Genomic DNA, 57,671 nt, shown 5'->3' on the forward strand with positions numbered 1-57,671 from the left:
GCCATCGGCCACGACACGGTCGAGAAGCCGCCCTTCCTGATGAAAAGCGCCGGCGGGCCGCGGGTCATCCATGTCGGCTACCAGTCCGCCACGGTCGAGCAGGTCTACCACCCGGACATCGAGGTGATCGGCGACATCGGCGCTGCCGTCGCGGGGCTTGCCGGGCGGCTCGAAGGAAAGCTGACGCCCGACGAGGGACTGCTCGACCTGCGCCAGCGTATCCTCGCCCGCCTCAATGACCGCGCCGAGGAAGACCGGTTCCCCGTCATACCCCAGCGCATCGTTCACGACGTTCGCAAGGTGATGCCGGAGGACGGCATCGTCTGCCTCGACAACGGCATGTACAAGATCTGGTTCGCACGCAACTACCGCACCCATGTCGCCAACACGCTGTTGCTCGACAATGCGCTCGCCACGATGGGCGCCGGCCTGCCCTCGGCGATGATGGCGGCCATGCTTCATCCGGGCCGCCGCGTCATGGCGGTCTGCGGCGACGGCGGCTTCATGATGAACTCGCAGGAAATGGAAACGGCGGTCCGCCTCGGCCTGAACCTCGTCCTCGTCATTCTCAACGACAGCGCCTACGGCATGATCCGCTGGAAGCAGGCGGTCGACGGGTTCCCGGATTTCGGCATGAGCTTCGGCAATCCCGACTTCGTGCGCTATGCCGAGGCCTATGGCGCGAAGGGATCGCGGGTTACGGCCGCCGCCGATCTGGTGCCGACGCTCGAGGCCGCGTTCGCCGGCGGCGGGGTCCATCTGGTCGATGTGCCGATCGACTATTCCGAAAACACGCGCGTGCTGGTCGACGAGTTGCGCAACCGCACGCCCGACGTGGAATGCGCCTGACTGCAGGCCGAGGAGCACCGTCCATGCTGACTGTCGTGCAAGCCTTCGATCGCACGCCGATCGCGGAGATCGAGACCGACGATGCCGCCGCGCTGGAGCGCAAGCTGCAGGCGGCCGATCGCGTCTTCAGGGATCGCGAGGGCTGGCTGAAGCCGCACCGGCGCATTGCCATCCTGCGCAAGCTGGCCGCCCTGATGGAGGGCAGGCGCGATCATCTGGCCATGCAGATCGCCCGCGAGGGCGGCAAGCCGCTGCCCGACGCCATCGTTGAGACCAGCCGCGCCATCGACGGGGTTCACAACGCCGCCGACGAGCTACGCAATTTCGCCGGCCGCGAAATCCCGATGGGCCTTTCTGCGGCCGCCGAAAACCGCTGGGCCTTCACCACCAAGGAGCCTATTGGTGTCGTCGCGGCGATTTCCGCCTTCAACCATCCGCTGAACCTGATCGTTCACCAGGTCGCGCCGGCCATCGCGGTCGGGTGTCCGGTCATCGTCAAGCCGGCGTCCACGACGCCGCTGTCCTGCCTCGAGTTGGTGGCGCTGGTTCGCGAGGCGGGCCTTCCCGAGCCGTGGTGCCAGACCTTCGTCACGGAAGACACCGCACTGGCCGAAAGGCTGGCGACCGACAGCCGTGTCGCCTTCTTCAGCTTCATCGGCTCTGCCCGGGTCGGCTGGTCCCTGCATTCCAAGCTCGCCCCCGGCACGCGCTCGGCGCTGGAGCATGGCGGCGCCGCGCCGGCCATCATCGACCGCAGCGCGGATCTCGACAGGGTCGTCGAGCCGATCGTCAAGGGCGGCTACTACCATGCCGGGCAGGTCTGCGTGTCGACGCAGCGCATCTTCGTCCATAGCGACATCGCCGACGCGTTCACGCAGCAGCTCGTCGCCCGCGTCGAGACATTGCGCTGCGCCGACCCCGCCCTCAAGGACACCGACGTCGGCCCGCTGATCCTGCCGCGCGAGGCCGACAGGGTCGGACAATGGATCGAGGACGCGGTCGAGGGCGGGGCCGTGCTTGCGACCGGCGGCAAGCGCCTGTCCGAGACGACCCTGCAGCCGGCGGTTCTGCTCGACCCCGCCGCCGATGCGAAGATGTCGACGCTGGAGGTTTTCGGTCCTGTCGTCGCCGTCTATCGCTACCGCGATCTCGACGAGGCGATCCGTCGGGCCAATGCGCTGCCGACCGCCTTCCAGGCGAGTATCTTCGCGCAGGACATCGATGTCGCGCTGCGCGCCGCCGACCGGCTCGATGCCTCGGCCGTGATGATCAACGATCCCACGGCGTTCCGCACCGACTGGATGCCCTTTGCCGGCCGCAGGGAATCTGGATACGGAACCGGTGGCATTCCCTACACGATGCGCGACATGACGCAGGAGAAGATGATCCTGATGCGCAGGAGCTGATCCCGTAGCGATGGACGTCCGCAGGGGCGAAGGCCCTGATTCAACAGGTCCTTAACGCGGCATGCAGGGCGTTGCCCAGCCTGTCGAGTTCAGCCCTTGAGAAGCTCTTCCCCCGGACGATCATGCGGGAGTAGAGGGGGGCAAAGAGAAGATCGAGCGCCAGCTCCCTGTCCATGTCCGCCCGCAGTTCGTTGCGGGCAATGGCACGGTCCAGCAGCCGATGTCCGAACTGTCGCCGCGCCTCGGCGATGCCGTGCAGCATCGCTGCCAATTCGTTCGATCGCAGACGTTCGGCAACCAGGTCGGGGATTATGCGGCGGACCAGAGGATGGCGCAGGACCGCGCGCGTCGCTCGAAGGTATTCTCTGATGTCCGCCTGCAGCGACCCCTGGTCGGTGGACCCCAACCGCATGACCTCGACACTTCGTATCGCCTCGCAGGCGAACTCCAGCTTCGATGGCCAGCGCCGGTATATCGCCGCCTTGCCTGCGCCCGCCCGTGCCGCCACCCGCTCCAGGCTTACCGCCGCAAAGCCGGTTTCTGCCCACTCCTCGAACAAGGCCCTGAACAGCGCCGTGGTCAGTTCGGGCCGGATGACCGCCGCCCCGGTCGGTTTCCGTCTTCTTGTTAGGTCGATACTCTTGCGTTCCATCCAGAAGTCCTCCACTGTGGATGGAACGGTAGCGTCTCAACCTGCGACTGAGAAGGGATTGAGACGAGCTTCGCCGGGGTGTTTCTAACTGATTTCGGGGGCGGGAGACAAAGAGCGCGGCGCTGCCTTTTGCACGCCGCCGAAACGAAGGTATTCGCTCTGACCCAATGCGTCTACCGGCCGGTCTGCACGGCGCGAAACCGGCCGCCGGCTCGACCTGGGAGGGCTGCGAGAGCATAGGAGACACAACGTGATCGCCCCTGCCTACTCGTCATTCGCCCAGTGGCACAGCAAGGGGCGACATGCGTCCTACTTGCGCACGATGAAATCTCCGGGCGCAATTCTCGACCTTCTTGAGGTCCAGCGCCCAGCCGGGGACATGTCCCGCCCGGCCCTGCCGGACATCGTCCTGATGGAGGACCTGCTTGGCTGCAGCCGTGTCCAGGGGGACCTCGGAGGAGGCCGCTTCGATATGACGACCGCGAAAGGCACGCTCGCCGTCGCCGCGCCGAACTTCGCGACCACGGTGATCAACGACGGCAGCCATCGGCTCCGCAGCCTGGCTTTCCCGGTGGCGCAATGGCAGTCCGTTCTGGAAGAAGCCGGCGACGGCCGCTGCTCGGTCGACACTACCCGCATGTACGGCCGCGTGTTCGAGTCTCCGACCATTCGGTCGGCGCTGCGGAACCTGTGGGCTCTGTGCCACGACGAGGGGGCACCGTCGCGGCTGCTGGCGCGGGCCGCAGGTTTGGAGATTCTGGCCGAGTTGTGCCGGTTGGGCGGAGCCCCGTTGACGACTGCAAAGGGCGGTCTTGCTCCGTGGGCGGAGCGGCGGTGCCTGGAGTTCATGCGGGCGCGGCTTTCGAAAGACATCAGCCTCGACGAACTGGCGGCCGAGGCGCGGCTCTCGCCGTTTCATTTCGCGCGTATGTTCAAGCAGAGCGTCGGCGTGCCACCACGGGTGTACCTGACCCGGCTGCGGATGGAGAAAGCCTGCGAACTCCTCGAGACGACGGACCTTCCGGTCACCGAGATCGCGCAGGAAGTGGGATATTCCTCGAACCAGGTGCTGGCCCGGGTGTTCATCAAGCATCGGCACATGAGCCCGTCCGACTATCGCCGGGCCGTTCGCGATCCGAGGGGGTCTGTCGCGCCACAGTGACTTCGAGGACGGCGGGAGCCTGCGCGGTCCTTCCCGTCATCGCTCTTCTCCCGAACCATGCGTGGCCCGCGCCGCTCTTGCCGTCAGGATGTATTCGAGATCCTTCAGCGCGGCGGCCGCGGTGGCGAGGGGCTCCGTGCCGGATCCGATCGCGATCGTCTCGCCCATCGCATCCGTGGTGATGCGGATCGCCTTGTTCTTTCCCGACACATGCGCGAGCGGATCGGTCATCGGGTAGGTCCGCACGCCGACGGCCGCCCGCGTCGCCCCGTCGCTCCGCACGAGGCTCCCGACGAGCTTTGGAACGAGACGCTGCGTTCGCCATGTCTCGATATCGCGCGCCGCGACCGACCCAATGCCCTCGACGGCCAGATCGTCCATCGTCAGGCCGGCATCGAGGCCGAAATTGGCGATGAGGACGAGCTTGCCGGCGGTGTCCCAACCCTCGGTGTCGTTGCGCGGGTCGGCTTCCGCGAAGCCGCCTGCCTGGGCGCGCGCCAGCGCCTCGTCGAAGCCGAGGGCCTCCGTCATCATCGCATCGAGCAGGTAGTTGGTGGTGGCGTTCAGGATGCCCTCGATTTCGAGCACCTCGCAGCCCTTCAGGCTGTGCTCTATGAGGTCGATCGTCGGCAGCGCGGCGGCAGCGGCGCCGCTGAGTTTCAGCATCGCTCCCGAGGAGCGCGCCAGGGCGCGCAGATCGGGTCCGCTGTGGACCAGCGCGCCCTTCGATATGACGATCGCGTCGCGTCCCGCCGAGAGAGCGGATCGGAGATAGGCAAGGCCCGGCCCTCCGGTTCGAAAATCGCTGGGACCGGCCTCGATCAGAATGTCGGCGCCGCTCGCCTCGATGAAGGCCGGGCCCGACAGGCCGGGCTCGAGCGCCTCAAGGCGCCCGGCTTCCAGTCCCTCCGGGTCGGCCAGACCGGCGCGCGACCCGCAGACGGCGACGAGGCGGATGTCGGCGTCATGAACCTGCCGGTAGCGCTCACGCCGGGCCAGGAGAAGAGTGGCCGTGGCGCGGCCCACGCCCCCGAAACCGGCAATCGCAACTCTGACGATCTTCATGATTTCAATGCCTTGTCTTCGAGGCTCAAGCCCGGGACCCTAACGTTTCGAACAGCGCCGGCCACTTTCCCGTTGCAGCCCGGCTCCATCCTCACGCCCGCGACGGCGAGCACGCGCCCGAGGCGTGCTTGCGGCGGCCGCGCAATCCGCGACTGCCGATCCCCTTGGCGAGCCGTCTCAGGCGCGGATGAAGGCCAGCATATCCGAGTTCACCACCTCCGGATGGGTGGCGAACAGGCCGTGAGACAGGCCGGGATAGGTCTTCAGCGTGCCGTCCCTGACGAGCCTGATCGCCTTGTGGGCCGAGTTCTCGATCGGCACGATCTGATCGTCCTCGCCGTGAATGATCATCACAGGAACGGTGATCGCCTTCAGGTCCTCGGTGAAGTCGGTTTCCGAAAACACTTCGATGCAGTCGTGATGCGCCTTGGCGCCGCCGCTCATGCCCTGGCGCCACCAATTGTCGATCAGGCCCTGGCTGACCTTCGCGCCCATCCGGTTGAAGCCATAGAACGGCCCGCTCGGCAGATCGCGATAGAACTGCGCCCGGTTTGCCTCCAGGGCGGAGCGCAGGCCGTCGAAGATCTCCATCGGAACGCCGTCCGGGTTGGCATCGGACCGGGCCATCACCGGCGGGATCGCCGCGATCAGAATGGCCTTGGCCACCCGGCCGCGCTCGGCCCGCGCCGCATAGCGCGTGACCTCGCCGCCGCCGGTCGAATGGCCGATATGGACCGCGTCGCGCAGATCGAGCGCCTTGGCGATCTCAGCCACGTCCGCGGCATATGTGTCCATGTCGTTGCCGGTGTCGGTCTGGTCGGACCGGCCATGGCCGCGCCGGTCATGCGCGATCACCCGATAGCCTTCGGACAGGAAGAACAGCATCTGGGCGTCCCAGTCGTCGGCGCTGAGCGGCCAGCCATGGTGAAACATGAGGGGCTGCGCGTCTTTCGGTCCCCAGTCCTTGTAGAACAGCGTCGTGCCGTCGGTCAGGGTGATGGTGGTCATGGCATGTCTTCCTTTCGTGGGTTTCGAGGAAACTGCCGGGCGGCGGGACGAGCGGTTCCGCCTGCGCCCGGTCGGTCATAGCGGCCTCAACAGATGCCGCACGACGGGCGGCCGGTCGCCGACATGGAAGGCCTGGAGCAGTTGCTGATCGAGTTGGTCGGCATGGGTCACGCGGGCATGCTGGCGCTGGTGCTCGACCCAGCTCTCGACGACGAAGCTCTCGATGACGCGCCCCGGCTCGGCGACGTCCTCCCAGACATCCCAGCGGATGGCGCCGTCACGCTGCCGCGACGACCGGAAATCGCGCAGGGCGGCGACGAAGTCGGCAAGGCGCGCGGGCTCGATCCGATATTCGATCTCGATGAGAACCGGCCCGCGGTCGTCCGCCGGCTGCACGAAGACCACCGGTTCCGCCCAATGGTTCGAGGGCGCCAGGTCGTTGGCCTGCTCCTGCGGCAGGCGCCAGCGGAAGGCCAGGACCAGCGCCGCCGCCTGCCCGGCGGCCGCCAGCAGCAGAGCGGTGGGGACACTGGTAGAGGCAGCGACCGAGCCCCACAGGATGCTGCCACCCGCCATGGCGCCCTGGAACACCAGGATATAGACGGCGAGCGAGCGCGCCTTCACCCATCCGGGCGAGGCCATCTGCGCCGCGACATTGAGCGAGGTCAGCATTCCGATCCAGGCAAGGCCGGCGGAAAACATCACCGCCCCGGCGATCCAGGCATTGGCGGCAAGCGCCAGCGCCAGGGTCGACAGGGCAAAGAACAGCGTCGCCCCGACGGAGATGGTGTTGGCGGGAACCCTTTTGCGCAGCCGCTTCAGCAGGATCGCGCCGACAGCGGCGCCGGCCCCCATGCAGCCGAGCAGGGCACCGTAGCCGGCCGCATCGAGCCCCAGTCCGCGCCGCGCGATCAGCGGCAGCATCGCCCAGAGCGCGCTTGCGAACAGGAAGAAGCCCACCGCCCGCACCAGCACGAGACGCATCGCCGGCGAATGGCGCGTGTAGCGGTATCCCGCCTTCAGCGCGCCGAAAAAGTGCTCGGGCGGCAGGGCGTGAACGGTTCGCGGGCGCTGCCAGGTGTAGAGGACGGCCAGCACGGCCACGATCGAAACCGCGTTCAACGCGAAGACGGCCGGTGTTCCGGCAAGAGCGACGATGACCCCGCCGAGCGCCGGCCCGATCGCGCGCGAGATGTTGACGCCAAGACTGTTCAGCGCGATGGCGTCCGGCAAGGCCTGCTTGTCCACCAGCTCGGGCACGATCGCCTGGAACACCGGCGCACTCAGCGCGGCCGCAATGCCCAGCATGAAGGTGCCCGCCAGCAGCACTTCGGGAGTGACGAGGTCGAGCAGGGTCAGGACCGCCAGCAGCGCGGCCGCGAGAAGGCCGAGCAATTGCGCCGCCATCAGCATCCTGCGGCGGTCGACGATGTCGGCGAGGGCGCCGGCGGGAAGCGCCAGCAGGAACATCGGCAGCGTCGTCGCCGCCTGCACCAGCGCGACGAGCAGCGGGCTCGGCGACAGCGAGGTCATCAGCCAGCCGGCGCCGACATCGTGCATCCAGGTGCCGACATTGGAGACGACCGTGGCGATCCACAGCGCCCGGAAGACGGGGAAGCCAAGCGGCCCGACTGTCGTTTCCTGCCGTGTCTCGCTCATGGCGGGCTCCTCGTTTGTCCTGAGGGTAAGGTTCGGTGCGGCCGGGGTCAGACCGCCCAGCAGCCGCATCCGAGAGCGCCCCAGAAGGTGCGGGCGTCCGACGCCGGCACGCTTGCGCCAAGCGCCGCGGCGTGGTCGTGCCCGTGCACCGCGCAACCACTCGCGCAGCCGCAGTTCATCATCATCCGGGCGCGGGTTTGCGTTGTCCGGTGGTAGCCACCGAAGGTCGCGACCGGCGACCAGTTCGGCATCGGCGCGGGAAGATCCGGCGCGAGGCGCCCGTAATCGCCGTCTCCATGCACGACCTTGCCGCCGAGAAGGGTCAGGACCGACCGCAGGTGGACGATGTCGCTTTCCGGGACGGAGAAGTAATCCTCGGACAGCAGGGCAAGGTCGGCGAGCTGCCCCGCCCTGATCTGACCTTTCCTGCCTTGCTCGTTGGAAAACCAGGCGTTCGCTTCAGTCCACAGCCGCAATGCGGTCTCGCGGTCGAGACGATTGTGCTGCGGGTAGAGGGCGAGTCCACCAACGGTCCTCGAGGTCACCAGCCAGGAGAGCGACACCCATGGATTGTAGCTGGCGACGCGGGTCGCGTCGGTGCCGGCGCCCAGCGCCACGCCCGCTTCCATGATCCGGCGGATCGGCGGCGTGCGCTCGGCGGCCTTTGCCCCGTAGCGTTCGACGAAGTATTCGCCCTGGAACGCCATGCGGTGCTGTACGGCAATGCCGCCGCCGAGCGCGGCGATCCGGTCGATGTTGCGGTCGGTGATCGTTTCGGCGTGGTCGAAGAACCAGTTGATGCCGGAGAGCGGAATGTCGCGGTTGACCTTCTCGAACACGTCGAGCGCGCGGTCGATGGTTTCATCGTAAGTGGCATGCAGCCGCCAGGGCCAGCGGTTTTCCGCAAGCAGACGAATGACGGGCTCCAGATCGGCTTCCATATCCGGCGGCATATCCGGACGCTCGGCGCGGAAATCCTCGAAATCGGCGGCGGAATAGACGAGCATCTCGCCGGCGCCGTTGTGGCGGTAGACATCGTCGCCCTGTCCGGGCGAGACCTGGCTGACCCAGGAGGAGAAATCCGCCAGTTCCTCCTTGGGCTTCTGGGTGAAGAGGTTGTAGCTGACGCGGACCGTCATCTGGCCGTCGGCGTGAAGCCTCTCGATGATCTCGTAGTCGTCGGGATAGTTCTGGAAACCGCCGCCGGCGTCGATCACGCTGGTCACCCCGAGACTGTTCAGCTCGCGCATGAAATGGCGGGACGAATTGATCTGGTAGTCGGAGTCCAGTTTCGGCCCCTTGGCCAGCGTCGAATAGAGGATCGTTGCATTGGGCTGCGCCAGCAGCAGGCCGGTGGGATTGCCGGCGCCATCCCTGACGATCTCGCCGCCGGGAGGATTGGGCGTGTCCCTGGTGTAGCCGACGACACGCAGGGCGGCCGCGTTGAGCAGCGCGCGATCGTAGAGATGCAGAATGAAGACGGGCGTATCGGGCGCGACGGCGTTGATTTCCTCAAGCGTCGGGAGGCGTTTTTCCGCGAACTGGTGCTCGGTGAAGCCGCCGACGACGCGCACCCATTGCGGCGCCGGCGTCCGGTCGACCTGCCGCTTCAGCATCGCCATCGCATCGGAAAGCGACGGGACCCCGTCCCAGCGAAGCTCCATATTGTAGTTCAGCCCGCCGCGGATCACATGGGTGTGGCTGTCGATCAGCCCCGGGATCAGCCGCCGCCCTTTCGCGTCGATGATCGCGGCGTCCGGCGCGGCGGCCCGCACCTCCGCTTCCGTGCCCACGGCGAGGAACCTGCCGTCCCGGATGGCCACGGCATCCGCCGAGGGGTTCTGCCGATCGAGGGTCGTCACCCTGGCGTTGACGATGATCAGGTCGCTGGCGGTCATGGCTTTCTCCTTGGCGGCGCGTCCCGTCCGCGAGCAACCGGCCGCAGCCGCATCGCCCAAAAACGTCGCGGCGATGCAGCGGATGGCGTGTGAACGGGGCCGCGATCCTGCCCACAGGCACGGTGGCTGGTTCCGGCGGCTGATCCGGGGGGCGGCCGGTCCAGCCGGCTCGCATCCGTCAGACGGCGGGCTTGGGAGGAACGACCGGGCCGTGCGCCGCGCGCTCGGGAGCCTTGTGGACCATGGTGTAGGCGTAATCGACGCCCATGCCATAGGCTCCGGAATGCTCCCGCACGATGGCCATGACGGCGTCGTAGGTGTCGCGCCGCGCCCAGTCGCGCTGCCATTCGAGGAGGACCTGCTGCCAGGTAACGGGCACGATCCCGGCCTGCACCATGCGATCCATGGCATAGGTGTGCGCGTCGAGCGAGGTTCCGCCCGAGGCGTCGGCCACCATGTAGATGTCATAGTCGGTATCGGCGAGGCAGGAGAGCGCGAAGGTGCAGTTGCAGACTTCGGTCCACAGACCCGAGACGACGATCTTCCTGCGCCCGTCCGCCGCATTGGCTGCAAGCGCCTCGCGGACCTTCAGATCGTCCCAGGAGTTCATCGACGTGCGCTCCAGAATGGGAGCCTCGGGAAACACCGACAGCAGTTCGGGAAAGGTCGGCCCCGAGAAGCTCTCGGTCTCCACCGTCGTGATCGTCGTCGGAATCCTGAAGGCCTTCGCCGCCTTGGCAAGGCCCACGACATTGTTCTTCAGGGCCTGCCGGTCGATGGACTGGACACCGAAGGCCATCTGCGGCTGCTGATCGATGAAGATGAGCTGGCTGTTCGAAGGGGTTAGAACCTGTAGCTTGCTGGACATCTGCATTCGCTTCCGTGTGAGGGGAGAACCGGCCGGCAGCTCAGGCGACGTCGTCTTTCTTCGCTGTCTCGCCGGGGCGCCGAAGGGCGAAGGATTTTTCGTGCAGCACCGTCTGGACGACGTTCGAGTGACCCTTGAGCCACTGCACGCCCGCCTCGCCGGCAAGCATCCCTAAGAGGCCGAGCAAGGCGATGATCGGGGGCGCGGGCGATCGAACGGACACGAGGCCATAGAGCACGCCGATCCCGAGGCCGACGACCAGCGAAAAAACGTAGGGTTGCAGTTGGCCCATGATCGATGTCCCCGCGCAGGTCCCTTGGTCCGAGTGCCGGCCGGTGCCCGAGGAGACGGGCGCCGCCGCGCCACAACCGCTGCCACGAAGGCGCCGGAAGGGGTGCGGCACAATGGCAGGTTGGCTTTCGGGCAGGTTGGTTTTGCGGGGCTGACTCTACTGCCCGCGCCCGAGTGCCGCGGCGCAGGACCTGCGATGACGGTGCCGATCTTGCGGGCTCTTGCCGAGGGAAAGCCGCGAGGCCGTCCAGACCGGGGCTGCCGATGCGGAGTGCCGGGCCGGCGGAAGCGATCCAGACCGGTCCCGCAACACAGGGAGCCCGCGCGACGCGGTCATCCGCGGCGCCGGCAGCCTGGCTGATGCTCCAGAGCTCTTTCCGATCAGGTGGAATCACCTGATCGATAAGAAATCGCTCCAAATTCAATACCTTGAGCATATTCTTGTCGTTCAGATCGGTTCGATCTGAACGGAATATGCTCTAGACGCGCTTCCTGGCCAGCAAGCAGGGGGCCGCTGCGCTCCATTCCTGGTCTCTGCGCGCAGCGGAACGTCCGCGCTCGAACAGGCCGCCAGGCGACCACAGGCCGTTGAACCGAGCCATGGCCGAGCGCCGCCGTCTCTTCGCTGTCTTGCAGAAGGGCGACTTCCCGTTCTCTCGGAGCGCGATACCGGCGGCCGCCTGATCGGACGGCCTCGCCGATCAGGCGGCCGTCATCGGCGAGACCCCGCTCGGCGCAGCGCCTTCCCTTCGGGTTCAGGCGCTTCCGCCGCCATGTGCCGGGCAAGTGCCTTGCCATCCGGATTGTTGTGAATGCTCGACAGTTGCGCCGCCGCGGCCGCATCGCCGCTCAGCACCGCGTCGGCAATTGGCTCGTGGAGCGGGATCATGTCGGCAAACAGATCGCTATGCATGGGTTCGGTGAGGGTCATGAACAGCCGGATCTGGCTTTCCAGAAGCCCGTACATCTGGATCAGTCTCTTGTGCCGCGACATGGCGACGATCTGCCGATGGAAGGCAATGTCCGCCTCCATGCAGGCGCGCTTGTCGCGGCGCGTCACCGCCCGCCGCATGTCCTCCATGGTCTTCTTCAGTCGGCTGGCATCCTCGTCCGTCAGGTTCCGGGCCGCGAGTTCGGCCGCCAGCGCCTCGAGAGAATTGCGCAACGAGCACAGTTCGAGGGCGTCCACTGCGCTGAGCCCGGCCACGAACATGCCGCGGCGCGGACGGAACTCGACCAGGCCTTCGTTCTGAAGATGGCGAAGAGCCGAGCGGACGGTTCCATTGCTCACCTCGAACTCCTGCCCCAGGTCGGCCTCCACGAGATGCGTGCCGGTGGTCAGCGTCCCGGAGAGAATCTTCTCACGAATCCCCTCCGCGACGACTTCATCGAGACCGGGACGCCCAGAGACAGCTTTGGTGCGCGCCATGCCGCATGCCTTCCTATCGACAATAATTAATTATTCTAGCCGATTGGCCGGCCAAATGCACCGCGTTTCTACGGCATCCCCAGGGCATTCGGCAGCCAAAGCACGGTGGCCGGCACATATGTGATCAGCAGCAGCACCGCCAGAATGATCGCGATGATCGGCAAGCTCTCCCGCACGACCTGGCCCATCGGCGCGCGCGAAATCGACTGGGTGATCAGGAGATTGAGGCCGATAGGCGGGTGAATCAGTCCGATCATGAGATTGAGCACGACCACCAGCCCGAAATGGACCGGGTCGATGCCATAGGCGAGAGCGGCGGGCAGGAAAATCGGCACCAGGATGATGGTGGCGGGCGTCGAGTCGAGGAAGATGCCGGCAACGAGGAAGATGATGTTGACCAGCAGCAGGAAGCCGTGCGGACCGAGATCGGCCGCCTGCAGATGCGCCTGGATATCCCGGGGAATGCCGTTGACGACGATCAGATAGGCAACAAACGAGCTGATGCCGACGATCAGCATGATATTGGCCGTCTGCAGGGCGGCGTCGGTCAGCATCCCGGGAAACTGGCGCCACTGGAATTCACGGTGGATCACCCAGCCGACGAACAGGGCGTAGAAGACCAGCACCGCGCCCAGTTCGGTGACCGTGAAGAGGCCGCCCTTGGCCCCGAGTGCAAGCAGCAGCGGCATGCTCAGCGCCCAGAGGCTGACCCGGAACTTCCGGCCGATCTCGGTCCAGGCGATGCTCCCGCGCGCCGCCAGCCGCTTGCGCCTGGCGACATAGGTGACATAGGCGATCAGCGCCGCGGCGATGATGAAACCGGGGATATAGGCGCCGACGAAGAGCTTCATGATCGAGACCTGGGCGATCACCCCGTAGATCACCAGCGGAATGCTGGGCGGGATGATCGGGCCGAGCACGGCCGCGCCCGCGGTGAAGGCCGCCGCGAAGGCGGGCGAGTAGCCTTCCTTCTTCATCTCGGGGATCAGCAGGGCGCCGCTCGCCGCCGCATCGGCGACCGAGGAGCCGGAAATGCCGGAGAGGAACACGTTGGTCCCGACATTGACCACGCCGGAGCTTCCCCGCACCCGCCCGAGCGCGCTGGCGAACAGGTCGATGACGCGCGTGGTGACGCCGCCGCTGTTCATGATCGCCGCCGACAGGATGAAGAAGGGGATCGCCAGCAGCGGAAAGGAATCGATCCCGTTCACCAGCTTCTGGGCCAGCAGGACGCCCGGCGTTCCCCACAGGGCGACAATGACGAGCGCGGCAACGCCCATGGCAACGGCGATCGGCACGGACAGCAGCGTGAGGACGAAGAAGACGGCGGACAGTACCGCGAGCATGGTCATGGGCGGATTTCCTCAGGTGACGAGGGCGGAAGGGACGCGGCCGGGGAGACGAGACGGCGCGTGAACAGGCGCTCGATGATGAAGAACAGGCCAAGCGCGCCAAAGACGATCGGTGGCAGATAGAACCACCGATAGGACAGCCCCGTCGCCGGGGCGATCTTGCCGGAGGCCATCTGGATCAACTGCCAGGCGTAGTGGCTGAGGAAGACCAGCAGCAGCGCGGTGAGCGCATCCGTTCCCAGCCCGAGCGCGCCGCGGGCCCTTGGGCTCATCCGATGCTGGACGACATCGATGAGGATCAGGTCGCGCATCGAGACCAGCAGCGCGGCACCGCAAAAGACCATCCAGATCATCAGCAGGCGGCAGATTTCCGCGAGCTGATGGGTGGCGCCGTGAGTGACATAGCGTGCGACCACCTGAAAGGAGACCAGCACGATGATGGCGAGCAGCATCAGCGCGAGCCCCTGCCGCAAAATCCAGCGCAGCGCAGCGCCGACGCGAATGATGATGATATGAGACATGAGTTCCTCCCGCGCGGCTCCCGGCAAGACGGCGCCGGGAGCCGCCGTTCAATCAGTTCACCAGGCGGAACCGGTCGATGATGGGCTGGAGCGCTCCGTCGTGCCTGGCTTCGGCCGCGCGCCTGGCGAACTCCTCGAGATCGGGTGCGTGGACGACGAGGCCGTTCGCCTGCAGCTCGCCGATGAGCTGCTGGCTGCTCTCCTGGGTATAGGCGCGATACCAGTCGGCACTCGCATCCGCCGCCGTCTCGAACGCCGCCTTCACGGGAGCGTCGAGCCCGGCGTACCAGGGGGCGTTGCAGATGAACGCCATCGTCTCGGCCATGTGGTTGGTGACGACGAGGTGTTTCGCCACCTCGAAGAAACGATGATCCTTGATGGCGACCAGCGGCTGCTCAAGACCATCGACCACCCCCTGCTGGAGCGCGGCATAGGTTTCCTCAAAGGCGATCGACGTCGGATTGACGCCGAGTGCTGCAATGGAGGTCACATAGGCCGGAATGCCGGGCGCGCGCACCTTCATGCCCTGAAGGTCGGCGAGGCTGTCCGCCGGCTTCTTGACCAGAAACTGCCGGAACCCGCGAAACCCCGGACCGACGACCTGGAAGCCCGAGTCCTCGGCAATGGACTCGATCACCGCCTTGCCCGCCGGCCCGCGCCAGATGCGGAAGAAATGGTCCTCATCGCGATAGAGATAGGCGACGCCTTCGATGTTGGAGATCGGGCTGAACGAGCCGAGGACGCCGACGCTCTCATACATGCATTCGAGAACGCCGCCCTTCACCTGCTCGACCATCTCGCTCCAGGTGCCGAGCTGCGAAGCCGGGAAAATCTCCACCGAGACGCTGCCGCCAAGCTCCTTCTCCAGGTTGGCCTTGAACAGCTCGATCACCTTGGTGTCCGGCCCCTCGGGCGTGCCGGTGCCGCCGATGCGGATGCGGGTCTGTGCCTCGGCCGGCAGCCCGGCCGACAGGGCGAGGGCGCATGCAACAACGAACGTCTTGAGCTGTGACTTCATAACTATCCCCTTCCGGTTTTGCTTTGTCTTTGAGATCAGCCGCCGCTGGGGCGGGCATGTTCGGGTCAGTTCGTCCGGCGCTCTGGCGCGACGAGCTCACTCAGCACCGTTTGCAGACGGGTGCCGGGGCGCAGCCCGAGCTTCCTGGCCGCCTGGTTCACGTCGGAGATGACGCCGTTGTCCCAGGTGTCCCGGGAATCGCCGATGCGGGCGCTGGTGTGGGCGATGACGCCGGCGGCGATCCCGCGCTCGTCGAGCATGGCGAGCGCCACGGCTCCGGCGTTCTCCTTGCCGAAGCCGGCATCGTTGAAGAACACCGCGCCGACCGGGACGGCGAGGGCGAATTCTCCCGAACTCGCCCCGCCATGCGAGGCGGAGACGACGATGGCGCCTTCATCATCCGGCGTCAGCTTGGTGATGGAGTCCATCACGACGACACGGCCCTTCGAGCCGTGGCAGACTTCAGCTTTCAACATGGCTTTTCCTCATGCGTCGGTTCGGGCGATGGCCGTCAGGGAGCCGTCGAGGGCGTCGACGATCTGGTCGATCTGGTCTTCGGTGATGACGAACGGGGGGCTGATCTGGATATGATCGCCGCCGCGCCCGTAGTTGGCGCCTGCAACACCGGGATTGATGATGACGTTTCGCAGGCGCATCTGCGCTGCCAGGCGCGCGGTGAACTGCTCGCTCTCGGCGAAGGGCCGGCGCGAGGCGCGGTCGGCCACGAATTCCAGGCCGGCGAACAGCCCGCGTCCGCGCACCTCGCCGATGCAGGCGTGGCGCTGCTGCAGCGCTTCCAGCCGCGCGAACAGATAGGCCCCCGTCTTGCCGGGCCTCTCGAACAGGCCCTCGCGGGTCATGATCTCGAAGACCTGCTGGCCCATGAAGCAGGCGGCGGGGTGGCCGCTATAGGTGAAGCCATGCACGAAGCGGCGTTTGCTGGTGCGGAAGAATTCGGTGATCTCGTCGCTGATGATCGTCGCGCCGAGGGCGGCGTAGCCGCTGGCGATCGCCTTGCCGGCGGTGATCATGTCGGGTGTCACGCCCCATTCCTGGATCGCGAAGGGCCGGCCGGTGCGGCCATAGCCGGTGAGCACTTCGTCGGCGACGAACAGCACGCCGTAGCGGTCGCAGATCTCGCGGATGCGCCGGTAATAATCCGCATGCGGCACGACGCCGGAGCAAGTGGTGCCGACGATCGGCTCGGCAAAGAAGGCGGAGACGGTCTCCGGCCCTTCCAGCAGGATCGCCTTCTCCAACTCGTCGGCGCAGGCAAGCGAACAGCCGCCGTGCCTGGCGCACAAGCCGCACCGATATTCGTAAGGCGGGGGAATATGCACCACCGGCAACAGATAGGGATCGTAAGGCTGCCGCCAGCTCGTGCGGCCGGAGATCGAGAGGGTGGCGATGGTGACGCCATGATAGCTCTGCCAACGCGCGATGATCTTGTGACGGCGCGGCTCTCCCCGTTCGATGTGGTACTGCCGGGCAAGCTTCAGCGCCGTCTCGTTCGCTTCCGAACCCCCCGACGAGAAATAGACCGATCCCATCCCGGGCGGGGCGACGGACAGTATCGAAGCCGCGAACCGCTCCTGCCACGGATTTGAGAAGCCGGCGTTGTAGACGAAAGTGACGCGATCGCCGGCATCGGCCAGCGCCTCGGCGATCTCCGTGCGGCCATGGCCGATGCCGACGACACCCGCGCTTCCCATCGCATCAAGGTGGCGATTGCCCTCTTCATCGAAGAGGTAGACGCCGGATCCGCGCGCGATGCGCAGCGGTGCCGTCGCGAAATCCCTCAGGAATACCGTCAATTTCTCAACTCCCTCGCACTCGGCCGATGGCTGTGGCGCAACATCAGGCATGACCAGATCATGCCCATCGCGATTTTTCCTTGTCAATAAAAAATAATTAATTATTGTGCAGCGAACCGATCGACAGGGAGACGGAAATGGTTACGGCACGCTGGAGAGCAGAGGACGGGCTCGGCATCGAACATGCCGACGTCGCCGTCGGGGCTTCTGAGATACGCGTCGAGAGCGTGGTGACCGGAGACCGGTTCGGTCCCTATGGCGCGCGCTACCGGTTGCACTGCACGGGCGACTGGACGGTTCGGAGCGTCGAGATCGATGTCGTCGGCGGAGCGTCTCTGCGGCTGGCGAGCGATGGCGAAGGCAATTGGAGGGACGGTGCCGGCTCGCCATTGCCGGAGCTCCAGGGGTGTATCGATGTCGACATCTCCGCCACCCCGCTCACCAACACGCTGCCCATTCGCCGGCTTCGCCTTGCTGAAGGCGCGCGTCGCGAGATCCGCGTCGTCTATATCGCAGTGCCAAGCCTCACCCTCGCGCCGGCGCTCCAGGCATATACCTGTCTGATGTCCGATCGGCGCTATCGCTACGAAGGTCTGTTTCGGCATTTCGAGACGGAGCTGGACGTCGATGGCCACGGGCTGGTGACCGACTATCCGACGCTGTTCCGCCGCGTGCTCTAGGATCGAGCCGAGACCATGAGCGACGAAAGACTTCACTGCACCTATCTCATCGAAAGCCCGATCGACATCGAAAGGGCAGCCGAGCTGCTTGCCAGCGAACAGTCGATCGGATCGTTCGTGCAGGTCCCGGGCGAGACCGACGATGTCCTGCGGCGGCACGGGGCCAGGGTCGAGGCGGTGGATCGGGTCGAGGACGGCGCATTGCCCAGCCTCGCGACCTCCTTGCCGGGGCTCGCAAGGGATATCCGCACAACCCGTGCCGTGGCACGCGTGTCATTTCCCGTCGAGAACTTCGCACCTAACCTGGCTTCGCTCTTCGCGATCCTGCTCGGCAATCTGTTCGAGCTTCAGGAACTCACCGGAATACGTCTCGAGGACGTCGAGCTTCCCGCAAGCTTCTCCGACCGCTTTCCCGGTCCCGCCTTTGGCGTAGCCGGCACGCGCTCGCTCACGGGCATCCCGACCGGCCCGATCATCGGCACCATCGTCAAGCCGAAGCTGGGCCTGCCGCCGGAGCAGATCGCCGCGCTGGTCGAGACGCTCGGCGACGCCGGTATCGACTTCATCAAGGACGACGAGTGCCTCACCGACCCGCCATCGGCTCCGTTGGCCGCACGCGTGGCGGCCGTTTCCCGCGCCCTTGACCGCGTCGCGGACCGAACCGGACGCAAGCCCATGTTCGCATTCAATGTCAGCGGAGAGTCCGACGATATGCGCCGCAGCCACGATCTTGTCGCCGCCGCCGGTGGAACCTGCATCATGGTCTCGCTCAACGCCTGCGGCCCTTCCGCGATCGGGGAGCTGAGACGCCATTCCACCCTTCCTCTCCACGGTCATCGTGCCGGCTGGGGAATGCTGACGCGCCATCCCTCGCTCGGCATCAGCTTCACCGCCTATCAGAAACTGTGGCGTCATGCGGGCGTCGATCACCTCCATGTCGGCGGACTGCAGAGCAAGTTCTTCGAGGAGGACGCCTCGGTCGCGGCCTCGGCACGGTCGTGTCTGGCGCCCCTGGGTCGGCACGCGGCTGTCATGCCGGTGTTCTCCTCGGGCCAGTGGGGCGGCCAGGCCCCGGAGACGTTCCGGCAGGTCGGCAGCGACGACCTTCTCTATCTGGCGGGCGGCGGGATCCTCGGCCATCCGCTCGGCGCTGCCGCGGGTGTTCGCGCCCTTCGCGAGGCCTGGGAGGCGGCGAAACTCGGCATTGCGCTCGATGACCATGCAGCCACCCATCCTGCTCTGGCGGCCTCAATCCAGACATTCGGACAGATCAGAACAAGACGGGGAACGGGCAATGGCTGACCTCTCACCCTCGCTCTGCTTCTATGGCGACGATTTCACGGGCTCGACGGACGCGCTCGACGCTCTCACCTCGGCGAACGTGTCGGCTGCGCTGCTCCTGGAGCCGACGGACGAGGCCATGCGCCTGCTGCCGGACGTTCAGGCCGTCGGGCTCGCCGGCATGAGCCGGGCCATGTCGCCCGATGACATGGAGGCACACCTGGCGGATGCCTTCCGTTTCCTGGCCGATCTCAATCCCCGGGTCCTGCATTACAAAGTCTGCTCGACATTCGACTCCTCGCCGACGAAGGGCAGCATCGGCAAGGCAATGGAAATCGGCCGACGCTTCTTCGGCGATCGGGCGACGCCGATTGTCGTCGGCGCCCCGGCGCTGGGTCGCTATGTCGCCTTTGGTCATCTTTTCGCTCGGGCGGGACATGCGCCCACGGTTCACCGCCTCGACCGCCACCCCGTCATGAGCCGGCATCCCGTGACGCCGATGACGGAGTCCGACCTGCGGCGGCATCTGGCCTGTCAGACCAAGCTTCCCATCGACCTTGTTTCGCTCGCCGACCTGGAAGCCGGGCACTATCCGGCTCTGGAGGCAAACGGCCGTGCCGTCCTGTTCGATACGACGTCTCCCGGTCACCTCGCCGATATTGGCGGATGGCTCGATCGCGAAAGCGCCGAAGCGCCGATCTTCTGCGTTGGGTCGAGCGCAGTGGAAACGGCCCTTGCTCCCAGGATCGGCGCTGGCGGCACGTTTCGTTCCCCACCACGCCTCGCTCAGGGACCATGCCCGGTTGCGGTGGTGTCGGGCAGTTGTTCGCCGGTGACCGCTCAGCAGATGGACGCTGCAGCGCGCAACGGCTTTGCGCTCATTCGCATCGAACCGGCGGAGCTCATGGAGGATCGTTCGATGATGGCTGCCTGTCAGAAGGCTGCCGACACCGCGACAACGGTATTGCAGACAGGCCAATCCGTCCTTGTCTATTCGGCCCGCGGACAGGCGGACTTCGGTGTCGCGGTCGACGAACGCCAACGCGGCGATCTGGAGCGCCGCATCGGTATGGCGCTTGGCAAGGTGCTCGCAACGCTCGTCGAACGCGCCGCGCTCCGGAAAGTGATCGTCGCCGGCGGCGATACATCAGGGCGTGTCGCGCGCGCCCTCGACCTCGTGGTTCTGCAGGTGGTCCACCCCCTTGCACCCGGAGCTCCCCTCTGCCAGGGCTCAAGGCGCGACGGCTCCAGGATCGAAATCGCCCTCAAAGGCGGGCAGATGGGCGGTGAGGACTTCTTCGCCCGCGCCAGAGACGCCTGAGCTTCTGAAAGCTACATGACGTTCGCGCCGGATCGGAAATCGGCCCTGACCGACGGGACCTTTCCTTTCATCCGAATCTGAAGTTCGTCACATGGAGCGGCGTGCTCTCAACGAACTTCAGATTCAAAAGGGTGACTAGCAAGCCTATGTTTCTATTGTGGTTTTCGAGTCTGAAACACGCTCGCCGGCCCGCTGCAAAACGAGGCGTATTTCAAATTCACCACACTCGTCAAAACCGGAGGAAACGACCCTTGGCAGGCCACCCCGCGGCCAAGGGCCCGGGCCTGCCGGTCGGTGACCCGGGGCACCCTCTGGCGGCCGAACACCCCGAACGATGCTGCTCCGCACCATGCCGGAAGCTGCATCTCGTAACGGAATTTCCCTGAAAAATACAACATTACGTTGCAACCATAGGATTTTATCGCTAGAATTTCAGACGTTGGAATGTAGATCTGAAATTAGTTCTTTTTGTCTGGAAGGGAGTCGGACTATGATTCTCAGCAGCTTGGTGCGCGATGATCCCAACGGATTCATCGACTTGGACAAGAACCTCGGCCGCCACATTGGCGACAAGAATGTGCAAGCCTTTCATGAAGAGGCCGGCAACCTCGCCGCGGACGTGCTGTTCGAAGACGAGTCCATGGTGAAGGAGCTCCTTCGGGACGAAGTCATCGTGACGGAGCTCAACGCCGCGCTGTATAACGTGCGCGCCAAGGCCTATGGTTTGCGGACCTTCAACGCCGACCGGGACCGGGCGATGTTCGCGGACACCCTGCACAGCGTCATGGGCAAACGCGACCAGAGCCTCGAGCGCGACATCATCCAGGCCGAACTCGTCCAGAACTCGGCCATCAACGACCGGACCATGCGCAATCCGACGGTGATGAAGGTCCTGAACGAGCGTGTTTCGGACCTGTACGAACAGTACAAGAAGAAGAAGAGGTAACCGGACGGCGCTGTCGCCGAACCGGCTCTGCGAGGGCAACGAAACACCGCAAGCCATTGGCTGTCGCAAGCCGATGGCTTGAGGGTTTGCGGCTTACAGCGAGCCAGGTCGCCATGCAAAATCGCCGGCCATGTCTTTGGTCATGGCGTTGACCTCGTCGTTGGGCATGTCGCTGACCATGGCGCCAGTCGCATCACCGGTCGCATCGCCAGTCGCATCGCCAATGGAGGCCGGCGCGCCTGGACGCCCCGTCTCTTCCCCCGTTTCTTCCTCGCCGCCGCCGCGCGTCTGCGTCTTGCGTCTGCCTCCCGCGCCCGAGCCTCGGCCTTCCCGGCTGCACCTCTCCCCTGGCCTCTGTTCTCCCCGATTTCGTTGCTCCCGGCCTCGTTCTGTCGGCCTCGTTCTCTCGGTCTCGTAGTTCCCCCTCTCGTTGCGACCCGTCGCATCTCGCGCCCGTCTCGTCTTGCTCGGCAAGGCGGGTCCAAAAAGGTCGCTCGGGCAGGGGCGCCCGGGCACGAGCCGCCGGCGCTCCGACGAGCGCGGCCGGCGGCGATCCGTCAGCCTGCCTGTTTTTCGCGGATGGACGACACCGGCCCGGACGGGAGGGCATTGTAGATGGCCTGGAACGCCTTGACCGGATTTCGCGGCGTTTCCAGCGCCGCATAGGCCGGATCGGATTTCAGGAGTTCATGCACGCGGGACAGCCGCCACTGCGGCACCCTTGGAAACAGGTGGTGGACCAGATGATAGCCCTCGCCGTGCTTCTCCCCGACCACGAGATCCCACAGCAGGCCGAACTCCCGGTTGCGGGACATCTGGATGTCGACGGGCTCCTCGGGCTCCATCAGCGGGTAGTGCTCCAGCAGTTCCGCGATCGAGCCGATCCAGGCATGGGTGGTGACCAGCGGCACCAGCCAGTAGCCCAGCAGGACCCAGAAGACGCCGGTCCACAGGGCGACGCCGATCACGAGCGCATAGGTCGCCAGCCGGACGGCGGTCTCCCACCGCTCCTCGTCGGCCGGCAGGATCCGGTGCCGGATCAGGAAGGCGATATAGCGCAACGTTCCGGCGGGGCTGACGACCCGGAAGAGATACCGGCGCAGCGAGGCCTTGCACCGCCCCGCGCCATAGAGGCCGGATGTCACGAAGAACTGGTAGTCTGGATCCTGCTCCGGATCGCCGAACAGGCTGTGATGGGCGCGAAGATGCGAGGCGACATAGCCGGTGTAGCTCTGCAGCACCGGATGTCCGCCGAACACCGCCCCGAGGACGGTTCCGGCGCGGCGGTTCTTCATGAATGTCCGGTGGCAGGCCTGGTGCAGGACGCCGGACAGCGCCCTTTGCCGACCGCCGATGAGGAAGATCGCGCACAGATACGCCGGCAGCGCCAGATAGAGCGGCAGCGAAACCCAGGCCCAGTAGGAGCCGGCCGCCGCCAGCAGGATGACGGACCAGTGTTCGAGCAGTTCCAGCGGCCCGTGCAGGTTGTCGAGCGCGTAATACGCCTGGACCCGCCGCCGCAGGTCGGCGGAAAAGGCATGCCGCCTGACCTGTTTGACCTCGCCCGCCATCGCCGCCTCCTCACGCCGACTTTCCGCGCGGCCGCGCCGGCGCCGCGTCCCGCGGCACCCGGTCGATCCGGTTCCGGCGCCGGTCGAGGAAGCCCAGGATAGCGGGTACCGGGCTGACCACATGGCGGTTGTCCGCCAGGGCCGCGCCGTAGCGCCGGCGCACGTCTTCCATGCGGCTCCAGTGCTCTTGCGGGCACAGGTGGTGTTCCTGATGATAGCCGTCGTTGAAGGTGACGAAATTGTAGAGCCGTCCGTAGTGGCTGACCGAGTTGGCGAAGCGGTTCTCAGGGCAGGCGCCGAAGTGCTCGAAATAGTTCTGGACGTTGACGAGAACCAGCGCCGCGAAAAAGGACGGCAGATAGGCGAACAGCACAAAGGAGGGCCGCACCGCCAGCAAGCCGAGCAGAACCAGCGTCAGGACGATCAGTTCAAGGCGCATCTGCCGCCGTTCCCCGTCCCGCAGCCGGGCGCCGACCACCTGGTCCGGCGAGCGGGCGCTGTCCGCCACCGCCAGGGCGGGGACGAAGGCCGTCAGCCGCAGCCATGCCTCGTTGCGCAAGGTGGCGACCGCACCCGCGAACGCATAGCGCCAGATGCTCAGATGCGTGCCGTCGCTCGCGCCGGCATAGGTCGACGACAGGTCGCGCGGCGGGCCGTTCGGACCTGGGCGATCATTGTGATAGCGGTGGTGATTGCGCACATGCGAGACGTGATAGGCCTGCATCGACTGGCCGATGGTGACCGAGTTGAGCACCGAGGCGGCGGCATTCAGACGGGGATGGCGAAACCACGGATTGTGGGTGAACAGATGCGCGACGATGACGATGCTGTAGGTGGTGAGCAGCGCCAGCATCGGCACGATGCCGAGCTTCCAGCCGATGGAGACATGCGGCCATGCATAGGCGCTGCAGAAGAGGGCGCAGGCATGCGCCAGGCTCAATCCGGCCAGCCAGGCATCCTTTGCTGAACAGCGCCACATCGCGTCGCACCTCTCGGCGTTATCCGGGCATGTCGACGCACTTGGCTCCCGACACTGCCGGCACGTCCTCCCTCCGCGAACGCCGCGCTCAGCAGGAAGGTCGGAGTCGATCGGTCAAAAATAGCTCTCCAAGCCCCCCGCGCGGCGCACGTCGAGCGTTGCGCAATGGAACGACCCGCCAAGGGCATGAAAATGCCGGAACGGGCACCGGATCGCCTCGAAGCCCCAGGCTTCCAGCGCCTCGGCCATCGGATCGTCCTGCGCCTCGACAATTACACGTTGTGGATCGAGCATCAACACGTTCATATTGATCCAGCCGCTGCACAGGAACAGCGGCTGCGTGCGCGGCGGTGGCGGCGGGGCTGCACGCACCTCCCACGCCTTGAACAGCTCCGGCACGGTGCGCACCCGTTCCGGGTTGATCAGCAGTTTACCGGGGGCGAGCGGCATCAGGCTGGCGTCGATATGCATCGGGCGGTCGTCGTCGAACGCCACCTCGTGCACCCGGTAGGCGCCGCCGAGATGCCGGCGCAGCCAGTCCACGCCCATCCGGTTCGTCACATGGCTGAGCTGGACGAAGATATCGCGGCCGCAGCGGATGAAGTCCGCCGCGTCGAAGGTCGGCTCGAACTCCGAGACCGCGAGGCGCGGCGGCAGTTCGCCCCCGGCCTGCCTCCAGCCGTCGTCGTAAAGCCGGTCGGGGAGCTCGGGCCTGGGGGCCGCGCTCCAGCGCGCGCCGGCGGCGAAATATTCCTTGAGGAGGGGGCGGTAGGCCAGAACCTCGAAATAGCGCGATCGCCAGGCCATCGGGCACTCGATCAACTCGTCGCCGACGACCAGGATCACGTCGCGCGGCATCGCCTCATAAAGGCCGGTGCTGGTCCAGCCGGGACCGCCGAAGCTCGCCTGCTTGTCGCGCGGATCCGGCCGCCTGACCTTGATGCCCTCGCGCTCCAGAAGGGCCGAAAACAGGTCCAGCTCGCGGCGGGCCCCGTCGACGATGTCCGCCGGAAAGGCCTGCCCGGCATGGGCACGTATGTGGTCCGCCTTGGCGGGCGGCAGCACCGCTTCCACGGCGGCATGCCAGGGAGGGAAGCGGGCGCCGTCGGCGATGCCGACGATCACCTCTTCGAGCGGGTCCCACTCGTTGTGGGAGCTGACCGGGGTGACAAGGTCACGCGCCGGAGCAAGGCCGACGCCATGATTTGAAAGTCTCTTCATCGGCGTCAATTCGACCAATTAACTTTTGGACGGTCGGTTTTATTGCGATTAATATACATCCTATAGTGGCACTCTAGCAGATCGTCATGGTGCAGCCAAATCCAAAAACCCCGATCCTTGACCCGACCCTTGCCCCTGCCATGACGACCTCTGCGGCATGACCGGCGCGACGGGCGCAATACAAGCCGCGGCCCTCGCCGATCCGGAGACTTTTGCCCGCGGCGACGCCTGCCGCGTCTTTCGCCATCTTCGGACCCAGGAGCCGGTGGCGTGGACGCCCGAGCCGGACGGGCCGGGGTTCTGGTCGGTGACGCGTTACGCCGAGGGTGCATGTGTCCTGAAGGATGCTTCAACCTTCAGTTCGGTTGAAGGAACCACCCTGGAAGGCAACCGCTGGCAGGACGATCCGGCCGCCGGCAGGATGCTGCCGCTGATGGCCGCCCCGGCCCACACTGCCTTGCGTCGCATCCTGATGCCGCATGTCTCCGGGCCGCGCGTGGACGCCCTGCGGCACGACACTGCCGGATTTCTGGCCCACGTGCTCGAGGAGTGCACGGAGCGCGGCCGTTTCGAGGTAGGCGACGGGCTCGCGACGCGGGTTGCGATGCATGTCGCCTTCCGCCTGCTCGGCCTGCCGCCGGAAGACGAGGCCGGCCTGCTGCCGGTCGTCCGCGACACCCTGTCCTGCAATGAGAGCCGCCGGCATCTCGCGGATGCCGAACTGCTGATCTATGTCAGCGAGGCGGTGGAGGTGCGACGGCGGCACCCCGCCGACGATGCGATTTCCGCGATAATGGGCGCCGAGATCGACGGCCGCCCGCTGGACGACGAAACGGTCCTCTTGACCGTGCTGAACGTGATGTCCGCCGGCCTGACGACGACCCGGCTGGCGATCACCGGGGCGATCCATGCCCTCATGCATCATCCGGACCAGTGGCGGTGGCTCCAGCGCCGGCCCGACATGCCGGGCACGGCGGTCGAGGAGGTCCTGCGCTGGACATCGCCGGCCGCGGCGGTGGTGCGCACGGCGCATGCCGACACGGTGCTGGCCGGACGCCGGATCCGCCGCGGCCAGCGCGTCGCGGTCTGGATTCCCTCCCTCAATGCCGACGAGGCGGTGTTCGCCGATCCGGACCGCCTGCGGCTCGACCGCGCGCCCAACCGCCATCTCGGGTTCGGGACGGGCATGCATGCCTGTCTCGGCATGATGCTGGCCCGCCTGGAACTGCGATTGCTCATGTCCGAGATCCGGCGCGCCTGGGCCGGGATCGAACCCGACGGACCGGCGGAGCGTCTGACCTCGCTCGTTCTGCAGGGCATCGACCGCCTGCCGGTCCGGGTTGGCCCGTCGTGACGCGGTCTCCGGCGCCGGGATCCTGCGATGGCTCACGACAACGACAGTCGCGCAAGGTCGCCGACCAGGGTCAACACCGGTTCGGGATCGGACTGCAGGAAGAAATGGTCGCCCGCCGCCTGGCGGATGACGGCCGCGCCGGTGCTGTGGTGCCGCCAGGCGTCGAGTTCGTCGGCGGTGACATAGGGATCCGCCCGGCCGCTGATCGCCCCGATCGGGCACGGCAGGGGCGCGGCGAACCGGCTGTCCGCCCCCGCCCGCCACTCTTCCGCCATCCGGCAGCCGGCCCGCAGCGCCGGCAGCAAGACGTCGACGAGCTCGCTGTTCGCCAGCACGTCCTCGGGCAGGCCGCCGAGATCGGCGAGGGCCCGCAGGAATGCCGGCCGGTCGAGATGGGCGATGGCCCGGTTGCGCGCGTTCATGGTCGGTGCCGGGCAGCCGACAACCACGAGCGCGGCCGGACCCGCGCCGGACCTTGCCAGCAGGTGCGCCGCCTGCGCGGCGATCATGGCTCCCAGACTGTGGCCGAGAAGAATGAAAGGCCTGTCGCGCAGGTGGACGGATGCGGCGATGAACTCCTGCGCAACCTCGTCGACGCTGCGGGCCAGCGGCTCGTTGAACCGGGTCTGATGGCCAGGAAGCTCGAAAGCGCAGACATCGGCGGCCTGCGCCATCAGGCCGGACCACGCGCGGAAGACGGTCGCGCCCGCCCCGGCGGGGGGAAAACAGAACAGCCGGTAGCGCGCGCCAGGACGCGCGATCCGGTGTGGAAAGAACCGGCGGAGGTCGCCGGCCGATGCCTGCATCCGGCCGGCAGTGGCGCCGGCGTCCTCGCTCCGGCCGTCCATCACAGGTCCCCGACGACGCTGCCGCCGTCCCCCTCCGCCGCCGGGATCGAACCGCCCAGCCAGAGCAGTTCCTCGATCGCCTCGGCGATTTCGGCGATCGTCGGTTTCTCGAAAAAGTCCCGCACCGTGAACTCCACCGCGAACGCCATGCCGATCCGGGCGACCACCTGAAGCACGGTCAGCGAATGTCCGCCGAGGACGAAGAAATTGTCGTGGACGCCGGGTCCGTCGATGAACAGCACCTCTTCCCAGATGGCGGCGAGCGTTTCCTCGACGGGCGTGCGGGGGCCGACATGGGCGATTCCCGACAGCAGATCTTCGCGCCGCGGCGGCGGCAGCGCGGCGTAATCCGGCTTGCCGCTGGGCAGCAGCGGAAGCTGTTCCAGGGCCACCAGCGCCGCGGGAACCATATAGGCCGGGAGCCAGCGCTCCAGATGATCCCGCCAGTGGTCGATCGCCTCGCCGGACGTCTCGGAGCTTTCCACATAGGCCGTCAGCAGCCTCTCGCCGGCCTCCGTTTCGCGAATGTCGACGAGGCAGCGCCGGACCTGCGGCAGGCGTTCGAGAACGGTTTCGATTTCGCCCGGTTCGAGCCGCTGGCCGCGCAGCTTGATCTGCCGGTCCCGCCGTCCGGCATAGTCGATGCGACCGTCGTCGCGCAGCCGTCCAAGATCGCCGGTCCGGTACATGCGCGCGCCCGGTATCGGGCTGAACGGGTCCGGCACGAAAGAGCGCGCCGTCAGCGCCGGCTGGCGCCAGTAGCCGTCGGCGAGGCTGCCGCCGCCGATGCAAAGCTCTCCCGGAGCCCCGAGGGGAACATGGTTGAGATGATCGTCGAGCACATAGACCGCCGTTCCCGAGACCGGCCGGCCGATCGATGGTGCCCCGTCGCCTTCGGGACCGACCGTCCCGGCCGTGGCGACGACGGAACACTCCGCCGGTCCGTAGTGATTGACCAGCGTCATGCCGTGGGAGGGATCCGGCCGCCGCCGCAGCCGGTCGCCGCCCGTCAGCATGACCTCCAGATGCGGCGGCAGCGGTTGCCCGCCGGCCAGCATGGCTTCGGCCAGAGGCGTCGGCACGAAGGCATGGGTGACCCGATTTTCCGACAGGTGCCCGATGAGGCGGTCGATATCGCCGCGGGTCGTGTCGTCCACGATGACCAGGGTGGCGCCGGCGGTCAGGCAGGCCCAGACGTCCCAGGTGCAGGCGTCGAAGGACAGGCTGGCGATCTGCGCCACCCGATGACCCGGCCCGAGCCCATAGCGGTGCCGGTGCCAGTCGACGAGTTGGCGGAGGCCGCGATGCGGAACGATGACCGCTTTCGGACGGCCGCTCGTTCCGGATGTGTGGATGCCATAGGCGGGAAAGACCGGCGCGACCGCCTCCGGCCCGTCGCGCCCCCGGTCGCCGGCTGCCAGCACCGGGGAAACCGGCACGATCGTCAAGCCCTCTGCGGGAAAGCGCCCGCCGACATCCCCGGCGACGACGACATGACCAAGACCCAGGTCCGCGGCCATGCCGGCGAGTCGGTGGGGCGGAAGCTGGGAATCCAACGGAACGAAGGCTGCCCCGGCATCCAGGATGCCCAGCATGCCGATGGTCATGGCGGCGGAGCGCTCGACGCACAGGCCCACCATCTCCCCGCGCCGGACCCCAAGCTGCCGCAAGCGGTCGGCGAGATGGAGGGCATTCGATGCGAGGTCGCCATAGGCGAGATCCGTGGCCGCATCGCGAACGGCGAGCGCGTCCGGCTGACGTTCTGCCTGGCGGTGCACCAGATGGTGAGCGCCGTCCTGCGCGACCTGCCTTGAAACCGTTCCGGAGAGCCGCGAGAGCGCGGCGCTTTCCCTCTCTCCGATCACCGGCAACCGGGAGATCGCCGTTTGCGGCCGTTCGACGATGGCCCGCAGGAGCGCCGGGAACCGCTCGGCCAGCCGCTGGGGGGCGGCAGCGCCGAACCGGTCGGTGCTGTACTCGAACCCCCCGGACAGCGCCGCGCCGGGCCGATCCGACAGGAACAGGGTCAGGTCGAACTTGGAGGTCGTGCCCTCTACCGTCACGGCGGCAGTCTGCAGGCCCTGCAAGGCCAGGTTTCCTGCACTCCCCGCCAGCGTTACGGCGGTCTGGAACAGGGGATGGCGCTCGTTCCCGCGCTCAGGCTGGAGCTCCTCCACCAAGCGTTCGAAGGGAAGGTCCCGGTGCTCCTGCCCGGCAAACACGTCTTCCCGGACCTGGCGGACGAGATCCGCGAACGGCATGTCCGGTCTCAGGCGGCTGCGCAGCACGAGCGTGTTTTGAAACAGGCCGACCACCTCGCTCAGGTCCGGATGGTCGCGGCCGGTGATGGGATAGCCGAGGAGAAAGTCCGGTTGTCCGCTGGAGCGGTAGAGCAGCACCGCGAAGGCGGCCGACACGGTCATGAAGAGGGTGGCGCCGAGGCTCGCGCTCAGCGCCGTCAGCGCGGCCCCAAGCGCCGGGTCGAGGTCGAGATCGATCCACCCACCCCCGCCGCTCCCTGCCCCTCCGGGCTGCCCCTCGGCGGGAAGCGCAATGCTGTGGGGCGCCCCGTCCAGATAGCCGCGCCAGTAGTCGACGAGCGGCCGCATGTCGGCGGCGCGCAGCCGCTCGGCCTGCCATGCCGCGTAATCGGCATACTGGATCGGCAGCTCCGGAAGATCGACCGGCCGGCCGCCGAGAGCCGCGTTGTAGAAGGCCGAAACGTCCCTTGTCAGGATGTCCAGGGACTGGAGATCCGCGACCGCGTGATGAACGGTGATCACGAGCACATGGTCGTCGCTCCCGAGAGCGCCGAGCCTGGCGCGGGCAAGCGGCCCGGCGCGCAGGTCGAAAACCCGCTCCGCCTCGGTGCGGACGAAGTCCCGGATGTTATTGTCCGGCTCCTCCGCAGGCAGCAGGGCAACGAGATCGAGCGGAAACCCGGCCCGGTCGGCGACGATCTGCACCGGCTTGCCGTCCTCGACATCGAAGGTCGTGCGCAGGCTTTCGTGCCGCGCGGCGGTCTGGTCCAGGGCCTGCTGGAGCGCCGGTATGTCGAGCGGCCCGGTGATCCGCCAAGCCGCGGGAATGTTGTAGAGCGGCGAGTGCGGCTGGAGGCGGTCGAGGAACCAGAGCCGTTCCTGCGCGAAGGACACCGGTGCCGAAAAGGCCGTGCCGGTGTCCTGCGGGGAGTCGGTGCTCGATAGGCCGGCGTCGGTCATGATCGGACCCTGTTTCGTCTCTTTCTCAAGAGGTCGCGGCGCCGATGCCGGTCGACCGGACGCGCCGCGAACGGTCGAGACGCGGGATCGGCTGAAGGCGGGCGTCCGTGTCCACGTGCTGCGCGCCGCCGTCCAGATAGGCGGCCAGTTCCGCAATCGTGGGATGCTCGAAGATCGCCCGCAGCGGCACGGCGAAGCCGGTCGACTGCGCCAGGCGCGCCGACATCTGGATCGCCGTCATGGAATGGCCGCCGAGACTGAAGAACGAGCTGTGAATGCCGACAAAGGACAGGTCGAGCACCTGCCGCCAGACAGCGGCCAGCAACAGTTCGGTCGGCGTTGTCGGCGGTGTGCCCGGCGCGTCGCCGCCGTGCTCCGTCGCGGCCGGCGCGAGGCGCAGGGCGCTGCGGTCGATCTTGCCGTTCGGCAGATGCGGCAGGCTGTCGACGATCGTCAGCGGCTGCGGAACCAGGCTCCTCGGCAGCAGTTTCGCAAGCTCGGCGGCAAGCGACCTTGCGGACAGGCCCTCGTCCGGGGCGACCGTGACGAAGCCGGCGAGACGGTCCGTGCCGTCCGCCTCCGTCAAGACAGCCACCGCGGCCTCGCGCACGCCGGGACACGTCAGCAGCGCATGCTCGATCTCGGTGAGTTCGATCCGGTTGCCGTGAAACTTGACCTGATGGTCCGTGCGTCCGCGGAACTCGATGTGACCGTCGGCAAGAAACCGCGCGCGGTCTCCGGTCGCATAGATCCGGCTTCCCGGCCGCCCGAACGGGTCGGGCAAGAACCGCTGCGCGGTGAGGCCGGGGCGGCCGAGATAGCCCCGCGCAAGACAGGGTCCGCCGATATGCAGATGGCCGCTGACGCCGATCGGCACCGGCTCCAGCCGGTCGTCGAGGATATAGACCGCCGCGCCGTCGACCGGCCGGCCGATCGTTACCCGGTTGTCGGCGCCGATCTCGGTGAAGGTGGCGTAGGTCGTCGCCTCGGTCGGGCCGTAGAGGTTGAAGATGCGCGCGCCGGGCACCGCCCTCCGCAAGGCCGCCACCAGGCTTGGGTCGAGCGGCTCGCCGGCCAGATTGACGGTTGTGGCCGAAGCCGGCACCGCGCCGGCGGCGCACAAGGCGGTCATCGCCGAGGGCACCGTGTTGATCAGGGTCGGCGCCCCGGCGTTTCCCGCCAGCGAGATGTCGTCGACGAGCACCACTGTCCCGCCCCGCATCAGGGGGAGGAAGATCTCGAAGACCGACAGGTCGAAGCAAGCCGACGTCGCCGCGAGCATGCGCGCTGTCTCCCGCGCGGAATAGACGCGCGCCGCCCAGGCCAGCAGGCCGATGGCGCTGCCATGGCTGATCGCCACCGCTTTCGGATGGCCGGTCGACCCCGACGTGTAAAGGCAATAGGCCAGGGTCTGCGGGGCGATGCTGGTGCCGAGGTTGCCGGACGGCTGGCGCGCGAGGAGGCCCGGATCCGCGTCGATCGGGACGGTACGCCCGGAAAACGGCGGCAGGCTGGCGGCGTCCGCCTTGCGCGTCAGCACGATGCCGGCGTGCGAATCCTCCAGCATGTAGGACAGGCGTCTGGCCGGATAGCCGGCATCCAGCGGAACATAAGCGCCTCCGGCTTTCAGGACGGCCAGCAGGCCGATCACCAGATCCGCACCGCGTCCGAGGAGAATGCCGACCAGGCTTTCCGGCCCGACGCCCAGGCTCTGCAAATGACGCGCGAGGCGGTTCGCCCGTTCGTTGAGGTCGCGGTAGCTGAGGGTCTCTGACCCGACCTCGACCGCAACGTCATTCGGCGTCCTGGCAACCTGGCGTTCGAACGCCTCATGCAGGCTCGCCGGCCCGCCGTCCGGCCGTGCCGTCCGGTTCCAGTCCACCAGGATCCGGTGCCGCTCCGGTTCGCTCAGCAGCGCCATGTCGCCGACCGGCCGGCCCGGATCGCGGACCAGCTCACGGCAGAGGTGGCGGACCTGGCCGGCCATCCGTTCGACCGTGGCGCGGTCGAAAAGGTCCGCCGCGTATTCGAGATCCGCCTTGAGCGCATCGCCGGTCTCGGTGACGAACATCGACAGGTCGAACTTGGCCGTCCGGTCCGGCACCTCGATCACCTCCGCCTCGAGCCCCGGCAACTCGACGTCCCGGTCACATTCGGCACCGAAGCCTCCCACCCGCCCCGTTGCCGCGGCCCGGGTCCTGGCATGGCTGCACCAGACCTGGAAGATCGGATGATGGGACGGGTCCCGGACAGGCTGAAGATCCTCCACCAGTTTCTCGAAGGGGTAGTCCCGGTGCCGGTCGGCCGCCAGGACATCGTCGCGCACGGCCGTCAGCAGGTCCGCGAACGGCATATCGGCGCGGGTGGCGATCCGCATCGTCAGCGAGTTGACGAACAGGCCGATCAGGTCCTCCGTCTCCCGCCGCGTCCGGTTGCCGGAGGGATAGCCGATGCAGAAGTCGCCTTGCCGGCTGTATCGGAACAACAGGACGGCGAAGACGGCGGACATCAGCATGAACATCGTCGCGGCCTGGCTGTGCGCAAGGCTTCTCAGGTCCGCGGCCAGCGCCGCGTCGAACGTGAACGACACGCTGTCGCCGCGAAAGCTCGCCGTCGGCGGGCGCGGCCGGTCGCTGTCGAGCCGAAGCTCCTTGGGGATGTTCCGCAGGCGCTCCCTCCAGAAGCGTCTGTGGCCGTCGAGCACATCGCCGGTGAGCTGCGCGCGCTGCCACCGGGCGTAATCGCGGTACTGGATGGGCAAGGGCGGCAGGGGCGAAGGCTTGCCGGCGCGAAAAGCCATGTACAACGCGGCGAGTTCCCGCATGAGGATCTCGACGGACCAGCCGTCGAACACGATATGCGGGATCGTGACTTGCAGGACATGCTCCGTCCGCGCGACCTCGATCAGCAGCGCCCGCAAGAGCGGGCCTTCCGCGAAATCGAACGGCGTTCGCGCGTCCTCCGCCAGCAGGTCGAGGGCGGCCGAGCGGGCGTCGCCGGAGGTCGGCGGCGCCGTCACGGGAAGCTTCAACCCGCACTCCGTGGAAACGATCTGGATCGGCGGGCCGCCATCGTCGGCCGCGACGAAGCGGGTCCGCAGGCTCTCGTGCCGGCGCAGGATCTCCTTGAGCGCCAGCCGCAGGGCGTACCGATCCAGGCCTCCCTTCAAGCGCCAGGCGACAGCGATGTTGTAGAGCGACAGCCCCGGTGTGAACTGGTCGATGAACCACAGGCGTTCCTGGGCGAAGGATGCCGGAACCGTATCGGCGGCCGGCGCCGGCCTCACGGGGGCGACGGGCGCGTCGTCCCGGCCCTCGAGACGCGCGGCGAGCTGCCGGATCGTCGGCGCTTCGAAGATGTCGCGCAGGATCAGGCCGCGCTCCGGCTCCGTCCGCAGCCGGGCGATGATCCGCGACGCCAGAAGGGAGTATCCGCCAAGCGCGAAGAAATCGTCGTCGATGCCGACCCGTTCGACCTCCAGCACCTCGGCCCAGACGTCCGCGATGTGCTGCTCCGCCGCCGTTCGCGGTTCGCCGCCCTCCCCTTGGTCGGCGGGTGCCAGCGGCGCCAGGGCCGCCAGTCGCGCCCGGTCGATCTTGCCGTTTGCCGTCAACGGCAGCCGGTCGCGGATCTCGAAGGTATCGGGGATCATGTAGCCCGGCAGGCTTGCGGCCAGCTCGGCGCGCAGGAAAGCCGCATCGACGGATTGTCCGCCGGCTGGGGCGACATGGGCGATCAGTTTCCGCGCTCCGGAGGGGCTCGTCCGGGGCAGGACGGCCGCCTGGGCGACCCCGCCGATGCGATGCAGGCGGGCTTCGATCTCGCCGGGTTCGATCCGGTAACCGCGGATCTTGAGCTGCTGGTCGATCCGGCCGAGAAAATCCAGGCTGCCGTCCGCCCGGAACCGGCCCTTGTCGCCGGTGGCATACATGCGACTGCCCGGCGGGCCGAAGGGGTTGGGAACGAACCGTTCCGCGGTCAGGCCAGGGCGACCCCGGTAGCCGCGGGCAAGGCCCCGGCCGGCGAGGTGGATCTGTCCCGGCGCGCCCGGAGGGACCGGTTCGCCGGTATCGCCCAGAACATGGACCCGCGTGCCGGCGATCGGCCGGCCGATGCCGACATCGGCCAAAGGATCGGAGCGGACAGGACACCAGGTGCTGTAGGTGGTGTCTTCCGTCGGACCGTAGAGATTGAGCACCCGCGCCCGGGGCGCGGCGGCATACAGCGCCTCGACCAGACCGCGCGGCAGCGGCTCGCCGGCAAGGTTGATCGTCCGCACCCCCGCCGGGATGGCGTTCCGCTCGAGCAGCGCCCGCGCCGCCGAGGGAACCGTGTTGAGCAGCGTCGGCTCCACCGCCGGCGGCGTGTCGGCGAGGGACAGGGAGTCTTCGACCAACACGATGGTGCCGCCGGCGGTCAGCGGCAGGAACAGCTCGAACACGGAGAGGTCGAAAGACAGCGAGGTCGCCGCCAGGGTGTGGCGGGTGTCCTCGCGGCCGAAAACCGTGCCGGCCCAGGCCAGCAGGGCGGCGGCGCTGCGATGCTCGACCATGACGCCCTTCGGCAGGCCGGTCGAGCCCGACGTGTACAGGACATAGGCGAGATCGCAGGGGCGCGGCGGATCGCCCGGCGGATCGGGGGCGAACCGCGCGATCCGCTCGCGATCCCGGTCGAGGCAGACGGTGCGGACCCCGGCCCCGCCGAGCGACGGCAGGCGCTCCCCGCGCCCCAGGACGACCCGCGCGGAGCACTCGGCGATCATGTGGCGCAACCGGTCGGTGGGATGGTCCGGATCGAGCGGCAGATAGGCCGCTCCGGCCTTCAGGATGCCGAGGAGGGCGGCGACCATGTCCGCCGACCGGGGCATGGAGATCCCGACCACATCCTCGCGGCCGATCCCCATCGACCGCAGACAGCGGGCCACCCGGTTCGACAGGCGCTCCAGCGCGGCATGGCTCAAGACGGTGTCGCGATAGAGGACGGCCGCGGCCTCGCCGCAAGGCGGCGGGGCGATCATCGCGGTCAGCGTCCCGTCGGCGGCCGCGGCCGCAGTGGCGGCGGTGTCCGCCCCGGCCGCCGGGGCGTCGCGGCGCGCGCGTCCCCCCGGCAGCGGCAGGTCGCCGATCCGAACGCCCGGCTCGTCCGCGATCGCCGCCGCGATGCGCTCGAAATCGGCCGCCGCGCGCGTGATCGTCGGGCGGTCGAAAAGCGCCGTGTCGTAGTGGAAACCGCCATGCAGCCGGCCTCCCTCCAGGGTCATGGTCAGGCCGAGATCGAACAGGGCGGTGGTCAGCTCCGTCATCTCGCGTTCGGTTTCGAGGCCAGGCAACGACAGGTGCCCGCCAGCCCCGCTCTCGAACGCGAACAGGGTCTGGAACAGGGGAGAGGCCGTGCGTCGGACGGTCGGCCCAAGCTCGGCAACGAGCCGGTCGAACGGCAGCTCGCGGTTCTGATAGGCCTCCAGCACACGGCGCCCGGTCTTCTCAAGGAAATCGGCGACGGTGACATCGGCGCGCGGCCGCGCCCGCATAACCAGGGTGTTCAGGAAATTGCCGATCAGATGCTCCGTGCCCCGCCCGCGATAGGCGGCGACGGGCGTGCCGACGCACAGGTCGGACTGTCCGCTCCAGCGGGCGAGGAAGATCTGATAGGTCGCCAGCACCAGCATGAACGGCGTCAGGTTGGCGCGGCGGGCGGTTTCCAGCATCCGGCCGGTGAGCCGCTCGGACCAGGCGAACTCGACGAGCCCGCCGGCAAGGCTCGGCAGCCCGCGTCGCGGCCGGTCCACCGGCAGGCGCAGGCCCTCGGGGGCATCCTCCAGGCGCCGCCGCCAATAGGCGAGCTGGACGTCCAGTTCCCCTGTCTCAAGCTGCCGGCGCTGGGCGAGAGCGATGTCGGCATATTGCAGCGCCAAGGGCGGACGCCGGGGCGCCCGGCCATCACGCCGCGCGGCGTAGAAGTCGCCAAGGTCGTCCGCCAGCACCGCGAAAGACGCCTCGTCGCCGGCGATATGGTGCAGGACGATGACCAGGACATGCTCGTCGGCGCCCCGCCGGACCAGCCGCACCCGGAACGGGCTTTTCGCCTCCAATGGGAAGGGCTGTTCCGCACCGTCCTGAACAAACCACCTTGCGTCGGCGGGATCGGCCCTGGAGAAATCCGCAAGCGCGATATCGAGCGCGCCCGGATCGAGAATGTCCTGCCGTGGCAGGCCTTCGGCGGCGGGATAGCGCGTCCGCAGGATCTCGTGCCGGGCTTCCAGGTCGGCAAACGCGCCCATGAGCGCCGGAACGTCGAGCGCGCCGCGCAGGCGCAGAACGAGCGGCAGGTTATAGGCGGCGGTGCCGGGATGGATGTGCTCGATAAGCCACAGACCTTCCTGTGCCGAACTCAGCGGCAGGACGGACGGGCGGCGCGCGGCGGCCGGCGGACTGTCGGCCCGGTCCAGATGCGCGATGATTTCGGACTTGCGCCGCCGGAGTTCCGCAAGCGTGTCGCCGTCCAGTCCATCGGGCGGGCGGTACCGCAACCGGCCGTCGCGCACCCAAAGCTGGATGCCGGCGGCCCGGATCTCGGCCAGAACGTCTTGCAGATCGCGCATTCGGCCTCCTTTCAGATCTCCAGGCCGACAAGGCGCGTGTCGACGATCCGCTGTATGGCCGCGGCGAGCGCGGGAGCCTTGTCCGCCTCGACCATGGTGAAATGCGTGCCGTCGACCGTGTGCGGGGCCAGCGAGCGGAAGACCTGTCGCCAGCCCTCGGACCTGAACTGGTGCTGGACGGAGACGGGGTCCGCATCGGCGCGGTCGAACGGCTCGGCCGCGCCGAGATAATCCGCATCAATGGCAAGCGGCCGGGGCTCATAGCGATCGAACGCCCGAAAGTCGCGCTGAATGAGCTGGTCGAGCTCCGCCAGAAGGGCCGCATCCGGGGCCTGATGCGGCTCCGCGTTGCGGCGGGGAATGTCCAGTCCGTCGAGAAGCGACCGCATCTGCAGGGCCTGCGGCGCGTCCAGCAGCTTCGGCGGCGTCCAGGTGTCGAGCAGCAGCAGGGCGGCAATGTCCACGGTCCGCGCGATCCACTCCCGCGCCATTTCCAGGGCGATGCACCCGCCCATCGACCAGCCCGCAAGGATCACCGGGCTCACCCCCCGCACGGCATCGACTTCGGCGACATAGCGCGTGGCGAGGGCCTCGATCGTGCAGGCCGCGGGGTCGGTGCCGATGCCGGGTGCCTGCAGGCCCCAGCAGGACAGATCGGTGCCCATCCGTTTCGCAACCTCGACGAACGGCATCACCGAACCGCCGGCGCCATGCACGAACACGAGCAGCGGCCGGCCCGGCCGAACGGCGAGCGGCACGAGGCACGAGACGCCGCGCGCGCCGGTTTCCAGCCGCGCGGCCAGGTCTCGAACGCTCGGGCAGGCAAAAACGTCGGCCACCGAGGGCCGCAGGTTCAGCTCGGTGTCGCAGGCGTCGATCAGCTTGAAGATCAGCAGCGAATGGCCGCCGAGATCGAAGAAGCTGTCGGTCGCCCCGATGTCGCTCTGCCCGAGGAGGTCCTGGTAGATCCGCAGGAGACGCTCTTCCAGGGGCGTTTCCGGTGCCGCCCGCTCCCGGCTGTCGCACCGGGGCGCGGTCCACTCGAGCGCCGCGAGGGCCTGGGCGTCGACCTTTCCGTTCACAGTGGTCGGGAGTTCGCCGAGGATGACGACGGCCGGCGGGACCATATGCCGGGGCAACAGGCGGCCCGCATGGGCAAGCAGCTCCTCCGGGCTCGCCCGCGCCCCCTCCCTCAGCGTCACGAAAGCCGGAAGCTGCGGCCCGGTGCGCGGATCGTTGCGCACCAGGACATGGCACTGCGCCACGGCCGGGTGCTCGCCCAACACCGCCTCGATCTCCGCCAGTTCGACCCGCATGCCGCGCAGCTTGACCTGCCGGTCGATGCGCCCGAGATGCTCGAGGGTGCCGTCGCCGCGCCGCCGGCACAGGTCCCCGGTGCGGTACATGCGCTGGCCCGGCGGCCCGAACGGATCGGGCAGGAAGCGCTCGGCGGTCAGGCCCGGCCGGCCGTGATACCCGAGCGCAAGGCCGACCTCGCCGCCGATATAGAGTTCGCCGGGCACGCCGAGCGGGCACAGGCGCCCCGCCGGATCGAGCACGTAGCAGGTGAAATTCGCCGCCGGATGACCGAGCGGCACATGGTCGGTTCCGGGCGCGTTGGGCAGGGGACAGTCCGTCACCGTTCCGCATTCGGTCGGCCCGAAGCAGTTGACGAGCAGGGCGTTCGGCAGTTTTTCGTAGAACCGGTCGCGCAGACGGGGGCTGACCGGGGCGCCGCCGCACAGGACGCAGGCGAGGCTGCGGCAGGCTCCCTCCGGCAGGACGTCCAGCATCAGCTCCAGCATGCCCGGCACCAGGAAGATCTGCGTGACGGCATGTTCGTCGATCAGCGCCACCAGCCGCTTCGGATCGCAGTTTTCGCCGGGCCTTGGAACCACCAGCCGGGCGCCGAAATAGAGCGTCCAGAAGATCTCCCAGATCGAGACGTCAAACCCGTAGGAGGTCTTGAACAGGTTCGCCCCGCCCGAGGTCAGCGGATAGCGCCCGTGCAGCCACAGGATTTCGGCCAGCGCCGCTTCGACCGAATAGACCACGCCCTTCGGCCGTCCGGTGGAGCCGGAGGTGAACAGGATATGGACCGGCCGTCCCGCCGGCGCCATGCATGGAGGATCGCCGGGGGGCGGGTCGCCGGGGGACCAGTCGCCGGGGGCCCAGTCGCTAGGGGCCTCGGTGCCGCCGACGACGTGAACCGCGCAGGAGGCCGAGGCGACGAGCGGTTCGGTCGCACGGTCGGCCAGCACCAGCAGCGGCGCGGTGTCCTCCAGCAGGACGCGGACCCGCTCGCCGGGCAGAGCGGGATCGAGCGGGACATAGGCGGCTCCGGTCTTTGCGACCGCCAGGAGCGCCATGACCAGATCGAAGCCGACAGTCATGCACACGGCAATGTAGCAGCCGGGACCCGCGCCCCCGGCAAGAAGACACCAGGCGAGTCTGTTGGCGGCGGCATTCAGCTCGCCATAGGTCCGCCGGCCGCGCTCGCCGACCAGCGCGACCGCATCCGGCGAGCGCCGGACCTGCTCTTCGAACGGTTGCGCCAGGGTGCGATAGGGACTGCCGGGCCGCATATAGGGCTCGAATGCGTGAAGGAGATGCGCCTCGTCACGGGCGGACAGCAGCGGCGCGTCCAGGATCGGCAGATCGGGATCGCGCGCGAAGGCGGCCGCGAGCCGCGCGAACATCGACACGAAGCGTTCGGCCGTCGACCTGTCGAAGAGATCGGCCGAATATTCCAGGGAGCCGACCATCCCCCCGTCGCGCTCGTCCAGGAACAGCGACAGGTCCCATTTCGCCGCCTCGGAATCGGCGAAGGCTGCGGCGGTGTCCAGCCTGCCGTCCGGGGTCGACGGCAGGCCGCCGACGCTGAACATGGTCTGGAACAGCGGGCTGATGCGTGCATCCCTCGGCAGGTTCAGCGCCGCGACAACGGACCCGAAGGGAACCGTGCCGTTGTCGTGCGCTTCCGCAACCGTCTTGCGCACCTGGCGCAGGAGGCTGCGGAAGCGCGGATTGCCGGCAAGATCGCTGCGCAGCACCACCGTATTGACGAACATGCCGACCATCGTCTCGACAGCGGGATGATCGCGCCCGGACAGCGCGGTTCCGACCAGCACGTCGGTGGCGCCCGACACGCGCCGCAGGAACGTCTTGTAGACCGCCGCCAGGACAACGAAGAGGGTGGTGTTTTCCGCCTCGGCCAGCGCCTTCAGCGGCCGCAGGCCCTCGGGGGCGATCCGGCAGGGAACCACATGGCCGCGTCGGCTGGGCACGGGGGGGCGCGGACGGTCGGAGGGAAGATCGAGGACCGGAAGCTCGCCGCTAAGCTTGGTCCGCCAGTAGGACAGTTGCTCCTTGGGATCCGCCCCGTCGGCCCGCCGGCCCGCATGGGCGGCATAGTCGATGAAGCGGACGGCCGGTGCGGGGCCGGGCGCGTCGCCGGCCAGAAGCGTCAGCAGGTCGCCATACAGCGTTTCCAGCGAATGGCCGTCGACGGCGATATGGTGAAACACCAGGAAGGCGACGGCCGCCCCGCCCGGCATGCGCACCACGTCCATGCGGTAGAGCGGCGCCGTCGCCAGGTCGAACGGTTCCCGGTAGCATCTGTTGCCGATGACCTCGATCCTGGCTTCGGCCTCGCCGGGAGACAGCATGCCGGCGTCGTGCCAGCGCAACGGGCAGGGGACGTCCTCGCACAGTTCCTGCAGCGGTTCCCCGTCCTTTTCGTAGATCCGCAGGCGCAGGGCATCGTGACGCTGCATCAGGGTGCGCAGCGCCTCCCGCACGGCCTCGTCCGACGGACAGGAGGGCAGCCGGAGGATGCCGATCTGGTTGTATTCCGGACTGTCCGGAAAAATGCGGCTCTGGAACCAGACGCCGGACTGATTGGGCAACAGCGGAATGTCGCGAACGGTGTCGGTGCGCGGGATCTCCGCCGCCGCCGGGGGGGCGCCAATGTCCCGATGCGTCATCAAACGCTCGAGCAATTGCCGCTGCGCGGGACCCAGGTCGGTACGTCCGGCTCCCGCTTCGCTCATGATCGCAAGCCTTCGAGCATCTGCCGCGCCTCGTCCTCGGACAGGGCGGCGACCCGGTCGATCAGCCCGGCCTCCACCAGCCCCGCCAGCCCTTCGACGGTCGGCTCGGCGAAGAAATCGCGTACCGAGATGCGCACCGCGAACCGGGTTTTCAGTCGGGCGATCACCTGGATGGCGGTGAGCGAATTGCCGCCGATGGAAAAGAAGGTATCCCGCCGGCCGACGCCGGGCAGGTTCAGAACCTCGCGCCAGACGGCTGCGATCTCGCATTCCAGCGGCGATGCGGGCGGCGCCGAGCCGCCGCGGGAGGCGAAATGATCCGGGCCGGGCGGCGGCAGCGACAGGCGGTCGAGCTTGCCGCTCGCCGTCAGCGGCAGCCGGTCGAGCACGACATAGGCCGCCGGCAGCATGTAGCTGGGCAACAGGAACTCAGCCTGCGCCCCGAGCCCCGCAGGGGTCAGGCCGTCGCCCTGGACATAGGCGATCAACTGATCGGATCCGGACGCGTCCTGCCGGGCGATAACAGCGCAGGCAGCGACCCCGCGCAAGCCGCGCAGCACCTGTTCCACCTCCGCGATCTCGACCCGGCAGCCGCGGATCTTGACCTGCTCGTCAAGCCGGCCGAGATACTCCAGCGCTCCCGTCGATGTGACGCGTCCCAGATCGCCGGTGCGATAAAGCCGCTCCCCCGGTTCGATCGGCCAGGGGTGGGGAACGAATTTCTCGGCGGTCAGGCCCGCGCGTCCCCGATAGCCGCGCGCCAGTCCGCCGACACCCGCGACGCAGATCTCGCCGGGCATGCCCGGTTCCACCGGCTGCAGCGACCGGTCCAGCAGGAAGACCCGGTAGAGCCCAATCTGACGGCCGATCGGCGCCCACAGCCGGTAGCTGCGCGCGTCGTCCTGCCAGTAGGCCACTTCGGACGTTTCGGTCTGGCCATAGCAGTTGTGCAGCGGGATCGGGACCCGCGCCCGGTAGCGCGCGAGCAGGTCCGCCGACAGGCCCTCGCCGGACACCTGCACCCATTTCAGGTCGGGAGCCTCGTCCCAGCCGCCGGCGCTCAGCACCGCATCCAGCATGGACGGCACGAAATGGGCGAACACCGCGCCGGGCCGGGCCAGCAGCGCGCGGATGTGATCGACATCGGCTTCGCCGCCCGGATCGGCGGCAAGGACGGTCGCTCCGGACATCAGGGGACCGAAGATCTCCCAGATCGCCACGTCGAACACCAGCGGCGTCTTGTGCAGGACCCGGTCGCCCTCCTGAAGCGGATAGCGGTCCCGAAGCCATGCGATGCGGCCCATGACGCATCGATGGTCGAGCAGGACGCCTTTCGGCTCGCCGGTGGAGCCGGAGGTGTAATAGGCGCAGGCAAGGTGATCGGGACGGGCGGGAACGCTGCCGCGCGCCTCGCCGACCGCGGGATCGAGCCGGTCTTCGCTCCATAGGCGCAGGCCCGGCAGGGCCAGCCGGCCCCGGTTCGCGGCATCGACGATCAGATGCTCGACGCCCGCGTCGAGGAGTATTTTCCGCGTGCGGGCGAGCGGATAGCCGGGCGACAGCGGCACGAACCCGGCCCCGGCCTTCAGCACGCCGAGAAGAGCGACGATCAGCGCGAGCGAACGGTCCTGGCAGACGCCGACCAGGTTTTCCGGGCCGATACCGGCAGCCGCCAGGGCATTCGCCACACGGTTGGCGCGCGCGTCCAACTCGCCATAGGTGATCCGCTCCGACAGGGTTTCCACCGCGATGGCATCGGGCGTGCGGCCGGCCTGCTCTTCGATGTAGCGGTGGATCGGGCGCAGGTCCGGATAGACCGCGTGGTCCGCATTGATGGCGCGAAGGCGCGCGTCCCGCTCCGCACCGGTGCTCAGCGCCAGCGCGTCCAGCGGGCGGTCGGGCGCGCGCGTCGCCGCCCGCAACAGGCCGAGGAAATGCGCCCGCAGGAGGCCGGCCTCCGCCGCGTCCAGCGTGCCGGCCGCATATTCGAGCTCTCCCTGAACGGTACCGTCGGCGAGGCGCAGCATGCAGGAGATGTCGACCTTCGCCGTTCCGGTATGGACGAGCACCTCCTCCAGCCGGGCGCCGGGCGGAGCGAAGCCGAAATCCGCCGGCGTCGACTGCATGACGAACATCGCCTGGAACAGCGGATTGCGGCTCGAGCGGCCGGGCAAGTCGAGAAGGTCGACGATCTCGTCGAACGGCAGGTCCTGATGCGCCAGCGCTTCGGCCATGCGCCCGGCGACATGCGCCACCAGATCGCCGAACGAGCGCTGCCGGCCCGCATCGACGACGATCGGAAGCGTGTTGGCGAAATAGCCGACCGTGGCCTGGTCGGCGGGCGACATGCGGCAGGCGGCGGGGACGCCGATCACGATCCGGTCCTGCAAGGTCCACCGGTGCAAGGTGGCGGCGAAGGCCGACAGCAGGACGACGGAAACCGTGGTTCCGTGGGCGGCGGCCGCCGCCGCCACCTGCGCCGTCAGGGCCTCGTCCATCGACAGGTCCGCGACGCCGCCGGCATCGGAGAGGTCGCGGCGGGGGCTGGCGCCGTGGTTCAGCGCAAGCACCGGGAGATCGCCGGCAAGCTGCCGCCTCCAGTAGTTCCGGTGGTCTTCGAAGGCGGGCGAGGCGCGCAAGGCCTCGAACCGTGCCACATGGTCCGAGAATTGCGGGGCGGCGGGTCCGGCGGTCTCCCCCGTCCACGCCGCCTGCAGGTCGCGCAGCAGCAGGCCGTGCGACCAGGCATCGCACACCGCATGGTGGATGTTGAGCACCCACAGCCACGCCTCCGGCGCGTAGCGGATGCACAGCGATCGCATGAGTGGCGGCGTTCCCAGATCGAAGGGCAGGCGGACCTCCGCCTCGGCCATCGCCATCGCCGCGTCCCAGCCGGCCGCCTCAAGCACCTTGCTCGCAATCTCCAGCGGCGGCGCGATCTCCTGCATCAGGTGGCCGTCCCGCATGACCAGCGCCGTTCGCAAGGCCTCGTGGCGCGCCGTCAGCGCGGTGAGGGCGCGGTCGAGATCGGCGATCGCGAACGCGCCGCGCACCCGGAAGCCGAGCGGCACGGAATAGGCCGGCGAGCCCTTCGCGTAGTCTGACAGGAACCACAGGCGCCGCTGACCGTTCGACGCCGGGGCGAGGTTGGTTCGGAGCGCCACCGCGTCGGGCACCTCGGCGGGTCGGGTGTCCGTCGCCGCCCGCCGCGCGTCGACCGCCGCCGCAAGGCCGCGCGGCGTCGGCCGGGCGAACAGGTCGGAAAGGGAGAGGTCGACCGCAAGGTCGGCGCGCAAGCGCCCGATGAGCTGCACGGCCTTGAGCGAATCGCCGCCACTGAGGAAAAAGTCGTCGTCATCGCTCCCCGGAGGCAGGCCGAGGACGTTTGCCCATTGGCGGGCGATCACCGCATGCGGCGGTTCGTCAGCTTCAGGCCGATCCTGGAGGCTGTCCGGATGCGGCAGGCGCTTGCGGTCGAGCTTGCCGCTGACCGCCCCCCGGGGCAGGGCATCGAGCACGATCAGTTCGGCCGGGATCATGATCTGCGGCAGCCAGTCGCGCAGTTGCGCCCGCACCCTGTCCGGGTCCGGCGCCTCGCCGACCAGATATCCGACCAGCAGCGGATCGGCGGAGGTGGGGTCGTGCAGCGCCGCGGCCGCTTCGCGAACCCCGTCGCACCTGACAAGGCAGCTTTCGATGGCACCCAGCTCCACCCGGTGCCCGAGGATCTTGACCTGCTCGTCCCGGCGGCCGCGGAAATGCAGGACGCCGTCGGCGGATCGCAGCCCATGGTCGCCCGTCCGGTACATGCGGCTGCCCGGCGGTCCCCACGGATCGGGGCGGAAGGCCTCGGCCGTCAGCGCCGGCCGCTTGACATAGCCGCGCGCGGGCGGCACTCCGCCGATCCAGATCTCCCCCACCGTGTCGTCGCCGACGGGGTCCATGCGCTCGTCCAGCAGATGGATCGCCGCGCCGTCGATCGGATGGCCGATCGGCACGATGTCGTCGTCGACCATCGCAGGCGGGCGATAGGTGGCGCAGGTGATCGTCGCTTCGGTCGGACCGTAGTCGATCACCCAGTCGACATCGTGGGTCCAGCCCAGCGCCCGCCACTGGCGCAGCTTTTCGCCGAAGGCCGTCTCCCCGCCAGTGAAGACGAGGCGCAGGTCGCGCGGCTTGTCGCGCGGCCCGCACCCGTTCTCCAGTCCGGCGGTTTCGCTGTCGACCCAGCGATGCCAGAGCGAGGAGGCCATGCTGGCGACGCTGATCCGATAGGCGTCGAGCGCCTCGCGAAGCGCGGGGCCGGGCATCGGCACCTTGCCCGGCAGCACGACGGTCGCACCGGCGATCCAGGCCGGCAGCAGTTCCTCCAGCGCCGCGTCGATCGACAGCGGCGTCATGTGAAGAAACCGGTCGGCCGGCCGCAGGTGAAGATGGCCGCACATGAAACGGGCATGGCTCAGCAGCGAGCGGTGACTGACCGCGACACCTTTCGGCACCCCCGTCGTCCCGGAGGTGTAGATGCAATAGGCGAGGGCGTCGGGCCCGGCCAACGGCTCCGGATCGGCGTCCGGCCAGTCCGCAAGGGTCTCGTCGCCAACCAGCATCAGCGGCACGTCCATGTCCGAGAGCATGTCCGCGAAAGCGGCTCCTCCGGCGGCATCCGCGAGCAGCAGCAGGGCGCCGGTTTCGGCAAGAACGTGACGGGTCCGGCCGGCCGGGTGCCCCGGCTCGATCGGAACGAAGGCGCCGCCCGCTTTCCAGATGCCGAGGACGGCAAGGAGCGTCCAGGCCGACCGGCCGGCGCTGACAGCGACCACCACGTCCGGCCCGGCGCCCATGGACCGCAAACAATGAGCCAGCCGGTTGGCCGCGCGGTTCATCTCGTCGAACGTCAGACTGGCCTCGTCGGTCACGAGCGCGGTCGCGTCCGGCGTGGCTGCCGCCCTCCATTCGAACCAGCCCGCAAACGAGCCCCCCTTCGCACCTGCGGGGCCTGCGAGACGGGGGTCGGAACGAGCCTCATCTTCCAAATCGAGCACGGGGTCCCAATCGAGCACGGACGTCGCTCCAATTCGCGGCTTGCGCGCCACGCGTGTCTCAGAGCCTGCAGGACAATCATGTTAGATCGACACTCTCAAGTTGTGAACCCGAATCCGGAACCGGACGCGGACAACATGAAAGGTTGCCGTTTTCCCTTGCGGCACGTTTTGCCAGAAAGGCCTCCTCTTCTCCGCTCCGCAAAAGCACAAACCTGATCCCGGCGACCGGTTTCGCACCGGGATGTCGGGGAAAACCAGCGCTTTTCATATGAAACCCGTCTTACCGAACGCCAAAACCGTCGCCGGCGCCTTCGCGGCGAGGGAACTGATTTTTGCCTGGGACTTTGTCTTGCAAGGTGATAGCGTTTCCTTGCACGCCAGTGTTTCGCAGGAGGGGTTTTCTTGACGTCTGCGAAGGTTGCCGAAGAGTTTTTTGACTTTGTGGGCCTGGGTTTCGGGCCTTCCAACCTTTCCTTTGCCGTCGCGGCCCGCGAACTCGCGCCTCATCTCGACGGAGTTTTTCTGGAGCGCAACCCAGAGTTTTGCTGGCACGCGAACATGATGTTCGACCGCTCCAACGTGCAGATTTCCTTTCTCAAGGATCTGGTGACCTTGAGGAATCCCTCGAGCCCCTTCAGTTTCCTGAACTACGTCCGCGATTGCGGCCGTCTGGAGCGGTTCGTCAATCTGCGCAGCTTTCACCCGACCCGGGAGGAGTATCAGGACTACCTGTGCTGGGCGGCCGAGCGGTGCGGGGCGGATGTGCGCTACGGGACGAGGGTCGTGTCGGTAAGGCCGGGGCCCGGCTCGGCGCCGGACCATTTCGAAATCCGCGCGCAGGCGGCCGGCAGCGGGGCGCCCAGCCGGTTCCTGGCGCGCAACATCGTCATCGCGACCGGCGGCGCGCCGCGGATCCCGGCCGGATGCGAGATCGGCGGGCGGATCCTGCATGCCGGCGAGGTGCTGTCCCGTCTCGGCGACACGGCCCCGGATCCGGAGGCGCCGCTGCGCTTCGTCGTCGTCGGCGACGGACAAAGCAGCGGCGAAGTCGTGCTCGCGCTGCTGCAGACCTATCGCAGGGCGGACGTGCAGGTATGCGTCTCGGGATACTCGCTGCGCCCGGCCGACAGTTCGGTCTTCCTGAACGAGGTCTACGGGTCGTCCGAAGTCGACGCGTTCCACGCGTCCGACGAAGCGCGCCGGCACGCCATCCTGCAGGACGTCCGCAACGCGAATTACGGCGTCGTCGATCCCGACCTGCTGGAGGAGATCTATCGGATCGCCTATGCGTCGGAGATGCGCGGCCGGACCCGGTTGCAGATCCGCCCGTTCACGCGGCTGACGGCCGCGCGCGAGGACGGCGAGCAGGTGCGGCTGACCCTTGTCGACAGGGTGTCCGGTCAGGCCGCCGACATGACCTGCGATGTCCTCGTGCTGGCGACCGGCTTCACACGCCGTCTCGATCCGGAGGTTTTCGGCCCGGTGCTGCGTCTGCTCAAGCAGCGCGAAGACGGCGGCGTCGCGGTGTCGCGGCACTATCGCGCCCTCGCCCGCGAGGCGCTGTCCTGCGGCGTCTATCTGCAGGGATTCAACGAAGCCAGCCACGGGCCCGGCGATACGCTGCTGTCGCTGCTGCCGTTCCGCTCCGCCGAGATCGTCGAGGACATCCTCGCCCACCGGCCGGCGGAGCCGTTGCCGCGTCCGGCGGTGGCCGAGCCGGCCTATCCGCCGCGCCGTCATGTCGACCATGACGAAGACCGGCAATTCGCCCTTATCGAGCGCAATCCCTTCGCGACCCTGATATCGGCACGGGACAGGGACGATGCGCTGGTGACCCAGTTGCCGCTGATCCTCGACCGGCGGCGCGGGACCAGAGGCATTCTCTTCGGCCACATGGACCGCTCCAACCCCCAGGCCGCGCTGCTGGAAGGCCGGAAGGTGCTGGCCGTCTTTCACGGCCCGGACTGCTACATCTCGCCTCACGTCTACGGGTCGCATCAACTTCCGACCTGGAACTCGATTTCGGTTCAGGTGCGGGGACGGGTCCGGCCGATCGAAGACAGAGACACGCTGGTCCAGGGCCTGCAGAGCATTTGCGAGCGGGCCGATCCGGGGGATGCAAGCTACCGGCTGGCCGCCGACGACCCGCGGATAGACCAGCTCATCGATTTCATCGTCGGCTTCGAAATCGAGATCGACCACATGATCGGCCGCTTCAAGCTGTCCCAGGACAGGGACGCGGCCGACCGACAGCGCGCGGTGTCCGAAATGCTGCGCCACGCCCGCGCCCGCGACCGCGACCTGATCGAGAAGATCGCCGGTATGGACCTGTCCTCGGCGCCCCGGTCGGCCGGCATGCAGCAACCGATGCCTTCGATGGGCCAATTTCCAGGGAGGGAGCAATGACCGCGACAGACGATGACGCCGAAAGCGACGAGCAGTACTACATCGTGCGCAACCACGAGGAGCAGTATTCCATCTGGGTTGTCGGACGCCCGGTCCCGGCTGGATGGGAAACGGTCGGAGAGCCGGGGACCAAGTCCGACTGCCTCGCGAGGATCGAGACGCTGTGGACGGACATGCGCCCGGCAAGCCTGCGCCGGGCCATGGACGGCGCCTGAGCCCGCCTGCCGACCGCAGGTTCACGACAAGGAGAGCCTCGACATGCAATCCGTGAGCGCCGCACAGTTTTGCGGCCGTCCGATCGGCGGGATGTCGCGGCACTTCGAGCCGCTTCTGGAAACGCCGGCGGACGCCGGCACGGACGAGCTGCGCGCCGTCTTCGGCACCCATGGCTATGTGTTTGTGCGCGGGCTGCTGCCCCCGGATCTGGTGCGCCGCGCCAGGGAGGACATCCTGAGCGTTCACGCCATCATGGGCGAGGTCGACGACCGCTATCCACTTGCGGAGGGCCGGGCCTCGCACCGCTCCAACAGGGCCGACATCAACGTTCGCGCGGCGCGGCGCGCGATCCTGCGCAGCGATGCCCTTCAGCAGGTCGTCCGGTCCGAGCGGATCGGCCAGGTGATCGGCGCCCTGCTGGACGGACCCGTCCGGCCCTGGGACTTCATTTGGCCCCGGGTGATGGGCAAGGGAAGCGGCAGCGGACTGCATCAGGACGCCCCCTTCCTGCGCGGACCGGCCCCGGAGGCGGTCATGTCCGTCTGGACCCCGCTCGGCGACATCGACCCGCGCCAGGGCGGGCTGGTTCTGCTCGACGGCTCGCAGGACTGCGCGCTCTACAGGACCGAATACGGCGTCCTCGACGCCGATGCCGACGCGAATTTCGGCTGGTATGCCGACCGTCTCGACGGGATCCGGCAGGACGCTTGCGGACCCTGGCGGACGACGTCGTACCGGATGGGCGACGTCGTCATCTTCGGCCTGTTCATGCTGCATGGCGCGCTGGACAACACCACGGATTTCCTGCGTGTCTCGGTGGATTCCCGCTGGCAGCGATCGGACGCCGTCGTCGATCCGCGCTGGATCGGACCGGCGGCGGTCGGCCGCCATCCGGACCGGATCTTCCTGCCGGGCGTGTTCGTCGACGACACGTTGAACGAGGGCCTGCGATCCGAATTCCATTGGATCGGCAGCGACGGCCGCCCGGTGGAGGCACCGGATCGGGACGAATGACGCCATGCGGCGCGGGTGGGATGACATGCAAGAGACGACGACCGACACATCTATGGACAGGCTTGTGCGCCAGATCGCCCAGATCGGCGAGGTCGACCTGGGCGAGGTCACCCGCGCCGCCCGCGAGCTGGCTGCAACCGATGCGGGCTACCGGCGCCAATATGTCGGCTTCAACGACGGCCACTGGCACTCGGCGGTGCTGGTCAATCCGTCCGGGCGGCACGACGACCACCTCATCTCGGACGGCACCGGCCGGCCGACCGAACTCGCCGCGCATCTGCCGGCCGCCATGCGGATCATCGATGACCTGACGGCGCGGTTCGGTCTCAACGTCTGCTGGGCCCGGCTCGCCCTCATGGAGGCGGGCGCGCGGGTGTGGGAGCACCGGGACTTCCTGGAACTGCGACAGCAGGACAAGGTCCGGCTGCACGTGCCGCTGATCACCAACAAGCGGGCCACGCTGCATTTCGCCGAAGGCGCCGTGCACCTGGCTCCGGGCTTCGTCTGGCATCTGGCGACCGACATTCCCCATGGCGCCAGCAACAACGGCCCGGACCGGGTGCATCTGATCATCGACTGCGACGATGCCGAGGGGTTTCACGCCCGCGTCGGCCGGCGGCGGCTCGACCCGTCGCTGGTGACGGTGTTTCCGGTGCTCGACGACATGTCGCTGGCGGCCGTCGAGGCCCGCTTCCGCAAGACTGTGGCGGAGGGGGACGTGGCCGCAGCGGAGCGGGACATCCTCTCCCTGTTCGGCAGTTGGGATCTGCGGCACCGCACCACGTTCGGGCTGCTGGCGCGGTTTTTCGATGCGCTGGGACAGCAGGACAAGGCCGAGCACTGGCGAACCGAGGAAAAGGACAAGCTGTACGAACGGGTCTATTGACCGGGCGGCGGCGGTCCTCAGACGGCCGCGTCGACGAGCTCCGCGAATTTGCGCGTATCGACAAGCCGTTCGAGCCTGTCGAACCGCTCGCTCGCCGCATGGCGCCCAACAGCCGCCATATGCGCCCGCCAGGAAAACCGGCCGGGTTCGCCGGTGCCGAGCGCGGCGTTCACCCGCGTCTGCCGCGCTGTCAGATAGCCGGCATACTGGACGGCGAGATCCGCGGCCCGGCTTGCCGCCGCCCGTGCCTCGGGCGCATCGCTCTTCATCAGCGCAAGGAGCCGGTCGAGCGGGATCCGGCCGGCTCCCGCGCCCGGCGGCGCGAGCCGCAGGCCCGATTGCCGGTTGAGCGATTGCAGGGACTGGTGGGACAGGTTGTCCGATCCCGGATCGGTCAATCCGAGGACATCGTCGAGATGCGCATCGAACACCCATTTCGCCATCTGCGCCTGGGTCGTCAGTTCGCAGTAGTGCAGGACCGCCTGGGGCGCCGCCCCCGCCAGCCGGCTCGCCTCCGGCGGCGCCCCGTCGCCGGTCTTGCGGCCGCAGATGGCGCGGTCGACGAATGCCCGGATCATCGCCGGCGAGCCGGCGCAGACCCTGCCCTCGTTCAGATAGATGCCGCGCTCCTCCGTCGCCTTCAGGACATCGTCCACCCGCGCCGGCTCGAAAGCGACCTCCGGCGGACCGGCGAGCATGACCGCGTTGGCGGTCAGGTACAGGCCCTGCGCCACCTTGAACAGCGCGCTCAGCCGGCGCGGCACCGCGTTCCACGCAAAGGCCTTCCTGCGCGCGAGAAACCCCGGCACGGTGGTCAGGAAATTCCCGAGCCGCGACAGCAGCAGATAGTTCATCTCCATCGGAAAGGACTGCATGTAGATCGCGCGCAAGGCGTCGAAATCCTCCAGGCACTCCGCCCAGCACGACGTCACCTGCCGGAGCGCCGAGACGTTCATCGGCGCGCCGAGGCGCGAGCCCGGATAGGGGCACGTTTCGAACCGCAACTCGACGCCGTGCAGGAGGCCGGCGGACGCATTGGCTTCGGCCAGCGGCCGGCCGTCCTCGTCGATCAGATACTCGCAAAAGCCCGGCAGCGCGGTCTCCAGAAAGGGGTAGCGGAAGATCTCGCCTGCAAGCTTGCCATCGCTGTCCATCGAATCGCTCCACTGCGCGCGGGCGGAAGGGTCTAAAGCCACCTACGCTGGCGTCAGTCCGTCCCAGTGGACTCGCCGCCCGTCATCGTCAGGATCAGGGGCGGTTCCGGCTCGCCGTCCATGAACTCCGTTTCCGCGAGCCGGCCTTTCAGTTTCAGGCCGCGGATATGGATCTTGCCGCTGTCGGGAAAGACGCAGACCTCGTTGGCGCTGTTGCGTCCGATGCCGATATAGACGAGGTCTTCCTTGCCCGTGTTCGCGATCTGGTGGGCGGTGCGGGTGCCGGCCGGGCAGGAAATCATGTCGCCGGGACGGATCGGATAGCAGTCGTCGCCATAGCGCAGCAGGCCGGCCCCCGAGACGACGAAGAACAGTTCGTCGTCCAGCATGTGATAGTGGTGCGGGCAGCCCACCCGCCCCGGCGGCATCCGGCTGAGATTGGCGCAGAGCTCGCCGCCATTGTCTTCCATATAGGGCGTCAGGACCTTGTAGGTGCCGCCCCAGTGGTCGCCGCTGGCGGACTCGCACTCCTCGGCCTCGTCGATATTCAGGACAGGACCCCGGCGCGGTGCGGGTGGGTTCGACATCGGGGTTCTCCATTCTGCGCGGTCGGCCCCGGCGCCAGCACGAGGCGCCGTGCCGCAGCGCGCCGCGCGACACGTCAAGGTTTAGCAAATCGGATTATGCACCATAATCCTGTACTTTTCGGTTTTTTCGGTGATACACTTCTCTTGCGAACCTGAAGTTCGTCACAGGTCGCAGCACGCTCTCAACGAACTTCAGATTCGAGAGGGGGACTAGCAAGTTTTTGTTTCTAGTGTGGTTTTCGAATTTGAATTACGCTTCTACGGTTGCTGCCGAGAACAGGGCGTATTTCAAATTCCCCACACTAGGCCGGCCGACATTAGGCCAAAAAGAGCCCGCAAGCCATTTCTCTCAACGCGCCGATTTGATTGAGTGATCTGATGACGCAGCGTTCAAGCCTCGAAGACATCGTCGCCGTTGTGTTCGACAAAGATGGCGTTCTTGCGGATTCAGAACCCATCAATCTGAAGTCTTTGCGCCAAGTGTTCGCCAGTCATGGATACCGGTTCGGCTCCGAGATCGATCGGCAGGTCGTCGGCCGGCACCCGAAAGACTATTTTCCGGCCATCGCCCGGCAGTTCGGACTGAGCACGGCCCGTCAGGAGACCATGTATGCCGAAAAGGAGGCCCTCTACGCCCGCATGTGGGAAGAGGACGGCAGCCTTTTCGACGGTGTCCATGAGGTGCTGGCAGATGTACGGAGCCGTGTCTCGCGTCTGGGCATCGCGACCAGCGCAACCCGCGCCGAGTTGGACGCCTTCCTGGCGCGGTTCAAACTGGCGGGGTTTTTCGACCTGACGCTGAGCCGGGACGACGTCGCGCGGCCAAAGCCTGCCCCGGACATCTATCTCAGCGCCGCGCGCGCGTTCGGCACCGATCCGCGCAACATCCTGGTGGTGGAGGATTCGGAACCCGGCGTCACGTCGGCCCATGCCGCCGGCACGTTCTGCATCGCGGTCGGCGGCGCCCATCTTGCGCCGGGCACCCGGGTGCTGGCCGACAGGACGATCGCGACCCTGCGCGACCTTCCGGCGCTTCTCGGCGACCTCGGGCGGGGATGATGGTCCCCCGCTCGCCCCCCTTGCGGATGCCGGGCGCGCGCCTCGGGTTGGTGCCGTTTACCGTACCGGGCTGGCCGAGCAATGCGGGCTATCGCGAGGCCCTCGAACGAATTGCCGACCGGCGGCCGGCCTCCTTCGAATTCGCCCTTCCCTCCGACAGGTGGTCCTTTCGCACAAACGAGGCGATCGCACGGGCTCTCGCCGGCTCCGATGCCGATCTCGGCGCCGTCCTGCAGGTGGCCGCCCGATACCGGCCGAACGTTGCCGTCGTCTACGAGGGCAGCGCCGGGACCCAGGGGCGTGCGGCGATGCTGGCGCGGCTGGCGGGGGCGGTCGATCACATCATGCTGGAATGGGAGCCCGAAACGCAGACCTGCTGGGCGGACGAGGCCGCGCGCCACGGGATCGGCCTGGTGACCATCGCCGAGGCCGACGGCCTGTCCGCGGCAAAGGCGGGCGACATCGGCCGGACGGCGCCTCCCGGCGCCATCGTCTACCTGAAATGCGCCGACACGACCGCGGGAACCGCCGTCGGCACCGGCGTTGTGCGCGCGGCGAGCGAACGGCTCAAGGCCTGCCGGGAGGATCTCTTCGTCATGGCCGGGTTCGGGATCCGCGAGCCGGACCAGGTTCGCGCGCTGGCCGCCATCGACACGCTGGATGCCGTCGCCGTCGGCACGGCCCTGCTGGACCGCTTCACGCAAGGCGTCGATGCGGTCGCAGCCTTTTACGGCGCCTTGAGCGATGCCGCGGAGGGGACCGCATGACACAGGATGTCGGACACGCCGACAGGGCCGCCTATCCGCACCAGGCGCTCCACCGGCTGTTCGAGCAGCAGGCCGTCGCGACGCCCGATGCCCCTGCGCTGCTGCATGACGACGGGCAGACGAGCTTTCGCGACCTCGACCGGCGTGCCAACCGGCTGGCCAACCATCTTGCCGCACGCGGGGTCGGGCGGGGCTCACGGGTCGGGATCTGCCTTGCCCGCTCGCCGGACTCGATCATCGCCGCCCTCGCCGTGATGAAGGCGGGCGCCGCCTATGTGCCGCTCGACCCGACCTACCCGCCCGCGCGCCTTGCCTTCATCGCGAGCGACACCACCATCGAGTGCGCGGTGACGGCGACCCGCTTCGCCCATCTCCTGCCCGCCGGCGTCGATCGCGTTTGCCTCGACCGCGACGCCGGCGCGATCGCGGAATGCAGCGGCACGTCCCCTGCCGTCGACAATTCGCCCGACGATGGATGTTTCGTCGTCTACACGTCTGGTTCCACCGGCAAACCGAAGGGTGTCGCCTCGCCGCACCGGTCGACGGTGGTCATGCTGTCGTGGCTCTGGGCGAGCTATCCGTTCGGACCGGACGAGCGGTTCTGTCACCGCACCACGCTCAATTTCATCGTCTCGGTCTGGGAGGTGTTCGGCGCCCTTCTGCGCGGCGTGCCGGTCGCGCTCGCGCCTGAGGACGCCAGCCGCGATCCCCATGCGCTGATCGCGTTCCTTGCGCGGCAACGGGTGACGCGGCTGCTGCTCGTGCCGACCCTGCTGCGGGCGCTGCTGGATGCCGCGCCCGGCGCCGGCGGGCTTCCCGCCGCGCTGACGATGATCATCACCGTCGGCGAGCCGTTGCACACCAGTCTGGCGCAGCGCCTGCTCGACCGCTATCCGGGCATCCGCCTGCTGAACCTGTACGGCTGCTCGGAGACCCATTCCGCGCTGTGCCACGAAGCCCGGCTGCCGCTGCCCGACCTGCCGATCGTTCCGGTCGGAACGCCGCTGTCCAATCGCCGGGTCTACCTGCTCGACGCGGTGGGCGAGCCCGTCGCCGATGGCGAGACGGGCGAGATCGCGATCGCCGGCGACGGCGTCTCGACGGGCTATATCGAGCGCCCGGACCAGACCGCGAGGCAGTTTTGCGCCATGCCCCAGCTCGGCGAGGCCCTGGTCTACCGGACCGGCGACCTTGCCAGGCGCCTTGCCGACGGCTCGATCCACTTGCTCGGCCGGATCGACAATCAGGTGCAGATCCGGGGCCACCGGATCGAACCGGAAGAGGTCGAGGCGGTGCTGCTGACCCATCCAGGCGTCCGGACCTGCGCCGTCGCCCCGCGCGACATCGGCGGCGAAACGGTGCTGTCCGCCTATGTCGTCGCGAACGGCGGCGAGGCGAGCGCGGCGGAGTTGCGGCAGCATGTCGGCACGCTGCTGCCGGCCGAGTTCATCCCCTCGACGATCAGCTTCCTCGACACGCTGCCGACGACCGCCAACGGCAAGCTGGACCGGCGCGCGCTGCCCGATCCGGTGACCGCCCGGTCGCTTGCGACGCCCTGCGTCGCGCCCGCCACGCCGACCGAGGACGCCATTCGCGCGATCTGGGAGCAGATCCTTCTCGTCAGCCCGATCGGCGTGACGGACAATTTCTTCGATCTCGGCGGCTATTCGAACCGGGCGGCGAACTGCCTCATCAAGATCCGCGACGCCTTGGGCGTCGAGTTGCCGCTGGAGCGGTTCTTCCGGTTGCAGACCGTGCGCAAGATCGCGGAAGAGGTCGACGTATTGCGCGCGATCTCGGACCTGCCCGGCGACCGCGAGCAGGATACGGAACAGGGGGTCATCTGATGATCGGAGACCTTGTCAGGGACCTCAGACAGCGGAAGATCCGGATCTGGGCCGATGGCGGACGGCTCCGGTACGAAGCTCCCCGCAACGCCTTGACGCCGGAGCTGACGGAACGGCTGCGGGCCAACAAGGCCGAACTGATCGAGTGGTGCAACCGGGCGCGCTCCACCCGGCTCGAGCCGATACCGGCGGTCGACCGGAGCGCGCCGCTGCGTCTGTCGCGCGGCCAGATGCGGATGTGGTTCCTGTGGCTGCTCGATCCCGACAGCGCGGCCTATTGCGCCCCGGTGGGCTTCACGATCTCCGGTCCCTTCGACACCGCCGTCTTCGCCGCGGCGCTCGAGCGGGTGCGCGGCCGGCACGAGAGCTTGCGCACGCGGTTCGGCGAGCGCGACGGCCGGCCCGTCCAGATCATCGACGACGGCCCGCTGTCGCTGGACATTACCGACCTCTCCGACCGGCCGCAGGCGGTCGCAGGCGAGATCTCCAGGGAGCGGCGGGACGCGCTCATGCTGCGGCCCATGGACCTGCGCGCAAGGCCGCCGTTCGAGGTGCATGTGTTCAAGGTCGGCACCGAGCGGCACGACGTGCTCATCCGGCTGCACCACATCGTCTATGACGGCTGGTCCAATCACCTGTTTCTGACCGAGCTGTGGACGGCCTACAGCGCCCTTTCGCAGGGGACGGAGCCGGATCTTCCGCAGCTTGCCATCCAATATGCCGATTTCGCGGCCTGGCAGCACGAGCGGCTGACCGGCAGCCGGCGCGACGAATTGCTCGGATACTGGACCCGGCACCTGCGCGGCGCGGTAACCACGATCCGCCTGCCGGTGCGGCGGGACGGCGCCGCCGACGGATTGGCCGAGGTGGAGGCCATCCCGATCGCGGTCTCCCAGGACACGCTGAGCCGGCTCGAGGCGCTGTGCCGCGAGACCGGCGCGACCATGTTCATGCTGTTGACCGCTGCGCTGCGGGTCGTCCTGGCCCGCTACGGCGGTGACGGGGATTTCATTATCGGCACGCCGGCGATGCGGCGGGTTCATCCAGATGTCGAGAACCTGATCGGCTATTTTGGCAACACGCTCTTGCTGCGCACGCCGATTGCCTTGTCGCACAGCTACCGCGAGGTGCTCGCCCTCGAACGGGAGACCGCGCTTGCCGCCTATCAGCATCAGGAACTGCCGTTCGACATGCTGGTCGAAGCGCTGGCTCCCGACCGGTCCGACGCCGGCGCGCCGCTGTTCCAGGTCATGTTCCTGTTCGGCGAGAAGGCGCCCGCCTCCGTCTCGGTCGGGCCGCTCGAGATCGCCTATCTCGAAGACGCTCCCACCGGTGCGAAATCCGACCTCGGAGTGTGGATCAAGCATGCGCCATCCGGCGGCCTGAGCGGGCATTTCGACTTTGCGCCCAGACGCTACGAGCGGCGCATCATCGAGGGGTTGGCCCGCCGTTTTCACCTGGTCCTGGAGGCCATGGCCAGCCGTCCGGACGAGGCAATCGGCGCGACCCAGGTGCTCTCCCGGCAGGAACTGGACCAGCTCCTGCGGGACTGGAACCCGCTTTTCCAGGCTGCCGACGACACCCTGATTCCGGAGATGGTCCGGCGCGCGGCGGCGCGCGCCCCCG

38 protein-coding genes and 1 pseudogene (2 of these 39 only partly in view) are annotated in these 57,671 nt (G+C 67.8%); 16 read left to right on the plus strand and 23 right to left on the minus strand.

From position 1 onward, the window contains the following. A pseudogene (locus TSB10GB4_RS12030) lies at positions 1-849 on the plus strand (acetolactate synthase large subunit) (it extends 806 nt beyond the left edge of the window). Between the two features lie 23 nt (positions 850-872). Continuing rightward, positions 873-2,255, plus strand: a complete 1,383-nt coding sequence (locus TSB10GB4_RS12035) for an aldehyde dehydrogenase family protein (protein ID WP_186395950.1) — start codon at positions 873-875, stop codon at positions 2,253-2,255. Between the two features lie 40 nt (positions 2,256-2,295). On the opposite strand, the gene TSB10GB4_RS12040 is transcribed toward TSB10GB4_RS12035, so the two are convergent. Beyond that, entirely contained in the window at positions 2,296-2,907 is a 612-nt protein-coding gene (locus TSB10GB4_RS12040; RefSeq protein ID WP_186395951.1) for a TetR-like C-terminal domain-containing protein, read from the minus strand. 250 nt (positions 2,908-3,157) lie between these two features. On the opposite strand from TSB10GB4_RS12040, the gene TSB10GB4_RS12045 reads away from it, so the two are divergent. Further along, entirely contained in the window at positions 3,158-4,069 is a 912-nt protein-coding gene (locus TSB10GB4_RS12045) for an AraC family transcriptional regulator (protein WP_186395952.1), read from the plus strand. A gap of 36 nt (positions 4,070-4,105) precedes the next feature. Here TSB10GB4_RS12045 and TSB10GB4_RS12050 read toward each other — a convergent pair whose 3' ends face one another. The 12 genes from TSB10GB4_RS12050 to TSB10GB4_RS12105 form a co-directional block, all read right to left on the minus strand. Further along, positions 4,106-5,134, minus strand: a complete 1,029-nt coding sequence (locus TSB10GB4_RS12050) for a homoserine dehydrogenase (protein WP_186395953.1) — start codon at positions 5,132-5,134, stop codon at positions 4,106-4,108. Positions 5,135-5,311: 177 nt separating this feature from the next. Then, a complete protein-coding gene (locus TSB10GB4_RS12055; RefSeq protein ID WP_186395954.1) occupies positions 5,312-6,142 on the minus strand; it encodes an alpha/beta fold hydrolase in 831 nt (276 codons plus the stop codon). Positions 6,143-6,217: 75 nt separating this feature from the next. After that, entirely contained in the window at positions 6,218-7,801 is a 1,584-nt protein-coding gene (locus tag TSB10GB4_RS12060) for an MFS transporter (protein WP_186395955.1), read from the minus strand. Between the two features lie 47 nt (positions 7,802-7,848). Next, positions 7,849-9,699, minus strand: a complete 1,851-nt coding sequence (locus TSB10GB4_RS12065) for an amidohydrolase (protein ID WP_186395956.1) — start codon at positions 9,697-9,699, stop codon at positions 7,849-7,851. 178 nt (positions 9,700-9,877) lie between these two features. Beyond that, positions 9,878-10,567: a hydrolase gene (locus TSB10GB4_RS12070; protein WP_186395957.1), complete on the minus strand. Its 690-nt coding sequence runs from the start codon at positions 10,565-10,567 to the stop codon at positions 9,878-9,880. Between the two features lie 40 nt (positions 10,568-10,607). Then, the gene (locus TSB10GB4_RS12075) at positions 10,608-10,859 is read right to left on the minus strand and encodes a DUF1427 family protein (protein ID WP_186395958.1); all 252 of its coding nucleotides are present in this window, start codon (positions 10,857-10,859) and stop codon (positions 10,608-10,610) included. A gap of 711 nt (positions 10,860-11,570) precedes the next feature. Next, positions 11,571-12,287: a GntR family transcriptional regulator gene (locus TSB10GB4_RS12080; RefSeq protein ID WP_186395959.1), complete on the minus strand. Its 717-nt coding sequence runs from the start codon at positions 12,285-12,287 to the stop codon at positions 11,571-11,573. A 68-nt stretch (positions 12,288-12,355) separates the two neighbouring features. After that, positions 12,356-13,639 (minus strand): TRAP transporter large permease, encoded by a 1,284-nt coding sequence (locus tag TSB10GB4_RS12085; RefSeq protein ID WP_186395960.1) that lies wholly within the window; start codon positions 13,637-13,639, stop codon positions 12,356-12,358. Then, positions 13,636-14,160, minus strand: coding sequence for a TRAP transporter small permease (locus TSB10GB4_RS12090; RefSeq protein WP_186395961.1), 525 nt, complete (start codon positions 14,158-14,160; stop codon positions 13,636-13,638). The genes TSB10GB4_RS12085 and TSB10GB4_RS12090 overlap by 4 nt, the downstream gene beginning before the upstream one ends. Positions 14,161-14,212: 52 nt before the next feature. Then, positions 14,213-15,178 carry a TRAP transporter substrate-binding protein gene (locus TSB10GB4_RS12095; protein ID WP_186395962.1) on the minus strand — a complete coding sequence of 322 codons (966 nt, stop codon included), beginning with the start codon at positions 15,176-15,178 and terminating at the stop codon, positions 14,213-14,215. Between the two features lie 65 nt (positions 15,179-15,243). Continuing rightward, complete coding sequence (locus TSB10GB4_RS12100) at positions 15,244-15,654, minus strand: hypothetical protein (protein WP_186387799.1); 411 nt, start codon at positions 15,652-15,654, stop codon at positions 15,244-15,246. 9 nt (positions 15,655-15,663) lie between these two features. Beyond that, entirely contained in the window at positions 15,664-16,992 is a 1,329-nt protein-coding gene (locus tag TSB10GB4_RS12105; RefSeq protein WP_186387798.1) for an aspartate aminotransferase family protein, read from the minus strand. 137 nt (positions 16,993-17,129) lie between these two features. Here TSB10GB4_RS12105 and TSB10GB4_RS12110 point away from each other — a divergent pair, with 137 nt between their 5' ends. The 4 genes from TSB10GB4_RS12110 to TSB10GB4_RS12125 all read left to right on the plus strand — a co-directional run bounded on the left by TSB10GB4_RS12110 (position 17,130) and on the right by TSB10GB4_RS12125 (position 21,220). Next, positions 17,130-17,672, plus strand: coding sequence for a putative glycolipid-binding domain-containing protein (locus tag TSB10GB4_RS12110; RefSeq protein ID WP_186387797.1), 543 nt, complete (start codon positions 17,130-17,132; stop codon positions 17,670-17,672). A 15-nt stretch (positions 17,673-17,687) separates the two neighbouring features. After that, on the plus strand, positions 17,688-18,974 hold the full coding sequence (locus TSB10GB4_RS12115) for a ribulose-bisphosphate carboxylase large subunit family protein (RefSeq protein WP_186395963.1): 1,287 nt from the start codon (positions 17,688-17,690) through the stop codon (positions 18,972-18,974). Next, positions 18,967-20,274: a four-carbon acid sugar kinase family protein gene (locus TSB10GB4_RS12120; protein ID WP_186395964.1), complete on the plus strand. Its 1,308-nt coding sequence runs from the start codon at positions 18,967-18,969 to the stop codon at positions 20,272-20,274. The genes TSB10GB4_RS12115 and TSB10GB4_RS12120 overlap by 8 nt, the downstream gene beginning before the upstream one ends. Before the next feature lie 490 nt (positions 20,275-20,764). Further along, positions 20,765-21,220, plus strand: a complete 456-nt coding sequence (locus TSB10GB4_RS12125; protein ID WP_186395965.1) for a hypothetical protein — start codon at positions 20,765-20,767, stop codon at positions 21,218-21,220. 557 nt (positions 21,221-21,777) lie between these two features. Here the strand turns inward: TSB10GB4_RS12125 and TSB10GB4_RS12130 are convergent. The 3 genes from TSB10GB4_RS12130 to TSB10GB4_RS12140 all read right to left on the minus strand — a co-directional run bounded on the left by TSB10GB4_RS12130 (position 21,778) and on the right by TSB10GB4_RS12140 (position 24,991). After that, positions 21,778-22,791, minus strand: a complete 1,014-nt coding sequence (locus TSB10GB4_RS12130) for a fatty acid desaturase (protein WP_186395966.1) — start codon at positions 22,789-22,791, stop codon at positions 21,778-21,780. A gap of 10 nt (positions 22,792-22,801) precedes the next feature. Further along, positions 22,802-23,770, minus strand: a complete 969-nt coding sequence (locus TSB10GB4_RS12135) for a fatty acid desaturase (RefSeq protein ID WP_186395967.1) — start codon at positions 23,768-23,770, stop codon at positions 22,802-22,804. Positions 23,771-23,884: 114 nt separating this feature from the next. After that, entirely contained in the window at positions 23,885-24,991 is a 1,107-nt protein-coding gene (locus TSB10GB4_RS12140; protein ID WP_186387791.1) for an amidinotransferase, read from the minus strand. A gap of 157 nt (positions 24,992-25,148) precedes the next feature. On the opposite strand from TSB10GB4_RS12140, the gene TSB10GB4_RS12145 reads away from it, so the two are divergent. Continuing rightward, positions 25,149-26,345, plus strand: a complete 1,197-nt coding sequence (locus TSB10GB4_RS12145; RefSeq protein ID WP_186395968.1) for a cytochrome P450 — start codon at positions 25,149-25,151, stop codon at positions 26,343-26,345. 32 nt (positions 26,346-26,377) lie between these two features. On the opposite strand, the gene TSB10GB4_RS12150 is transcribed toward TSB10GB4_RS12145, so the two are convergent. Genes TSB10GB4_RS12150 through TSB10GB4_RS12170 form a run of 5 tightly spaced genes read right to left on the minus strand, consistent with a single transcriptional unit; the run spans position 26,378 to position 46,160 of the window. Further along, positions 26,378-27,193 (minus strand): thioesterase II family protein, encoded by an 816-nt coding sequence (locus tag TSB10GB4_RS12150; RefSeq protein ID WP_186395969.1) that lies wholly within the window; start codon positions 27,191-27,193, stop codon positions 26,378-26,380. Beyond that, positions 27,193-30,414, minus strand: a complete 3,222-nt coding sequence (locus tag TSB10GB4_RS12155; protein ID WP_186395970.1) for a non-ribosomal peptide synthetase — start codon at positions 30,412-30,414, stop codon at positions 27,193-27,195. The genes TSB10GB4_RS12150 and TSB10GB4_RS12155 overlap by 1 nt, the downstream gene beginning before the upstream one ends. 25 nt (positions 30,415-30,439) lie before the next feature. Beyond that, complete coding sequence (locus TSB10GB4_RS12160) at positions 30,440-37,015, minus strand: non-ribosomal peptide synthetase (RefSeq protein ID WP_186395971.1); 6,576 nt, start codon at positions 37,013-37,015, stop codon at positions 30,440-30,442. 11 nt (positions 37,016-37,026) lie between these two features. After that, positions 37,027-41,067, minus strand: a complete 4,041-nt coding sequence (locus TSB10GB4_RS12165) for a non-ribosomal peptide synthetase (protein ID WP_208984731.1) — start codon at positions 41,065-41,067, stop codon at positions 37,027-37,029. Beyond that, entirely contained in the window at positions 41,064-46,160 is a 5,097-nt protein-coding gene (locus TSB10GB4_RS12170; RefSeq protein WP_371328899.1) for an amino acid adenylation domain-containing protein, read from the minus strand. Before TSB10GB4_RS12170 ends, TSB10GB4_RS12165 begins: the two co-directional genes overlap by 4 nt. 390 nt (positions 46,161-46,550) lie before the next feature. Here TSB10GB4_RS12170 and TSB10GB4_RS12175 point away from each other — a divergent pair, with 390 nt between their 5' ends. From TSB10GB4_RS12175 to TSB10GB4_RS12190, 4 genes are read left to right on the plus strand one after another with little or no spacing between them, the layout of a single operon-like run. Next, entirely contained in the window at positions 46,551-48,515 is a 1,965-nt protein-coding gene (locus TSB10GB4_RS12175) for a SidA/IucD/PvdA family monooxygenase (protein WP_244570898.1), read from the plus strand. Continuing rightward, positions 48,512-48,730 carry an MbtH family NRPS accessory protein gene (locus TSB10GB4_RS12180; protein WP_186387783.1) on the plus strand — a complete coding sequence of 73 codons (219 nt, stop codon included), beginning with the start codon at positions 48,512-48,514 and terminating at the stop codon, positions 48,728-48,730. The genes TSB10GB4_RS12175 and TSB10GB4_RS12180 overlap by 4 nt, the downstream gene beginning before the upstream one ends. A gap of 43 nt (positions 48,731-48,773) precedes the next feature. Continuing rightward, the gene (locus tag TSB10GB4_RS12185) at positions 48,774-49,745 is read left to right on the plus strand and encodes a phytanoyl-CoA dioxygenase family protein (protein WP_186395975.1); all 972 of its coding nucleotides are present in this window, start codon (positions 48,774-48,776) and stop codon (positions 49,743-49,745) included. A gap of 25 nt (positions 49,746-49,770) precedes the next feature. Continuing rightward, positions 49,771-50,631: an aspartyl/asparaginyl beta-hydroxylase domain-containing protein gene (locus TSB10GB4_RS12190; RefSeq protein ID WP_186395976.1), complete on the plus strand. Its 861-nt coding sequence runs from the start codon at positions 49,771-49,773 to the stop codon at positions 50,629-50,631. Positions 50,632-50,648: 17 nt separating this feature from the next. Here the strand turns inward: TSB10GB4_RS12190 and TSB10GB4_RS12195 are convergent, their stop codons facing one another. Both TSB10GB4_RS12195 and TSB10GB4_RS12200 read right to left on the minus strand, forming a co-directional pair. Then, positions 50,649-51,785: a hypothetical protein gene (locus TSB10GB4_RS12195; protein ID WP_186395977.1), complete on the minus strand. Its 1,137-nt coding sequence runs from the start codon at positions 51,783-51,785 to the stop codon at positions 50,649-50,651. Positions 51,786-51,838: 53 nt separating this feature from the next. Then, positions 51,839-52,372, minus strand: a complete 534-nt coding sequence (locus TSB10GB4_RS12200; RefSeq protein ID WP_186395978.1) for a cupin domain-containing protein — start codon at positions 52,370-52,372, stop codon at positions 51,839-51,841. A gap of 378 nt (positions 52,373-52,750) precedes the next feature. Between TSB10GB4_RS12200 and TSB10GB4_RS12205 the strand changes: the two genes are divergently transcribed. The 4 genes in view from TSB10GB4_RS12205 to TSB10GB4_RS12220 are tightly spaced (each overlapping or abutting the next) and all read left to right on the plus strand, a layout consistent with a single transcriptional unit that may run on beyond the window. Further along, entirely contained in the window at positions 52,751-53,431 is a 681-nt protein-coding gene (locus TSB10GB4_RS12205; RefSeq protein WP_186395979.1) for an HAD family phosphatase, read from the plus strand. Beyond that, entirely contained in the window at positions 53,428-54,198 is a 771-nt protein-coding gene (locus TSB10GB4_RS12210; protein ID WP_186395980.1) for a hypothetical protein, read from the plus strand. Before TSB10GB4_RS12205 ends, TSB10GB4_RS12210 begins: the two co-directional genes overlap by 4 nt. After that, entirely contained in the window at positions 54,195-56,045 is a 1,851-nt protein-coding gene (locus TSB10GB4_RS12215; protein WP_186395981.1) for a non-ribosomal peptide synthetase, read from the plus strand. Before TSB10GB4_RS12210 ends, TSB10GB4_RS12215 begins: the two co-directional genes overlap by 4 nt. Next, positions 56,045-57,671, plus strand: the start of a protein-coding gene (locus TSB10GB4_RS12220; RefSeq protein WP_186395982.1) for a non-ribosomal peptide synthetase. Its footprint extends 3,014 nt past the window's final position; 1,627 of the gene's 4,641 nt are visible here — the first part of the coding sequence; it begins with the start codon at positions 56,045-56,047; its stop codon lies beyond the right edge, outside the window. The genes TSB10GB4_RS12215 and TSB10GB4_RS12220 overlap by 1 nt, the downstream gene beginning before the upstream one ends.

This window comes from Stappia sp. TSB10GB4, assembly GCF_900185745.1.
Classification (GTDB): Bacteria; Pseudomonadota; Alphaproteobacteria; order Rhizobiales; family Stappiaceae; genus Stappia.

Bases quoted from the DNA above. Each gene is read 5' to 3' on its own strand.
- TSB10GB4_RS12055 (WP_186395954.1), bottom strand. From the start codon at position 6,142: ATGACCACCATCACCCTGACCGACGGCACGACGCTGTTCTACAAGGAC.
- TSB10GB4_RS12205 (WP_186395979.1), top strand. From the start codon at position 52,751: ATGACGCAGCGTTCAAGCCTCGAAGACATCGTCGCCGTTGTGTTCGAC.
- TSB10GB4_RS12155 (WP_186395970.1), bottom strand. From the start codon at position 30,414: ATGACCGACGCCGGCCTATCGAGCACCGACTCCCCGCAGGACACCGGC.
- TSB10GB4_RS12035 (WP_186395950.1), top strand. From the start codon at position 873: ATGCTGACTGTCGTGCAAGCCTTCGATCGCACGCCGATCGCGGAGATC.
- TSB10GB4_RS12180 (WP_186387783.1), top strand. From the start codon at position 48,512: ATGACCGCGACAGACGATGACGCCGAAAGCGACGAGCAGTACTACATC.
- TSB10GB4_RS12100 (WP_186387799.1), bottom strand. From the start codon at position 15,654: ATGTTGAAAGCTGAAGTCTGCCACGGCTCGAAGGGCCGTGTCGTCGTG.
- TSB10GB4_RS12110 (WP_186387797.1), top strand. From the start codon at position 17,130: ATGGTTACGGCACGCTGGAGAGCAGAGGACGGGCTCGGCATCGAACAT.
- TSB10GB4_RS12160 (WP_186395971.1), bottom strand. From the start codon at position 37,015: ATGCGCGATCTGCAAGACGTTCTGGCCGAGATCCGGGCCGCCGGCATC.
- TSB10GB4_RS12130 (WP_186395966.1), bottom strand. From the start codon at position 22,791: ATGGCGGGCGAGGTCAAACAGGTCAGGCGGCATGCCTTTTCCGCCGAC.
- TSB10GB4_RS12125 (WP_186395965.1), top strand. From the start codon at position 20,765: ATGATTCTCAGCAGCTTGGTGCGCGATGATCCCAACGGATTCATCGAC.
- TSB10GB4_RS12040 (WP_186395951.1), bottom strand. From the start codon at position 2,907: ATGGAACGCAAGAGTATCGACCTAACAAGAAGACGGAAACCGACCGGG.
- TSB10GB4_RS12065 (WP_186395956.1), bottom strand. From the start codon at position 9,699: ATGACCGCCAGCGACCTGATCATCGTCAACGCCAGGGTGACGACCCTC.
- TSB10GB4_RS12145 (WP_186395968.1), top strand. From the start codon at position 25,149: ATGACCGGCGCGACGGGCGCAATACAAGCCGCGGCCCTCGCCGATCCG.
- TSB10GB4_RS12190 (WP_186395976.1), top strand. From the start codon at position 49,771: ATGCAAGAGACGACGACCGACACATCTATGGACAGGCTTGTGCGCCAG.
- TSB10GB4_RS12115 (WP_186395963.1), top strand. From the start codon at position 17,688: ATGAGCGACGAAAGACTTCACTGCACCTATCTCATCGAAAGCCCGATC.
- TSB10GB4_RS12140 (WP_186387791.1), bottom strand. From the start codon at position 24,991: ATGAAGAGACTTTCAAATCATGGCGTCGGCCTTGCTCCGGCGCGTGAC.
- TSB10GB4_RS12165 (WP_208984731.1), bottom strand. From the start codon at position 41,067: ATGAGCGAAGCGGGAGCCGGACGTACCGACCTGGGTCCCGCGCAGCGG.
- TSB10GB4_RS12080 (WP_186395959.1), bottom strand. From the start codon at position 12,287: ATGGCGCGCACCAAAGCTGTCTCTGGGCGTCCCGGTCTCGATGAAGTC.
- TSB10GB4_RS12120 (WP_186395964.1), top strand. From the start codon at position 18,967: ATGGCTGACCTCTCACCCTCGCTCTGCTTCTATGGCGACGATTTCACG.
- TSB10GB4_RS12200 (WP_186395978.1), bottom strand. From the start codon at position 52,372: ATGTCGAACCCACCCGCACCGCGCCGGGGTCCTGTCCTGAATATCGAC.
- TSB10GB4_RS12135 (WP_186395967.1), bottom strand. From the start codon at position 23,770: ATGTGGCGCTGTTCAGCAAAGGATGCCTGGCTGGCCGGATTGAGCCTG.
- TSB10GB4_RS12215 (WP_186395981.1), top strand. From the start codon at position 54,195: ATGACACAGGATGTCGGACACGCCGACAGGGCCGCCTATCCGCACCAG.
- TSB10GB4_RS12060 (WP_186395955.1), bottom strand. From the start codon at position 7,801: ATGAGCGAGACACGGCAGGAAACGACAGTCGGGCCGCTTGGCTTCCCC.
- TSB10GB4_RS12085 (WP_186395960.1), bottom strand. From the start codon at position 13,639: ATGACCATGCTCGCGGTACTGTCCGCCGTCTTCTTCGTCCTCACGCTG.
- TSB10GB4_RS12075 (WP_186395958.1), bottom strand. From the start codon at position 10,859: ATGGGCCAACTGCAACCCTACGTTTTTTCGCTGGTCGTCGGCCTCGGG.
- TSB10GB4_RS12070 (WP_186395957.1), bottom strand. From the start codon at position 10,567: ATGTCCAGCAAGCTACAGGTTCTAACCCCTTCGAACAGCCAGCTCATC.
- TSB10GB4_RS12210 (WP_186395980.1), top strand. From the start codon at position 53,428: ATGATGGTCCCCCGCTCGCCCCCCTTGCGGATGCCGGGCGCGCGCCTC.
- TSB10GB4_RS12090 (WP_186395961.1), bottom strand. From the start codon at position 14,160: ATGTCTCATATCATCATCATTCGCGTCGGCGCTGCGCTGCGCTGGATT.
- TSB10GB4_RS12150 (WP_186395969.1), bottom strand. From the start codon at position 27,193: ATGGACGGCCGGAGCGAGGACGCCGGCGCCACTGCCGGCCGGATGCAG.
- TSB10GB4_RS12195 (WP_186395977.1), bottom strand. From the start codon at position 51,785: ATGGACAGCGATGGCAAGCTTGCAGGCGAGATCTTCCGCTACCCCTTT.
- TSB10GB4_RS12050 (WP_186395953.1), bottom strand. From the start codon at position 5,134: ATGAAGATCGTCAGAGTTGCGATTGCCGGTTTCGGGGGCGTGGGCCGC.
- TSB10GB4_RS12185 (WP_186395975.1), top strand. From the start codon at position 48,774: ATGCAATCCGTGAGCGCCGCACAGTTTTGCGGCCGTCCGATCGGCGGG.
- TSB10GB4_RS12095 (WP_186395962.1), bottom strand. From the start codon at position 15,178: ATGAAGTCACAGCTCAAGACGTTCGTTGTTGCATGCGCCCTCGCCCTG.